Source organism: Pseudomonas sp. PS01298 (genome assembly GCF_029959745.1).
In the GTDB taxonomy this organism is placed as follows: domain Bacteria; phylum Pseudomonadota; class Gammaproteobacteria; order Pseudomonadales; family Pseudomonadaceae; genus Aquipseudomonas; species Aquipseudomonas aylmerensis.
In genome coordinates this window covers 1-57671 of the sequence record NZ_JASCPP010000015.1, presented here as the reverse complement: position 1 = coordinate 57671, position 57671 = coordinate 1, and the positions used below count along the sequence as shown (strand labels likewise).

The following is a 57671-nucleotide window of genomic DNA, read 5'->3' as shown; positions in this document are numbered from 1 at the left end:
CCGCTCTGACGTGGCAGAACAACTTAGCGATCTTGCTCCGCTTGAGTGGAAAGGGACACAACCATGGGTGGGCCGCTGAAGGGCGTTTTACAAAGGGGCCTAGGGGGATCCCGATTCCAAACGATGTTACGTGTGTTACGTGTGTTACGTGTGTTGCTAAGACTCTAACCTATTGATTTATATATATTTATCCTTGTTACATCAGACGGCGTATTTGTAAATTACCCGTGTTACAAAATGCATGAATGTTACATCCATGGCGGTACCGGGCTCGCTAATACGCTCGCTAAAATGAGCAGCCACCGCCAACCTAGGCTGATAGGGTCAGAACGCAGGTTGCCGTTTTGGATCGAAATTTGTGTCTATCTCTTTGATGATTTTCGGATTTTTTTTTAGTGGCCTCCTGCCACTCGCTTCTCTGTTGCATATGGACTACCGTTGCGGCAATGATTCCGTCCTTCGCTACTGGGTCCAATTCCCGTAGATGCAGGAACAGAAATCGCATGAGAGAGGGAACTACATGCGCCTAGCTAAGCTGACCATTAATAACTTCCGTAATTTTTCGAAAATTGATATCCCGCTTGCGGGCAACGTAGTGCTGCTGGGTGAAAACAGGGTTGGTAAGAGTAATTTGCTCTTCGCCATTCGATTAATCCTCGACCCAACCCTTCCCGACTCTGCGCGTCAGTTAAAGCTTTCAGATTTTTGGGATGGATGTGACTTTTCCCAGAACCCGCAAATTGAAGTACATCTCGATTTCTCTGATTTTGATGGTGACAATGCCCTCATAGCGTTACTGACGGATTTTCGAGTGGCAGAGAATCCATCGGTAGCACGGTTAAGTTATGTGTTTCGCAAAAAGTCAGAAGTAGTTGGTGCTGTCAAAACTGGCGAGGATTGTGAGTTCATTGTCTATGGTGGCGGAGATGAAGACCGGGCTGTATCCAGCCGTGTACGCCGCCGGATAGCGTTGGATATGCTTGATGCGTTGCGTGATGCGGAGGGCCAGCTTGCATCGTGGCGCAACTCTCCTCTCCGCCCATTGCTCGAAGATGCCGTTGCTTCAATCGGTAGAGCCGAGCTGGATGGCGTGGCGGCTGACCTTGAGGTCGCAAATAAGAAGATGGAAAATTTCCCATCGGTAAAGGCACTTGAGGCGCTTCTTCGCTCCGGCATCCTCAGCCTCGCGGGCAGCTCACACGAGCTTGGTGCAAGACTGCGTTTTGCACCTACGGACCCATTGAGACTGTTTCGTTCGATAGGATTGTTTATCGATGAAGGGAAGCGGAGCATTGCGGAGGCAAGTCTTGGCTCGGCAAACGTCGCGCTCATAACGTTGAAACTCGCTGAGTTTGCATGGAGGCGGGCGAAGAACGAGCGTAATTACTCGTTGCTCTGTATAGAGGAGCCCGAAGCTCACCTTCATCCTCAGCTTCAACGAGCTGTATTCAATAAGCTTTTTCAACATGGCGACCCTGCCCAAGCGTTAATCGTTACCAGTCATTCACCAACTCTTGCCGCAGTTGCTCCATTGCGTTCGATCGTGAACTTGAGAGGTGTAGACGGCTCGACTAAGGCCTTTTCGCTTGCCGAGCTTCCTGTTACACCTGAGGAAATAGACGATATTGAACGCTATCTAACCTCAACGCGTTCAGAGCTGCTTTTTTCGAGAGGAGTGATTTTTGTCGAGGGAGACGCAGAGGAAGCTCTGCTGCCTGGCTTTGCGGACTCCTTGGGACGAAACCTGGACCAATTGGGAATTACGCTTTGCAACGTTGCGGGTACCAATTTCACTCCGTACGTTAAGCTCGTCGCTAGTTTAGGGCTGCCCTACGCGGTGGTAACGGATTGGGATCCGTTGGATGGTACAAAGCCGCCGCTCGGCATAGAGCGAACATTTGGAATCTTCGATGCGCACCGTATGACGCAGGGTGGAGCATCTCTAACACCCGCAGAGCGTGCACAGTGGGAGAACTTAGATGTCCAGGCTTTCAGTCCAGTTTGGGAGACGTGCGGCATTTTTCTGAATGATCAGACCTTTGAGGTCGCCATTGCTCAGACGGCCCCTCTACTTGATGCGCTACTTGATATTCTTGATGAGCAAGGCTTTGGCTCTGTTCGTACGGCTCGAATCAAGGCTTGGCGCACAGGTACTCCCGTTGACGCCGGTCAGCTCCTGGCAATGATCGCGGACATTGGCAAAGGCCGTCTTAGCGCGAAACTGAAGAAGAGGTTGCCTGGGTTCAAGCCTCCAGCCTACATCGCTTCTGCTATTGAATATGTGGCGTCCCGTGTCTAATCATCTCGCGCTGACGAGAGCGCTGACAGAGCTAGCACGCAACCAGGAGCAATGGGATGCGGCTCGTGAGCTAGGACATTGTGTTGTTTTGGCCGGTCCAGGCAGCGGTAAGACCAAAACGCTGACGACAGCTATGGCACGAGCGTTGATGGATGATGTCATAGACCCTCGTGGCGTCGCTTGTATTACCTATAACAACGAGTGCGCGGCAGAGCTAGAAACGCGTCTTGCAAAATTCGGGATTAGGAGCGCTGACCGTAACTTTATTGGCACGGTCCATAGCTTTGCTCTGACACAGGTTATCTCTCCTTACGCACGTTGTATCGATGGGCTTCTGCCCCAAAATTTTGGTGTCGCAACTTATCAGCAAACTCGAGCAGCAGTCGAGGTTGCCCATAAAATGGTATTTAACGACGAAGACGACCCTCACGTTCGCTGGCGCTTCGCTGAGGAAAAGCGAAGACGGGATGTTGATCGGAGCCTTCCGTGTTGGCGGGGGGTAAACCCAGAACTCGCCAACTTTATTGAAGCATATGAAGCCGTACTGCGCGGGGGAGGCTTGATAGACTTTGATGATATGCCTCTCATTGCTTTCAGGGTTATAAAAGATCATCAATGGATTCGGGACGCTCTACGGGCACGATTTCCTGTGCTTTTTGTTGATGAGTATCAGGATCTAGGCCATGCGCTTCATGAATTAGTTCTTCTACTTTGTTTCGAAGGCGGCATCAGATTGTTCGCTGTAGGGGATGGTGATCAATCAATTTACGGGTTCACTGGTGCAAATCCTGAACTGCTTCAAAGCTTGACCCAAAGAGCCGACGTCAGAACGATTCGTTTGCGATTTAATTACCGGTCAGGTTCAAAAATTATTCGTGCATCCCTCGGCGCGCTCGGGGAGGAGCGTGACTATCGCGGTATAGATGGCGCACCCGACGGAAATCTCAACTTTTATGCTGTAAAAGGGGATCACTCTGCGCAGGCCCAGTATATTGCAGCTGTCATTGTACCGGCCTTATATAATAGTGGGATTACTTTTGATCAGATTGCCATACTATATCGTGCTGCCTGGTTAGGTGACAAAGTCGCGGAAGCACTGGGGGATTGCGATTTAGCATTTGTACGTACTGATAGTAATGCCCTTATTAAGCGTAATTCCCCTCTGGCTCGTTTCCTAGAGGATTGTGCTAGTTGGGTAACTGGGGGCTGGGCTAAAGCGGATCCTGCATACTCGCGACTGCTTCGGCAGGCGCTTCGTATTGTATATGGCGGACGCTATAGCGCAGCGGAAGAACAGGCCCTTTCCTTACAGTTGATAGCTTTTCTACGCAGCAGTATTGATGGTGGGGAAACTGCTAACACTTGGCTGGCTAGGCTGAACAACGACCTGATTAAGCCGTGGAAAGCAGTTGCTCGAAACTCTCATCAGGAATGGGACGTTTGTTTTGAACTGTTAATGCGGACTAATCCAGCAGAAAGCAAAGATATTGATCTGAATGTATTCTGTGGTCGACTAGAAGGAACGGGTCGGATTACGCTGAGCACACTGCATAGCGCTAAAGGACGAGAGTTTGATGCGGTGATACTATTTGGCATTAACGATACGGATATTCCTAGTGCGCGCGATAAGCAAAGTGCGCGAAGCCTACGAGAAGCGCGGCGGCTATTTTATGTCGGAGTAACTCGGCCTCGAAAGGAACTATGTCTTGTATACAGGGAGAATCATCACTCGCCATGGGTCGCTGAGCTATATAGTCGTAGTCAGCGCGATTGAACGTGCTTTTGTAAAATAGAGATATAATGTTGGTAAAAATATTTTAGATTGCTATTGGGTTGTTTTGGGGGGGCAAGAATGATTAATAATAAGCATACTGATCCAAAAGCATTTGAGCGCTATTTTAAAGATATTATTAAGCTTCATTATTTGCCCGCTAACTATCGTGATGTCCCCGACGGGCAGGGCGGGGACTATGGTATTGAGTGCTATACTCTTCTTGGACACGCCTTTCAGTGCTATCTCCCAGAGCAAACATCAGACGTTGCTAAGCTAGTGGCAGCCCAAAAGGCAAAAATAAATCGTGATATAAAAAAGCTCTCAACTAATAAAACGAAGCTAGAGGCACTGTTCGGCTCTACGAAAGTATGCCGCTGGATACTAGCAACATCTGCGCATAAGTCTGCAGACGTAACTAGCTTTTGTGCTCAAAAATCCTTGGAGGTTCGAGATCAAGGGCTAAACTTTGTTGCTAGTGACTTTGAAATACTTATACATACTGAAGATGATTACAAGATTGAGGCTGCACATCTACACAAGCAGATTTATCAGTTAAATATAGATTTCGAAAGAAATACTACTCAAAGTGTTGAAGGGTGGATTGATAACAATCTTACTTTTCTTGATAACCTAGACAGAAAACTTCCAAAGATAATTGGAGACGAAGAAAGGCGGCAGCAAACAAAGAGCTCTCTAGTTCATAAGTACCTGGATTATCAGAATCTACTATCAAGACTGCTACAAGACTGGGCTGATATATATGAGGTTGTCGTGCGATCTGTTCAGAATCGCCAAAGCTATCTAGAGTCCAGATATCTTACGTCCCCCGATCTTCTTCCTAATGATGTTATAAAAGAAGAACTCCAAAAGCTTGAGGATGATCTTGCGAGAGAGGTCAGTACCTTGAAGCGTACAGATATTGAGTTGATAAAGTGGGGAGTTGTTTCTGATTGGCTTATTCGCTGTCCACTGGATTTCTGATGAACTTAGAAGAGCTTCTAAATAGCCCGTTTTCTTTTAATCAAAGAAAAACATTTACTCCTTGTGAAACAAGGCCGTTGTGGAAATGTTCGCTTGTCATTCTGATTATGGGAATAACAGGTCGAGAAAATCGTTGTTCTTTGAAAAAGATTCATACGGCCAATTGGTTGACTAAATCTTCAGAGCATCTTGAAGAGCTGTTAGATTGGTCTAAGTCGCAAACCCTTTTTGCTCCGCATATTCGATTGGATCCTACAGTGGATAGAGCAATCGATTTGACTGCTGCCTCTGGCTATATATGTAAGTCTGCAGGGAAAATATCTCTCACAGCAACTGGTGAGGAGTTGTTTTCACAAATTTTTTCCGACCCTGAGATAATGGGTAAAGAGAAAGAGATCCTAAAAGCTGCTAAGAAGTATCTATCAGAAGCAGCTGTTGAGCGTATATTCAAGGCGAATTAAGCATATGCTAGAGATTAGAAGACTTAAAATCATAGCGAAGACTGCTGTTGGTGATTATGGGGTTGATATACCCTTTGAGAGAGGGCTGTTCATTCTAAGAGTTGAAAATACTCACGGTAAGTCGACGTGTATGAACGCCATCGCATATGCATTAGGTATGGAGAAGGCTTTAGGTCTTGCAGATGTAAAACTTCCGTTTCCTCCCTCTTTGACGAAAGAAATAGAGGATGAAAATGGTATAGAAATGCCTGTTATATCGTCTTTAGTTCTTTTGGAAATAGGTAATGGTCAAGATAAAGTGGCCACGATAAAGCGACAAATTTTGGGTGCTTCGGATGAAAGTTTTATCCAGGTTTATTCAACAGGTATAGATAATTTTTCGACAGAAACTCCTCAAAAATTATTTTTACACAGAGAAGGCGATACTACTAGGACACTTGGATTTTACTATTGGCTAAGTCGGTTCATTGGTTGGGAGCTGCCAACTGTACCAACAATTGAAGGCCGAGAAGCACCACTATACCCGGCAGTTTTTTTCCCTACGTGGTTTGTAGAGCAAAAAAAGGGTTGGAGTTCAATTCAGGCAACAACACCCCTGTTTTTTAAAATAAAAGAAGCAAAGCGCCGCTCCATAGAGTTTTTATTGGCTCTCGAAACTAATTCAATTGTGAAAAAGAAACATTTCATAAAGACATCAATTGATGATGTTTCTTACTCTTGGAAAATATGTAAGAAAAACTTATCTCTTGCCGCAGCGAGAATTTCTGGGGAAGTAACAGGAATTCCAGATACGCCGGAGGTTAGTTTTGATCCTTACAAGATAGACATCGCAGTAAAAAGTAAGGATCAGTGGAGATCAATACAATTCCTGAAAAGCGAAACAGAAGCAGCGCTTGATATATTTTTGAAAGAAATGCAGGAGAAGAACAATGAGCAGGTCAACGATCTTAAGGTTGTAGAGGAGATTGAGTCGCGCAAAACTAAAGCTAGGGCGCTCACATATAGTGCTAACTCTATTGAGGAAGATATTAGTTATTCTGCTCAGCAGATACAGTCTGCAACAGTTCGCGTTACTAGGCTCAAGGAGGACCAGCGGAAATACGAAGACCTCAAAAAAATTGGTAAACTTGATATTGTAAAAGACTCCTCGTTAGGAGGTGCAACTTGCCCAACCTGCTCGCAGGGAATATCAGATAATCTAGTCAATCTTGAAGACTCCTCTTCTATAATGTCTCTTGATGAGAGTTTGAATTATATAAAAGAACAGAGTAAGTTGGTCGAGAGCATTCGAGCCGGACTTCAAACAGAAAAGCGACTTAAAGAAACTGAGTTGGGTAAATTAAATGTCGAAATATCCTCTTTATTTGAAGAGATGATCAGGCTTCAAAAGACGGTGATTTCGCCAGATGGCGTGCTCATGGAAGAAAATTTGCGTAAAAAGATTAATTTAGAAAATTTAATTCGGTCCTACTCTGATGGAATACTGGCTATTCTTCAAGCTAGGCTAGAATTGGATAAGCATGTGAAGGAATATAAAAGACTTATAGAGTCACGAAGAAAGTTGCCGCAAAATATTCTATCTGTGCTCGACTCTGAAAAGCTATTTGAACTGCGCGGTCATGTAGTAAAATTATTGAAAAATTTTGGATTTTCAAGCTTTAAACCAGATTTAATACAGATATCAGAAGAGACTTATCTGCCCACTCGCGAGGGATTTGACTTAGGGTTTGATACCTCTGCCAGCGATGGTATTCGGATAATTTGGAGTTATCTAATTGGTCTTTTCAAGTTGTCTGAAGATTATGAGACTAACCATCCTCAGGTTTTGATATTTGACGAGCCCAGGCAGCAAGAGGCTAAAAAAGTAAGCTTCACTGAGCTACTTAAAGAGTCTGCCGCAGCGTGTGCTATGCGTGGACAAATCATACTTGCAACTTCAGAGGATGAAGATGTGCTTATTGGCGCGTTAGGTGATACTCCATATACGATGCGCTCTTTTCCTGCGGGTGACGGAAAAATATTGCGTAAACTATAGTTTCGCATTGTAAATTGATTGAGGTTATATTTTTGGATTGTCGCCTCGTCTCCCATATTGGGAAATTTTTGGTGTTCGGCACCGTCTAGTTTCGCGACGGTGCCGAGATAGGTTTTTTATTGGGCGCCCAGCAAGTCTGCTAGGCTGTGTTGAGACGACCGGCTTATAAGTTCTCTACACGTCCAGCTCCCGAAGTTTTCACCCAGCTCTGGAATATCCAGTTTCATCAATGCTGTCGGATCTCTGTCAATTAGGCTTCGAGCCGCCCACAATTTTCCGCCTACATCCAGTAACGCTTTCGCGGCTTCGTTCCACTTTTCTTCCAGCACCGTGTTTGCCAAATGTGCTGCATTTTGCTCAATCTTGGCGTATTCGTTTTGTGCCTCCGTGATGTGCATATCAATCGTCAACAGTTCTTGCTCCAGTGCGGTGATAAGCAGTTGTTGGCGGCGGTGATGCTCAACCGCAGCCGTGAGGTTTTTTGCTGCCTTTTGAGCTTCTGCGTTAGCCGCTTTTTCGCCCTCTACATCGCCCCAGGCGACAGCCTGTGCATAAGCGGTGGCCGCGTCCGTTTCAGCTTGTCGAGCTTTTGCCATGTCTTCCTGATCGCTCTGGCGGACCTGCTGCAACCGGGTCTCGATGCTGCTGCGCTTTTCGTTGAGTTCCATTTCGTCGGCTTTCCAGTTCGCCATATCGCTGAGATATCCCGCAGCCAAGTTCTCACGGTTTGCCAATCTCTCAAGGCGAAGAATCTTTTGATTCAGGTTGCTGATCTCCAGATTTCGCGAGTCGATGCGTCTTTTGTGATCGTTGATTTCATCCTGCACGGCTCGTTGACGGCTCTGCTGGATAACCTCCGGGCTTTCCAGCGCCTCTTCGAAGGGAGCCAGGTCACCCTGAATGCTCTCCACTTCGAGGGTCAGTTGGTCGCGGTGGTCTTTCAATTCTTGGATAGTGTTCATCTGTATTGTCTCTGGGTACTGCAGTTAATAGGGATGGTTGTCGAACGGCTGGCGAGGCCGGGAATGAGCCGGCGCTACCTCGATCAGCAGGCATGCCGTCAGGCGGCCCTGGCCTCGCCTTCATCCGTTCCTGGAACGGTCTTCACCACGTAGCAGCGTTGAGGTCCTAACCCGGGCAAGCGAATTAAGCTGTACGCCTTGCCGTCGCTTCCCGGCTCAAGCACGCCGCGTTGCAGCAACTCCTTGTTCACCGCACTGATATTCATGCCCTTGAAGATCTCGGCCCTCCAGGCTTCAGGCAGCACGTAGTAGGTGTTGGTGGTGTGCAGGGCGTCGCCCATGCCGTGTTCCATCGTCTTGCGAAAGCCCAGCCGATCAATCGTGCGTGGGCCGTGCTCATCGATCTTGGCGGCGGCGGACTCCCAGCGGGTAAAGCGGCTTTCTCCAAACCGCTCGATGACCTGGCGCAGTCGAGCCAAGATCGCATCACCCTCGAAGTTACCGCCGCCGCCGCGCTCTGCCAGCCATGCATGCAGGCACACCCTTGCGGCGGTCGTGGCCGTGCCGTCGGGCCAATCGGTCACTCCGAAGGCAGTCGCCAATTCTCCGGCCGCTGCCGCGAGGCCGAAGCGAAGGGCGGCGCGCTGGGCTTGTCCAGTGGCCGAAGCGGGCAGGTTTTGGCTGATGAACTGTTCTACCGTGCGGCGAACGATCACCGACCACCTGAGCATTTCGCCAGGCGCGCACAGTGCATGCAGAAAGGCGGTGAGGGGGGGGCGTGGTATTTGGCTACACGGGCCTTGAGCGCATCGGAGAGGGCAGCAGCATCCTCAAAAACCCTTCAACACATCGAACATACCGAGGCCTTTGCTCGCATCCGCCAGCACGACGAGCATGCGCACTTCCATGCACGCTTTCAGCTACCTATTGGCATCCGCCATGCGCTGCGCCCACGTCTTTTCGCCAGCCGAGCGCGGTGGGCCCACCAGATATGGCCTGTCATAGAAAGAGTTTGTGCTGCAGCTGTGTGGTCTTGCCCTCGGAGCCGTCCCCGTAAATGGAGAAAACCTCCCGGCTAATACCCGAGCAGGTTCGGCACCGGGCCTGCAAAGACCGCTGAGACGATAATGCGCGTGTTCCTTGCCGCCGTTGGCGCCTTTGCGCTTCGCAGTGGATCACACCGGTCGATCTTCTTAAGAGCGACGATTAAAAGCCAGAAACAACAAAGCCCGCACAGGGCGGGCTTCGTTGGGGTTTCATAGACTGTCTGATACAGCCAGAAACTAGTATGTGGTGCACCCGGCGGGATTCGAACCCACGACCCCTGCCTTCGGAGTCCTAAAAGTCGACGTTTAGAATCAATACGTTAGCGGGGATTAGCCGGGGAATCAATGGGTTGTGGTAGCGGAGGTTAGCTGGTTTTCGCCGTGGTTAGCGGGGTGAGTGTGGCAAATTTGTGGCATTAGCAGGCCTTTTTGAAAAAGGCCAGGCCGAATTGGGTTTTGGCAAACTACCCGACATTTTCTTCAATGTCAGCGGCAGACCCAGCCGATGCATGGACCCGACCTCAAGCAAAACTACCTGTTCAGCTACACGACGCTGGAACAGTGCATCCCCAAGGATCACCCGCTGCGGGCCTGATTGCTGCAGGTAATTTACACCGTGCGCTCCGAGCGCCAACTGGTTACAACTCGATTCTAATCTGCTCTTTCGCTGGTTCTTCGGCCTGTCGATGGACGAGCGAGTGTGGGATGACTCGACCTTCTGCCAGAACCGTGACCGCCTTTTTAACCAGAATATTGCGCGTTTGTTCTTCAGCACATCAAGTCGCTGGCTCAGGGGTCGCAGCACGCCAGTGATGAGCATTTCAATCTGGATGGCACGCTGATCGATGCCTGGGCTTCGCATAAACCCTTAGTCAAAAGGACGATGGCGGGAGGCCGGATGATGAGGCGCCAGAGGGGGCACCAGCAATAACTACCTCGATTTCAAGGGTAAGAAATGCGGCACCAAGGCTCATCAATAGACCACAGATTTCCCAGGCCCGACTTGCCCGCAAAAGCCTGTCTGATGGCAGTCGCTTGGCTCATATGGCCCACACGCTGATGGAAAACTCGTAATGGGCTGATCGTGGATGTGGAATGCGCCGAGTTTAATGGGCGTGTTGTAGTGGGGCTGCTTTGCAGATGTTTGAACGCACGGCCAAACCTGGTAGCACCGCGGGTGCGGACAAGAGCTACGACCAGAAATTTTTGTCCAGATGACGCGTGATTTGAGGGTAACGGCGGATATCTCGAGAAAGACCATCAAGAGAGTAATCGTTGGCCGCACGACACGTCATCCGGGCTATGGTGTCAGCATGAAATACGTAAGCGTATCGAGAAAGGCTTTGGCTGGTTAAAGACCGTAGGCGGTCCGCGCAAGACCGAAGCTGATCGGCCGCGGAAAGCTCAGCGCGAAGCTGCTGCTGGGCTTTTCGGTGTACAGCTTGATCCGGTTGGGGCAGTTAGGGCTTAGTTTTTAAACGGCCTATTAATATCATACCAAAAACACTATTTGCGGATCCCTTAACTTATGACCCATACGAGTAGGATTTTTCATCGCTCCCAATCGATTTTTTTGGCGCGCTTTGCTGAGTGCAAGCTTAAACTATCTCTAGATAGGTCAAGTAATGGAAACGACTCGGTCTGCTCAGCCATTCCTTTGATGGCAATGGTTAAGTCTTAGGCCTGCATTCATAAGCTGTGACGGTAGGATTGCAAAATCAGTGAGTGGCTGATCAAACACTAAGTGACTAAACAAAGAATACCTCGAATAGAAGAGATTGTGGCCGTAGGAAGAGCTAACACTCTATATTGGCGATCCTTGACCTTGGCTGTTTCAACGCATTAGAAGATCGCGGTATATGCGCACAGTGCTTGCACACATTTGGTCGGCTGTGAATAGCTTTTCGAATCGAATCTTGGCCTGGGTGCCGAAGGCCTGAGCCTGATCAGTATTGTTCCATAATCTTGTTAGTGCTTCACGCAATGCCAGCGGCGAGGAGGGCGGCACGGCCAGTCCTGTTTGTTCGTGGATATTAACGTATGTGGTGCCGGTACCTATTTCACAAGAAATCAACGGCTTACCATACATTGCTGCTTCGAGCAGCGAAATACCAAAAGCTTCAGATCGCAAGTGGGAAGGAAACGTCAGTGCGTAGCATAATTGCAGCAGGCAGGCCTTGTCATCATCGTCCAATCTGCCCAGAAAGTGAATATTGCGCAGGCCTAAACGCTCTGATTGCGCCTTGAGAGCTTGCTCTTCTGGCCCGGTGCCGATAATCACCAAGGGGTAGTCCACGCCTTCGAGGGCAGTTAGCAAACTGTCCAACCCCTTGTAGTAACGTAACACTCCTACGAACAAGAAAAACTTCTCGGGCAACTGCTTTCGCCAGTGCATTGTGCGTTGCTCTGACACCTGCGGATAAGCTGCCCGATCTAGCCCGTAAGGTACCACCAGTGTCTTGTCGGCATATGGCCGGAGCGCCTCGCTCGTGCGTTGATAGTTGGGTGATGCAACCAGGATTCGGTCCATACTGCCCAACATTTTCTTCATGAGTGGCGCATAAAGCTTCAGCAGCGAGCGCTGCTTAATAACGTCTGAGTGATAGCTGAGTACTGTAGGTTTGCGATGGCGGGTAGCAAAATGTACGACATCCATCCAAGGCCAGGGGAAATGAAAATGTATAAGATCCGTCTCGGCAGCCATAGCCTTGAATGTTGAAAATACTTGCGCTGAAAAGCCCGTCGACGCTAGGTTGAAGCTTTCGTTGGCGCGAGTAACTGTATGGTCGGAGATCTGGATGCGTGGTGGTAAGGGCGTTGCGCTTAGCGTGAGAACTTGGCTCTCCACGCCAAAAGCACGACTGCCTTGGCAAAGCTGGTACACCACCTGTTCGATCCCGCCCGTGGTGTCCGGATAGTAAGTCTTGAAAAAATGTAGAACGCGCATTTGGGCTCATTGGTAGTGCTGGGGGATGAGTCAGACTGATTTGGTCATAACGCCTTTATAGGCGCGCGCGCCGCACCCAGCTAGGAATAGGAAGGACACCCGGCAACTGTAACCTCGGCTAGGTGCATCGCCAACTGTTATGAAAAGAATTTTGTGAATGAGCCTCATGAAATACAGCACACCGACCCGATTTAGGTAAAGGATCTGAAAACGGGTATGTTTATGACTGGCTGCAACGATAAAGGGGGCGGGTTGATCGGTCAGAAACGCTGGCGTCGCTGGCTATCGCCAGAGACTGGCGATTGTTCGTCAGAGGCTTGAACCGGTGGGGGCGTGTAGGTGGTGGCTCAGCGCATAGGGACAACGCCAACTAGCCGTTCCTGTAGGTATTGTAAGTCAGATGGGGGTCTGTCGGCGGTTGATACTGGTGAGGCGGTAGCATTCTCTTCAGAACTGAGCGATGCGCTCAAGCAGATCAGCGAGTTGCGCCATTATGGCTGCCCCTGTTGGGGCCTGTATAGTCGCGGCCCTGACAGCCCAGCAGCTGCGAACGAGCAACACGAAGCGTGTTTATCGCGTCATGCGCAGTCATGACTTCTAGTTTTGACATGAACAGGAGCTTGGCGAACCGCGGAATATAGAGGCCGCATCGCCACCAGACAAAGCGCTTGACGCTAGTGTTCAGATGGTTTGGCGTCCCTTGTAACAACGATCCTAAGTTAAGCCCGACCTTTACCCTGGGCTGCTGTAGGCGAGGAGCGACGGATGGGTCGGCAGTCCAGCAGGCTACAGCGACGGAGGCATCAGAGAGCGGTGCTTGAGAGCCTAGGGAAATCCTGAAAAAGACTTCCTGATTTGGCAAAATCCACGGACACCAATCGCCGAGCTTTTCAATGAAGCAAATGACCTTCGCCGATGCCGAGTACGCCGGTAAGCGCAAGCAGACCCGCAAGGAATTGTTCCTGATCGAGATGGATCGGGTCGTACCCTGGAAGGGTTTGATTGCCCTGATCGAACCTCATTACCCGAAGGGCGAAGGGGGCCGTCCGGCCTATCCTTTGATGGCGATGCTGCGGGTTCATCTCATGCAGAGCTGGTTCGGTTACAGCGATCCTGCGATGGAAGAATCGCTGTACGAGACGACGATCTTGCGCCAGTTTTCCGGTCTGAGCCTGGAGCGGATCCCAGATGAAACTACCATCCTCAACTTCCGTCGCCTGCTGGAAAAGCACGAGTTGGCCGCCGGTATTCTCGGCGTGATCAATGGCTATCTGGGCGACCGTGGCTTGTCGCTGCGACAAGGCACCATCGTCGATGCCACGCTGATTCATGCGCCCAGTTCGACCAAGAACAAGGACGGCAAACGCGACCCTGAGATGCATCAAACCAAGAAAGGTAACCAGTATTACTTCGGTGCCAAAGCTCACATTGGTGTCGACGATGAGTCAGGGCTGGTGCACAGCGTATTGGTCACTGCGGCCAACGTCGCGGACATAACCCAAGTCGACAAACTGCTACACGGTGCTGAGAACGTGGTCTGCGCCGATGCAGGCTATACCGGTGTCGAGAAGCGCGAAGAGCATGCGGGACGCCACGTCATCTGGCAGATTGCAGCCCGGCGCAGTACCTACAAAAAACACGGTAAACGCAGCGCGCTGTACAAAGCGATGCGCAAGATCGAGAAAGCCAAGGCCCAGGTTCGCGCCAAGGTTGAGCATCCATTTCGAGTGATCAAGCGTCAGTTTGGTTATACGAAAGTGCGTTTCCGAGGCTTGGTGAAAAACACTGCTCAGATGGTGACGCTGTTCGCCCTGTCGAACCTTTGGATGGCGCGTCGATATTTGCTCTCCAGCGCAGGAGAGGTGCGTCCGTAATGAGGGAAATAGCTGCTGCGAGGAGCGTTCAGCGGAAAAAATGGATGGAATAGGCGGCAGACGTGATCGGTTTTGAACGGCTGCCGTTTTTTGAAAGCACCTATGGCTCAGCAGTCGAAAAATAGCGGCCTACTTCAGACCATCCCTAGAGAGGCGTTTTTGCGCTTATCCGTCGAGCACGCCAGTGCCATGACTGAGCGATAAAAGCTTTACCTAAATTGCCGAGTAGCGTGGAATGTCTGCTCGCTAGATCGGCTTGCAGCCTATGGCCGTACGCAGCCCACAAAGCGATGGCCTGGCAAAGACCGTCGTGATCGATCAAGCGTATCCCGCAGCGCATATGAGTGGGAGACGGCGCTGCCCAACCTGGCGATTGTCTTCGAGCACCACGAGCAGTGCCATCAAAAAACCATTTGGGATTCGGTCGCCGAAAGAATTCATGCTGCTCGGTAGTAGCATCGATTTAACGGGAAGGTTGTGTCGGATCTGGGGGCGAGAGGTTCAATATCACAGTGGAGTCCACAAAGCGGCTTTTCTTAGCAGGTTTTTCATTTAACAAGGGAAAGCCAGTGGTACACTCTCGCGCTTTTCATACCTGTGGCAGTTAGGTAACTATGCAAAAAAATCATGAAAACAGCTTGCAGGCCGCGCTAAAAGCTTGTAAAGGCAGTTTCATATCGGTTGGCATTTTTAGTTTGTTTGTCAACGCCCTCATGCTCGTACCTACGTTCTACATGCTGCAGGTTTATGGGCGAGTCATAACCAGCGGTAGCTTGACTACGCTGCTGATGCTCACTCTGATCATGACGGCTTTGATGGTGACTATGGGCGCGCTTGAACTGGTACGTTCGCGCATTATGGTGCGCGTCAGTACCAAGCTGGACATTCTGCTGAGTCGAAATCTATATCGGGCGAGCTTTAAGCGTGCCTTGGAAAGTGGCGGGATGGATGCTTCTGCTCAGGCAATGAATGACTTGACCGGCCTGCGCCAGTTCATGACAGGCACCGGGCTTTTTGCCTTTTTTGACGCGCCCTGGCTGCCAATCTACATCGCTGTGATGTTCATGTTTCATCCTTGGTTTGGTTGGATGGCCATTGGCTGCGCGATCATCTTGACGATTCTGGCGCTCGTTAACGAGCGCCTCACCGGCAAGCCACTGGCTGCCGCCAACAAAGAAAATATTGCTGCCAGCCTCTACACCAGCAAGAACCTGCGTAACGCCGAAGTCATCGAGTCCATGGGTATGCTCGACACGCTAATAAACCGTTGGGCTCAGCGTCAGAAAAAAGTGCTAATCCTGCAGTCCGTCGCCAGTGATAAAGGCGGCGCTATGACCAACGTATCTAAAACCTTCCGCATGCTGGTGCAGTCGCTGATCTTGGGACTGGGTGCATTTCTTGCGATTGAGCACGAGCTCAATCCCGGCTTGGTGATCGCCGGTTCCGTCCTGCTGGGTCGCGCACTCGCACCTTTGGATCAAATTATTGGCAGCTGGAAGGGTTTCATCGGTGCGCGTGCCCAATACTCCCGGCTCAGTGAGGTGCTAGCCAAGCAGGAAAGCGAGCCTGAACGCATGGCATTGCCCGCGCCGCTGGGCAATATTTTGGTTGATAACCTGTTTATCACTGCGCCGGGTGGAAAAACGCCGATTATCAAGGGCATGAGTTTCTCTGTCCCAGCAGGTCAAGTAGTCGGAATTGTGGGTCCGAGTGCTTCGGGTAAATCCACCCTAGCTCGAGCTCTCATGGGGATCTGGCAGCCGCAGCATGGCGTAGTTCGGCTCGACGGTGCTGACATTGCCAACTGGGACAAAAGCCAGTTGGGCCCATATGTGGGGTATTTGCCTCAGGACATCGAGTTGTTTGAGGGCAGCATCAGCGAAAACATCGCGCGTTTCTCCAAAATCGAGCCGGAGGAAGTCATCAAGGCAGCCCGCATTGCTGGCGTGCATGAAATGATACTGCTCCAGCCTGATGGTTACGATACGGTCATTGGCAGCGACGGTGTAAATCTCTCGGGCGGCCAGCGTCAACGCGTTGGCTTGGCTCGCGCTTTGTATGGCTCGCCGCGGCTGATCATATTGGACGAGCCGAACTCTAACCTTGACGAAACAGGTGAGCAGGCGCTCGCGGAGGCAATCGCTCAAATGAAAGCTATTGGCTCAACCGTTTTCGTCATTACCCACCGTACCAGCATTCTTTCTCAGGTTGACCGTCTAATGGTGATGAGCGGTGGTGGGATCAGTCTTTACGGTCCGCGTGATCAAGTCATGGCTGAAATCAACAAGCAACATCTCGCCACTCAAAAACCTGCCGCTCCGGTGGCATCAGGCGCCGCGCCTACCAGCGCCTGACAGGACCTATGTCTATGACTTCGAATGCATCTGTTACAACCGCCCACGAATTTGACGGGGTCCCGGTATCGGACAAAAACGTGCGCCGCGTAGGTTTCTGGATTGTTTTCCTGACCTTCGGTGTCTTCGGTTCTTGGGCTGCTTTCGCGCCGCTTGACAGCGCAGCCTACGCGCCAGGTGTGGTCACGGTGCAAAGCTACCGTAAGACCGTTGAACATTTGGAAGGTGGTATCGTCAAGGATGTTTTGGCCCATGATGGCGACATCGTCAAGCGCGGCGACCCAATAGTGATCTTGGACGATTCGCAGCTTAAAGCTGAGTACGAAACTACTTATAGCCAGTTAATTGCCTCGAAAGCCATGGAGGCTCGCCTGCGCGCCGAGCGCGACGATTTATCGACAATAGATTTCTCCTCCCTGCTGCCTGCCAGCACGCCGCGTGGTCAAGAAGCGCGCGACAGTGAAACCCAAGTGTTCAACGCCCGTCGGGGTGCGCGCTTAGGTGAGGTGGCAGTTCTCAAAGAGCGTATTGGCCAATTGAACCAGCAGATCAAAGGCACCGAGGCCATGATCGGCACCAAGCAAAACCTGGGAAAATCTTACACCGGCGAAATCGGTGAGCTAGACGAGTTGCTCGCCCAGGGCTTCGTCGACAAGCAGCGCTTGCTTGAACAACAACGCAAGCTCGACATGCTCAAGTCGGAAATGGCAGACCACCGATCGTCCATTACCAAAACCCGATTGCAAATCAATGAGACCGAACTGCAGATGCTGCAGATCAACAAAGATTTCAACTCCGATGTGGTCAAGCAACTGGCTGAGGTGCAAACCAAGGCCTATGACCTGCAGGAGCGCACCACAGCTCTCCGAGACCGCCTGAGCCGGGTTGTCATTCGCGCGCCTGAAGACGGCATGGTCATCGATATGAAAGTCCACACTATCGGCGGTGTTATCCGACCCGGCGCGCCCATTATGGATATCGTACCGTCGGTATCCAGGTTGATCGTCGAGGCTCACGTTCCGCCCGTGGATATCGACCGTATCGGCGTCGGCAAGCTGGCAGACATGCGTTTTAGCGCATTCAGTGCTGCGACGACGCCAGTTATCGAGGGCGAAGTCATTCAGGTGTCTGCCGACCGTATGACCGAAGAGCGTACTGGCCAGCCGTATTATCTGACTCGCGTGCAAGTAACGGAGGCAGGTCAGCACAAGCTGGGCGACCGCAAGCTGCTGCCCGGCATGCCCGCCGATGTGCTGATCAAGACCGGCACGCGGACCATGCTGCAATACATTCTGCAGCCTGCACGCAACGCTATCTCCCAGTCGATGATCGAGGAGTGACCGTGCGCCTTTTGTCATGTTTGTTATTGGGCATGCTTGCGGTGCAAGTGCAGGCGGCAGAGCCCAAAACGGCTGAGCCGAACAGTCCCAAACCTGAGGCGAAGAGTGTCAGTGCCAAACTCTACTCCGCTGACTTGTTGCAATTGTACGGGGAATCGCGCCTGGAAGACCCGCGCGTACTCGCCGCTTATGCCCGGAGGCAGCTTGGCGCGGAGCAGGAGCGGGAAGCGTTTGGTTCATTGTTGCCACAAGTTACGGCCAGTGCGGGCGCCAATCGCATCAAGCAGGTCAATGAACAGGTAAACCAGATCTACAATAGCGAAAACTACAGCATCGGCCTCAGCCAAGTGCTGTACAACAAAGCCAGCTGGGAGAACTACAGGAAGTATCAGAGCATGGCAAAGCAATCGGCGTCAGAGGCCGATGAAGCTCAGGCCGAAGCCACCGTAGATTTGGCACAACGATATTTCGCAGCCCTTGCAGCGGATGACGAGCTGGAACTGGTCCAGGCCGAGCGTCGCGCCACTCAGAAAAACCTCGACCAGATCGAAGCGATGTATAAGCGGCAATTGGCGATGATTACCGATCTGCTCGACCTGCGCGCAAGGGTCGACTCGCTAGCGGCCCAGGAGGTTGACGCAAGCAATCAGGTGCGTCTGAGCCGCGCCGCGCTCTCAGAAATTGTAGGCCGTCCTGTTACCGAGCGTCTAAGCCGCGTTCGCAACGATGTGCAATTGAAGGTGTCCGAGCAGAGCCTGGAAAGCTGGGTTGAACTGGCCCAGTCCCAGAACCCCAATATCCAAGCCAACCTCAGCGCAGTGGAAGCTGCCGAAGCCGGTGTGCGCGGTGGCAAGGGCGGGCACTACCCGACGTTGAGCCTGAACCTTAACGCTCAGAACACCAATGAAGGCTATAATAATTCCTTGGCCCCGAAAACGGACAGTTATGTAGCAGGGGTGCAGCTGTCTGTTCCTATCTACAGTGGCGGGTCTACCTCTGCGCGCGCCCGGGGGTTGTATCAACAGCAAGTCGCCGCTGAGCAGCAACTGGAGGCGGCGCGGCGCCAGGTAGTTAAGGAAACCATTAACGCGTACCTGACCGCAGATTCAAGCGTCGAAAAAATTCGTGCCAATCGCAACGCATTGGCGTCGGCCGAGCAATCCAGGGTAGCGTCGGAAAAAGCCTTCAAGTACGGCGTAGTCAACGCCGTTGACGTGCTGACAAGCGTCCAAAACGAGTTCAAGGCGCGCCGCGACCTCCTCAAAACGCAATATGACTTCATTACCAATTTGTTCATTCTCAATCGCTGGGCCGGGAAGCTGTCGTCCGAGAGCGTAGAGAGCGTGAATGTATGGCTGAGCAATAACAGTAAAACTGAGCCGGTTCTGGAACGGGAAACTACACAATGACGAGCAACCAAAAGAACGCCATCATCACTGGTATCACCGGGCAGGATGGCGCCTACCTGACCCAACTGCTGCTGGAAAAAGGCTACAAGGTCTACGGCACGTACCGTCGCACCAGCTCGGTTAATTTCTGGCGCTTGGAAGAAGTTGGCGTGCTCGCACACCCCGGTCTGGAGCTGGTTGAGCACGACCTTACCGACCTGTCTTCAAGCATCCGTCTGATACAGCGCGCGGCCCCTGTCGAGGTTTATAATCTGGCGGCGCAGAGCTTCGTAGGTGTTTCCTTCGACCAGCCGCTGACCACCGGTGAGATCACCGGTCTGGGTGCCGTCAACTTGCTCGAAGCCATTCGCATCGTTGACCCCAAGATCCGCTTTTACCAGGCGTCCACCTCGGAAATGTTCGGCAAAGTCCAGCAGGTTCCCCAAACCGAAGCGACCGACTTCTATCCACGCAGCCCTTATGGAGTGGCCAAACTCTATGCGCACTGGATGACCATCAATTATCGCGAATCCTACGGCATCTTTGGATCGAGCGGCATCCTGTTTAACCACGAATCGCCGCTACGCGGCAAAGAGTTCGTGACACGCAAAATCACAGACGCGGTTGCACGGATCTCGCTGGGCATGCAGAAGGTGCTGGAGTTGGGCAACATGGATGCGAAGCGCGATTGGGGCTTCGCAAAGGAATATGTCGAAGGCATGTGGCGCATGTTGCAGGCCGACGATCCGGACACCTTCGTATTGGCTACCAATCGCACTGAGACTGTGCGTGATTTTGTCACGATGGCGTTCAAAGCCGTGGATATCAGCATCGATTGGAAAGGCAGCGCCGACAACGAGCATGGTATAGACACCAAAACCGGTAAAACCGTCATCCAGGTCAACCCCAAGTTCTATCGCCCGGCTGAAGTTGAGTTGCTGATAGGCGACCCGGAAAAAGCAAAGCGAGTCTTGGGCTGGGAAGCTCAGACCAATTTGGAGCAACTTTGCCTATTGATGGTCGAAGCTGATCTTAAACGAGCCAGAAACGGCAACTCTTTCTGAGACGGCAATAGCGCAGGTAGACATGACTAAGTCGATTCTTCTTACAGGTTCTAACGGATTTACTGGCAAGGCGTTGAGTGGTGCTTTGTCAGCAAGAGGCTTCGTTGTCATTGAGCTTAGCGGACCTAAGAGCGAGGCTCCTGGGAAGATCTCGTGTGACTTGAATGACCGGGACGCACTTTTCCGGGTCCTGAATGAGGTGCAGGTAGATTGCGTCATTCATCTGGCCGCGATTTCGTTCGTTGCCAGCACCGACGCTCAAGCCTTCTACCGTACCAATGTTGTTGGCACCTGCAATCTGCTGGACGTCATGGCCGACAAGCGACCTAAACAGGTAATCATTGCGAGCAGCGCCAATGTGTATGGCGTGCCGATCAGCAGCGCGCCGCTTTCAGAAGAGAGCCCGCTACTACCGGTCAACCACTACGCCTGCAGCAAATTAGCCATGGAGCATATGGCGCGGACTTTCCAGGATTTGCTGCCCCTCGCCATCGTGCGTCCTTTCAATTACACCGGAGTAGGGCAGGAAGATCACTTCCTTATCCCCAAGATCGTCATGCATTTTGCCAAGAAAGCGCCGTTTATCGAACTGGGCAATCTTGATATCAGCCGAGACTTCACGGGTATAAATGATGTAGTGAGTGCTTACTTGGCGCTGATTGATAGCAACATCCATGGAGAAACCCTCAACCTCAGCAGCGGCGTGTCTATTAGCCTGCGTGAGATCATTGATGAGTTGCGGCAGTTAAGCGGTCATGATCTTGAAGTTCGCAGTAACCCTGGTTTTGTGCGCAGCACTGAAATTAAATCGCTATGTGGTGATTCAGGGAAGCTTCAGAGCCTGACCGGTTGGAAGATCACCCAACCGATTCGCACAATCTTGAAAAGCATGCTTGATGCTGCCTCCGGACGCTGATCGGTAATGGGGTTACTGAGATTCCTATTGGCCAGTTTAGTACTCATGAGCCATTTGAGCATCGGCTTTCATGGCTACAACCTTGGCGTAATGGCGGTGATCGTCTTCTATCTGCTGGCTGGGCAAGTTGTGGTGCGGCTTTGGGCGCGTATGCGCACGCTGCCCAACTGCATCGGCGTGTTCGCCCGCGATCGCCTACTCCGCATACTGCCGCAGTACTTTGTAGGCCTAGGGCTTTCCACACTCGTCTGGCTCTATTTTGCGCCGACTTCGGAGTTTTTGCCGCTTCACCCTTCCGTATGGGACTGGTTAGCAAATCTTACTGTGATTCCGCTTAACTTCTTCATGTACACCGGACTAACGAGCTTTATGCTGATCCCGCCCGCTTGGTCACTGGGCGCGGAATTACAGTTTTACCTGCTCACGCCGTTGTTATTTAGCTGGGGGGGGTGTCGGTTGGGGCTGATTTTCCTGGGCAGTTGTGCCGTATTTTTCCTGGCTCAGACCGGTCTGATACATACTGACTACTATGGCTACAGGCTTTTGCCTGGCATTTTGTTTATTTTCCTCCTTGGGTCGGCGCTTGCTGAGCAGTCGCCGTTGCACCCCCAAAACCCACGTCATTGGGCGGGGTTATGTGTGGCATGGGTGACGATGGGGTTTTATGCTCTCGCGCTGCTGGTGACGCGCGATCATCAGCCATTCCGGCTCGAAGTGGCGCTGGGGCTGGTAGTGGGTTTGCCGCTGATCCTGCTGCTACAAAAGAAAACCAGTTCCTATGCATGGTCCAAGTTGCTTAATAGGAGGGCCGGGGAACTATCATTCGGCATCTTTCTCTATCACTTCCCAGTGATCTGGAGCCTTGAGTCGCTCGGGCAGCCACATACCGGGTTGGCCGCTTTTCCCTCCGTCATGGTAATCAGCACCCTGCTCGCAGCGGCAGGTCATTGGTGCGTTGAGCGACCTTTGTGGCGATACTTGCGTCCACGGGTAATTGTCTGAACTTTATTAGGAAGCAAACGTTGACAAACTCACTACAAGAACTGTGGCGAACACGGCACTTTATAAAAAGCGCGGTTCGAAACGAGTTTGCCACCCGTTTTGCCCGCAGCCGTCTGGGCGGGTTATGGATGATCATTTATCCTCTGGCCCAGATCGTAATCTATGCGTTCATTTTGTCGGCCGTCATGGCGGCACGCCTGCCCGGTATCGCCGGTACTTACTCCTATGCGATCTATCTGACCGCAGGAATCCTAGGGTGGTCATTGTTTACCGAGGTCGTGAGCCGAAGCCTCGGTGTCTTCATCGATAACGGCAACCTGCTCAAAAAAATGGCGTTTCCTCGGCTAGCCCTGCCGGTCATCCTTGCTGGCAGCTGCCTGATTAACAACCTGCTGTTGCTACTCGTCAGCCTTGCGGTATTCGCCTGCCTGGGTCATTGGCCGGGGATGAGCATTTTCTGGCTGCCCCTGCTCACACTGCTTACCCTGTTTCTGGCCTTAGGTCTGGGATTGAGTTTGGGCATTATCAATGTGTTTTTGCGCGATGTGGGCCAGGTCATTCCCATATTCATTCAATTCGGATTCTGGCTGACGCCTATCGTCTACGTCATGGCGATGATTCCACAAAAATTCCAGTTCATTCTCTACCTCAATCCCATGACTGGCATTATCCAGGCGTATCAAAGCGTAATGGTATTCGGGCGTATGCCGAACTTGATGCTATTGATATATCCTGTTGTATTCACCTTGGTCATGGGTGCTGTTGCCGCCCAGTTGTACCGCCGCGCGGGCGATGAGATGGTGGATGCGTTATGAGTGCTGTATTAAAAGTAGAAGGTGTGGGCAAGGCGTACCGTACCTACCATCGGGAGCTTCACCGGGTGCTGTCATGGTTCGGCTGGCGCGTCGAGCCGAAGGCCGAGGTATGGGTGCTGCAAGACATCAACTTCGAAGTCCAGCCCGGTGAGGCCGTTGGCATAATCGGTCAAAACGGTGCAGGCAAAAGCACGTTGCTCAAAATCATCACCGGCACGTTGAAAGCCAGCGCTGGTCAGGTTGAAGTCCAGGGTAAGATTGCTGCCATCCTCGAGCTGGGCATGGGGTTTCACCCGGATCTGACCGGTCGCCAGAATGCTTATCATGCAGCCAGCCTGCTTGGGTACACCACTGAGCAGATCGCCGCTATCATCGAGAAGATCAAAGAGTTTGCCGAAATTGGCGATTACTTCGATCAGCCCGTGCGCACTTACAGCAGCGGCATGCAGATGCGCGTAGCGTTCGCCGTTGCGACCGCTTATCGGCCGGAAATCTTGATTGTCGACGAAGCACTTTCGGTCGGAGATGCCTACTTTCAACACAAGTGCTTCAGCCTGATTCGCGATTTTCAGGCGCAAGGTACCTCGCTTCTGTTTGTCTCACATGACAGCGCAAGTATTCAGTCGCTATGCAATCGAGCCGTTTTGTTGCATAAGGGCAAGTTGCTGAAGGTGGGTGCGCCGCAGCAGATTATTGACCTGTACAATGCCAGTCTGGCCGATCCAGACTTGAAGCATACACGTCAGAGTGCCGAAGCCAGCGGTGGCGGCATCCGCTCTGGTACAGGCGAGGCGTTAATTGATAAGGTTCGACTGCTGGATGCTCAAGAGCACCCATTGGATACCGTCGCCACGGGTGAGCCGGTCAAACTAAGCATCGTCATTGATGTACACAAAGCCATCGACGAGTTGGTATGCGGTTTTGTCATTCGTGACCGCGCGGGCAACTGGATTTTCGGGATCAACTCCAAGGATTACGGCAAAGACTTGGCAGGCTTGCAGTCCGGACAAAAGCTGGTCCTATCCTTCGGCTTCGACCTTAACCTGGGCGAAGGCACCTACAGCGTCAGCGTTGCGCTTACTCGCTCGCACCGCTCCCATGTTGAGAAAAACTACGACTGGCTGGACTTGGCCCACGTCTTTAAAGTAGTCAACGTGAACAAAAAACACTTTGCCGGCCTTGCTTGGCTGGATGCCCATGTCGAACTGACTTCGTTGTCAGATGGCCCCAATAAAACTTTGGATCATGTCAATCCATGAAAAAGCTGTTGAGAACGATCTATCTGAAAATTCGCGACCTGCCCGTCATTGGCGCATTAGCGCAGCAATTGCTTGCTTTCGTCCGTAATCGCAATCAGGGTGCCACACGAGCAGTGAACTGGGAGCAGGCTCAACAGGTTGGCAGCCTTGCCGAGCGTCTTGAAGTCGTCGAACAATTGGTCAAAGCTCAGGCGAATGCCATCGCGGGGCTCAATAACGCAAGCAAAAACCTTAAGCGCGAGCAGCTGGAATTCAAGTCTGAGTTGGGCAAGTCTAAACGGCATCAAAGTGCGCGGACAGAGTTCGTGCGCGACGAAATCATGTTCGAGTTGCGCAAGGTACTCAAGCTCAAACCCTCCGCAGCCCCAGGTGAAGCTGCGAAGCAGGCAACAATCCCGGCGCGCATCCTGCCCCATGTAAAACTTGGCGATCAGCCCGTTCGGATTAATGTGGGTTGCGGGCACATTCCTCATCCGGACAAGCTCAATGTCGATGTGCGTGAATTGCCTGGCGTGGACATTGTTTCGGGCGCTGAAAATCTGCCATTCGAACCAGACACGGTGGAACTGATTTACGCCGCACACCTGCTGGAGCATTTCCCGCGCCGCTACCTGCTTGATGTGCTGCTGCCGCACTGGCATAGCCTTCTTAAAAGCGACGGCACGCTGCAGCTGGTGGTGCCGGATTCTCAGGCGATGCTTGCCAGCTACCAACGTGGCGAGATGAGCTTTGATACCTTTGCCGAAGTCACCTTTGGCAAGCAGGACTACGACGGCGATTTTCATTACGCCATGTACAGTACGGACACTCTAAGCCAACTGTTGCGTGAGGCGGGCTTTGAACACTTGGAAGTGCTGGCGACTGATCGAGTTAATGGTGATTGCCGAGAAATGGAAGTCACTGCGAGGAAGTTGGGCGCATGAAAATCAGCCTGGTCATCAACACTTACAACCGCATGCACACGCTGCCCAATACGTTGGATGCCCTGCAATACCTGCGCTATCCCGATCTTGAAGTCATCGTCGTGGATGGGCCTAGCACCGACGGCACGCTGAGCTATCTTAACGACAACTGGAAAGGCAAAGTCAAAATTGCCACGTGCCCCGAGGCCAACCTGTCTATGTCACGTAACATCGGCATTGACCAAGCCTCGGGGGACATCGTCGCGTTTATTGATGACGATGGCATTCCTGAACCTGACTGGCTGAATGAGCTGTCCCATGCCTACATCGATCGCACGGTCGGGGCGGCGGGCGGCTTCGTGCGCAACCACACTGGCGTTGATTTCCAAACCCGCTACATCGTCAGTGGTCGTAACGGCGAATCCGAAGTGCTGCTCAACCATCCAGCCGATGTGCCTCACGCTAAGGCCGGCGCGTTTAAAGTACCGGGCATGATCGGCGTGAACTCCAGCTTTCGGCGCAGCGTACTGCATGAGGTGGGCGGTTTCGATGAGCAATACGCCTACTTCCTCGACGAGACCGATGTAATCTTCCGTATGGTGGACGCCGGGTACGACATCAAGATGATGCCAAGCGCCGAAGTCCATCACAAATACGCACCCAGCCACATCCGTAACGAAAAAGGAATCGCCCGCACCTGGCTTACCATCGCCCGCAGCACTGCTTACTTCTGCTTGCAGAATGCCACACCCGACATGGCGCTGGGCGAAACGTTCTACACCGTCGAGAAACACCGTCGCAAACTTCGTACCCACACACGCTGGGCAGAAGAAACCGGGCTGCTGCCGCCAGTAGAAGCCAAGCGCATGTTCCAAGAAATAGAAGACGGTTTCGACGCCGGCATCCAAGATGCCTTCAGTCATCCGTGGCGCAAAGTCGTGACGTTCAATCCCGACCAAGCCTGGCAAGCGTTTCTGCCGCTGCTGGCTCCAAAGCAACGGTTGCACCTCGCTTTCACCACCACCCTATACCCGCCTAGCGACTGCGGCGGTGTGGGCGTAATAATTTACCAGATGGCCACCGAACTGGCGCGTCAGGGACATGAAGTTACTGTCATGACCTCCGCACAGGTGGGCATGCCGCATACTGTGGATTTCGAAGAAGGCGTGTGGGTCCATCGTCTTCCGAACGGCCCTAGCTCTATTACACCTCCAGATGGCATGCCGTACATGCCACCAGGTATTAGCCACAATGCCGTGAGAATCCTCGCCGAGCTGGAACGGGTTAGTGCCCGCCGCCGCTTTGACTGGGTCGTGGGCACCATTTGGGACCTCGACACTGCGGCGATCATCGCCAGTAAGCGGTTCAAAGTAGCGCTGTACCTGGTGACCAGCTACCGCTTGATGCAAGAAAGCAAACCGGAATGGACCCCTGACAGCAGCTACTTTAAAAACCACGTGCAACCGATGATCGAAGCCGAGAAATGGGCGCTGAACAATGCTGACCTGATTCTCACCAGCACCGAGGCCATCCGCCGCGATGTGGAGCAAGCCTATGCCTTGCAATTGGCCGACGAGCGAGTACAACTGCATCCGTTTGGCATGCGCTCAGGTACCACTACTCCGACAGTCGGGGATGGCAACATCGTTAAACTGTTGTACCTGGGCCGGTTCGAAACGCGCAAAGGGATCGACATTCTGATGCAAGCACTGCCGGCACTGCTGGAGGCGCATCCAGAGGTACACGTTACGCTCGCCGGTGACAATCGTTTGCTGGCACCCGACGGTCGCACGTATCTACAGGCGTTCCAGCAGGAAAACGCTGGCGCTGCGTGGATGTCTCGTGTCGTAGTACCTGGTCTAATCGACGAACAACGGCTTCAACAGGTGTATGCCGACTGCGACATCTTCGTTGCGCCCAGCCGATACGAAAGCTTCGGCCTGATATACCTGGAAGCGATGCGTTATGGTAAAGCATGCGTCGGTTGCAGCAGCGGCGGCGTTGTCGAGATTGTTCAGCACGGTGAAACGGGTCTCTTGGTGCCCCCGGGAGATGTTCACGCTCTGCATGATGCGTTGAAGCAACTGGTGCAGTCGGCCAACCTGCGTCGCCAATACGGTGAAGCCGGTCTGCGTAGATTCGAAGAAAGCTTCACCCTCAGCGCTTTCGCTACCCGTTTGGGTAAGGCCCTAAAGGAGAGCCTCAGGATCGGATAACCCTTCTCTGGAATCTCAGGCGCAAAGGTGCCTCTCCTTCCCTTTGACCTCCACAGAACCCAGTTAGTGGCAATCGGTGAAGCGCGAAGATTTCTATCATAAAGAACGCGACGTCAAAAATTGGAGAGTTCTCATGGCGATTTGGCAGTATTTGTAGAAAAAAATTTTGCATCGTTAAAAACCACCCATAGTGGCCGAAAACCATCAGCCGACGAACGGGAAAATCGCTACAATCTCCCCTGAAACCCTTGTTTTTGGGGGGGATTACGCTTTCGTCGCAGACCTATGGTTATTTGAAAGCCTATTGGAAGCTTTTTTTAAATGAATTTTCATACAGCCAAGTTGCTCATAAGCTACGGATTGACTGGTTGCAGGCTACATAACCTGTGGGCATAATCTGACAGGCTTCGGCTACGGTCGGGCTACTGAGCTCAGTATTGCAGTGAACCTTAAGGAGTTACACTTTCATGGCTACCGCTACTAACGCACAAAAAATTGCTGGTCTGTACGCTGCTTTCTTCGAACGCGCTCCGGATGCAGCTGGTCTGTCCTACTGGGAAGGCCAGTTCACAGGTAACGCTACCGTTAACACCATCGCTGTTCAATTCGCAGCCAACCCAGTGTTCGCAGCCACCTACGGCTCTCTGACCGACGTTCAATTCGTAAACGCTGTTTACCAGAACGTATTGGGCGCTGCCGGCGACGCTGCTGGTGTTGACTATTGGGTAAGCCAGCTGAAAACTGGTGGTGCTGACGCTCGCGCTAACTTCGTTGCGCAGTTTGTTAACGACGCGCTGACCGTTGACGTTGCTTCCTTCACTAACCTGACTGCCGAAGAGCGTGCTGTTGCCCAGGGTCGTCAAGACACCCTGACCAACAAGGCCAATGTTGGCCTGCACTTCGCTGAGAAGTTCGGCGCTGCGTCGAACATCACTGCCACCGGTGATATCACTAAAGATCCTGCGTATCTTGCCGCTCAAGCAGCGATCAAGAACGTAACTGCTGATAAAGCTACCGCTGAGGCTGCTGAAGGTCGTATCGACATCGCTGTCGGCACTTCTGATCCAGTAGGTTCCCTGGTAGGTCAGAACTCGGCGCTGACTGCTGCTCTTGTTGATCTTCAGACTAAAACTGTTGCTGAAGATGCTGCTCTGGAAGCTCTGGCTGTTGCAGCCAACGCTACTGCAGAAACACCGTTCACTGGCGACGATCTGACCAAGTTCATCAAAGACTTCAAAGCTGATGACACCAAAGTCGTTGGCGCTGTGGTAGACGCTACTTCTGCCTTGGCTAATGCCAAAGTTGCCGCAGCTAACGCAGAAAAAACTCTGGTTGATGAGCGTACTGCCGAAAGTGATGCTGCTCTGAACGCTAAAGTCACTGCTGCGCTGAATGCAGTTAACGGCAATACCGTTGCCAAGGACTTGCTTGCTACTGCGAATAGCACCAAAGCAGCCGTTGCAGCTTCAAGTGATGCAGCGGTATTGGGTTCGGTTAAAGACGCACTGACTGCCTTCATTGCAGCTGGCGGCAAAACTTCCGTCTCTCTGAGCGCAACTGCTGACGTTGGTAAAGTGCTGGACGATGTCAACGCTCTGCTGAATCTCAAAGTGGGCGATGACAACGGCGGTAGCCCGCACACTGCAAAATCTATTCTGGATGCTCAGAAAGATGGCGTTGAAGCTTTTGCAACTGCGGATTACAGCTTGACTCCGGTTAAAGCTGATGCTCCGACTGCATCTGAAACTGGTGTAATCAACGCTATCACAGCTGTTGAAACTCGTGATGCTGCCTACACCAAAGAGTCTGACGCTGAGACTGCTCTGACTAAGGACCCTCTGGGCTTGACTCTGCGTGATGCGCAAGCAGAAGTTACGGGTCGTGAAGCTCAGATCAAAGCTGTCGCTGATGCCAACGCTAATGTGACTAAAGAGCAAGCTGATCTAACCAAGGTTCAGGCAGCTTTCGACGCTCATGCTACTGCTGCTGACAAGTTGGCTGCTGCAGATAAAACCATCACTGATCTGGGCTACCACGCCGGTTCGCTAACTGGCGATAAAGACGTGCTCGTAGCTGATATCACAAAAATTGGTGATGCTGCCAAAGTCTCTTACGTTGGCTTCGCTACTGGCGACGAGCTGTTCATCGGCACTCAGTACAAGTTTGGTGGTGTTGCTGAAACCTCCAAGCTGGGCGACCTATACCAAGCTGGTAACGCTTCCGCTCTGGAAGTGTTCTTTGAGCAGAGCGGTACCAACACTATCGTTCACATCGAATCCAAAGCTTTCTCCAACGCTGGCGCATTACCTGCCAACGATGTTGCTAGCATCGAGCTGACCGGCGTTGCTGCCAACACCCTGACCTTCGAAAACGGTTTCGTTCACGTAGCGTAAGGATTTCTTGCTGACCCTCGGGTTTGCTTGAAAAAAACCCCGGCTTCGGCCGGGGTTTTTTATGGGCGTTTATCAAGGTCGGTGTCAGGGATAACCCGTCGGGTTTTGGCGAGTCCAGCGCCATGTATCCGTCATCATCTCTGCCAGGCCACGCGTGGCGTGCCATCCCAGCTCTCGCTCGGCCTTGCCGCTATCGGCCCAACACTCGGCAGTGTCGCCGGGGCGCCGTGCCACTAGCCGGTAGGGGATCTTGCATCCGCTGGCCTTCTCAAACGCTTCGATTATTTGCAACACGCTATAGCCGACGCCCGTGCCCAGATTCCATACTGCAACGCCGGTAGTGGCTTCAATGGCATGCAACGCTTTTAGGTGCCCATCCGCCAGGTCCACCACATGGATGTAATCGCGAACGCCGGTGCCATCAACGGTCTGGTAGTCATTGCCATACACCGCCAGCTCCGCCAGCTTGCCCGCAGCCACTTGGCTGATATACGGCAAGAGGTTGTTGGGCAGTCCGTTGGGATTCTCCCCAATCAAACCGCTGCTGTGCGCGCCTATCGGGTTGAAATAGCGCAACAGCGCGATGCTCCAGCGTGGGTCAGCGGCGCCCAAGTCGCTGAGGCAGCGCTCCACCATGACCTTCGATTGCCCGTATGGGTTGGTCGCCGAGCCGGTGGGCAGTTGCTCGTGCAGCGGCATCTCGTCAGGCTCGCCATATACCGTGGCCGATGAGCTGAACACAAGTTTGAAAACGTTGGCGACGGCCATGGCTTCGCACAGGATGAGCGTGCCGGCGACGTTGTTGCGGTAATACAGCAACGGTTCGGCAACGCTTTCGCCCACTGCTTTGAGCCCTGCGAAATGCATGACGGCCCCGATGCGGTGGTCGGCGAAAACGCGGTCAAGCAAAGCGCGGTCATTGATATCGCCCTCTACAAACGTCAGCGTGCGCGCGGCCAAGTGCTCGACGCGTGAAAGCGCGACTATCGAGCTGTTGCACAGGTTGTCCAGCACTACCACTTCAAGTCCAGCTTCCAAGAGGGCCAAGGCGGTGTGCGAGCCGATATAGCCCGCACCTCCGGTTACCAATATTTTCATATCAGTCAAATACTCCGTTTTCTTTAGCAGGCTGAAACCCTTGCTGGTGAGCGTTTGAAAGGCAGGACAAGCAGCTTTCAACCCAATACTTTGGTATATACATCTAGAGTTTGTCGAGCACATTCATGCCAGGTGTACTGACGTGCGCGCTGCAGACCGCTGTGCACTTTCCTCTTGCGCAGTGCTGCATCGGTGAGCACTGCGCGCATCGCTGCGTGGATGCTGTCCACGCTATGTGGGTCTATCTCCCAGGCGGCGTCGGCCGCTACCTCCCGCAAAGAGCTGCTATTGGACGCGATCACCGGGCACTGCGCCGCGAACGCCTCCACTAGCGGTAGTCCGAAGCCTTCATATAAAGAAGGAAACACCAGTGCTCTGGCGCTTTGCAGCAGCGCGAATACGTCGGTTTGCGGAAGATAACGCAACCATCGCCCTTCGCCCGCTTGTTCCAGGGCTTCCAGTTGAGGCAGTAGGTCGCCATTATTCCAGCCGTCTCGCCCCACAATGACCAGCGGGTGGTCCCTGCGAACATTGGCCGGAAGCTCTTTGAACGCCTGAAGTGTGCGCAGCAGGTTTTTACGCGGTTGCAACGTGCCTATAAACAAAAAGAAACCCTGCGGTAGTTGATGTTTTTTCAACACCATTTCGCGCTGTTTCGAATCGACACGCTGGAAATAGGCGGGGTCAACACCAAGCGGAGTGACACTGATCCGCTCGGGAGCAATGTTCAAGTGTTGAATCAGGTCCTGACGACTATGCTGCGAAATGGTGATGATGTGGTCTGCTTTGAGGATCGACTGTTTGAACAGCCAGCTCTTGAGTGGGCGCAGGTTGCTCTTGATCCATTCAGGGTGCAGCAATGGAATCAAGTCCATAATCGTCGCGACCGTGGGCACGCCGGCTATATTGGGTATCAGGTGATCGGTGGCGTGAAACAGGTTTACGCTGCTAGCAATCGCCTTTGAGCGTGGCAAAGTGACCCCGAGGCTTCCACTCAAAAGGGCATGCATTGGGAAATTTTTTGCCAGTCGCCGTGGTACACCACAGGGAATTGACGGCCAGTCTCTACCAAATGCATAAGGCTGCAGGTCTATAGCGCTCTGTGAGAGTTCGCTCAATCCCTTCCAGAGGGCGCCCGTATATATACCGATACCATCTTGGTGGCCCGCACGTGCGCCATTTGCCCAGACGGTACAACCATAGCCGACTTTCATATCCTAGCTTTCTCGTCTTGTCGAGGGGTGAGTCTAAGACGCCCAGGCCCAAGTAGCGTCGATCTGTTACTACAGTACCGACAGGATCTTGAGATTATCATAATTGTGGGTGCGTCATGCATAACGAGTGCTTTAGTCACTAGCGCAGGAACTATAAATCACCTCAACTAAAGTCATGTATAAAATTCACCGGTACTAAACTCCTATAGACGAGCTAGACTGAATAATCAGCGGTATGGGTGTGGTGATCAATAATTAGTAACGAGGTTGCAATCCTAAGGAGCCAATCGGATAATGGCGGAATCGTTCGCGCCGCGGCGAGAAGCATGGAGTCTCCGATGTTTACCCCTGTAATCCTGGCTGGCGGTAATGGTTCGCGTCTGTGGCCGCTTTCACGCCAGAGTTTTCCAAAGCAATTTCTGGCATTGGATGGTCAGGATCGGGGTACCATGTTCCAGCGCACGCTGGCTCGTTTGCAGGGGTTGGATCATTCGCCCGCTGTAGTGGTCACTAATGAAGAACATCGCTTTATTGTGGCCGAGCAATTGCGAGTGGGCAGTTTTCCTAGTCGCCGTATCATTTTAGAGCCGCTGGCGCGCAATACAGCTCCAGCCATTGCGTTGGCGGCGCTGGAGGCTACATCAGATGGCAGTGATCCGGTTTTGCTCGTGCTGTCGGCGGACCATCATATTCATGATGAAGGCGCTTTCCGCGAGGCTGTGCGCGTAGCCGAAGTGCACGCTCAAGCAGGCCGTCTAGTGACGTTTGGCATTACTCCAACGAGTGCAGAAACCGGCTTTGGTTACATCCAGTGCGGTCAAGCATTGGAAAGAGGCGGCTTCGCCATTACCGCGTTCAGGGAAAAGCCCTCTCTCGAGATGGCTACTCAATATCTGAATTCAGGAGAGCATTTGTGGAACAGCGGCATGTTTATGTTTCGCGCTTCGGTTTTCTTAGAGGAGCTGGAGCGGCACCGCTCGGATATCCTGAGGGCTTGTAGGGTCGCCATGGAGCATTCGTTCGTCGATAGGCACTTCACGCATGTGCAGTCCGAACAGTTTTCATTATGTGACGAGGAATCGGTGGATTACGCGGTAATGGAGCGCACCACAGCCGGTCTCGTAGTGCCGCTAAATGCGGGTTGGAACGACTTGGGTAGCTGGTCAGCGATTTGGGATGTAGGGCCGCGTGATGCCGACTCCAATCGCCTCGAGGGTGATGTGTTAGCCCTAGAAACCCGAGACTGCCTGGTGCAATCTCATCATCGACTGGTCGCGACGGTTGGCGTTGACAATCTTATAATCATCGAAACCAAGGATGCTGTGTTGATCGCCAGCAAACAGAATAGTCAGCAAGTAAGGGATGTGGTCAGGCGGCTGCAGGCCGAAGAGCGTCTGGAGTTTTTTAGTCATCCGTTGGTCAACCGGCCTTGGGGCCATTACGACACAGTGGATAAGGGCGAGCGTTACCAAGTAAAGCGCATTAGCGTGTTACCTGGAGAATCTTTGTCTTTACAGTTGCACTATCACCGCGCTGAACATTGGATAGTGGTTTCAGGTACTGCACGTGTCATATGCGGTGAGCAAGAGCTCATCTTGTCGGAAAACCAATCTACATACATCCCGCTTGGCGTCAAGCATTCTCTGTCTAATCCAGGCAAGGTGCCGCTAGAACTGATCGAAGTTCAGTCGGGTGTTTACCTAGGAGAGGACGATATTGTTCGCTTTGAAGACCGCTATGGGCGTCTGGAGAATATTAGCGCCCGCTCTTAGGGTCTTAAGTTTTATTGTCTGAGGTAGTTGTGTCTCATGTAGAAACATCGAGTTTCTAATTGCCTCATTCTCGCTGCAATTTCATGGGTGCATGGGTGCATGGGTGCATCGCGGGCGCGAAGAGAGTAAATAGAAGTTAATGCTGGCGACAGTTTTGTACCTGCAGGTTGATGGAAGCGCCGTCTAGTTATAGTTAGATATGAAGAGCTACGTGGATAATTCGCTGTGGTGCGTCTCACAGATGCACCAAGGTCATCGTGGATATCGACACTAAACCTATGCTTTTATAGTGATCGAAGTGAATTAGTTGGTTGCACTCTTGCTTCTCTATAGTCCGAGGGGAGAAAAGAAGTTAAGCTTTATAGCCGAAGGTCTTACCTTGGAAATATTGGCATTGCTAGAAAATTTTGGCTAATATTTTAAGTCTTAGCGTCTGCGGAGCGGCATTCAGTTAATACATTTTTACTTGGCTTGGGTGGCCCACACCGAAAGCACAATAGCCGATTGCTTGATTTTTCATCATTAGTCGAAATGGCTAGTTAAAACCAGATGGTTGAAAGCTGTCATCGCCAGTGATGTATTCATGAAATTAAATCATACTGACTCCACCGAAATTACCTCAACATATCTAAATTTTTTCCTAGCCTTTCTAGTAGCATCTTGCTCGGCAGCCAGAGAGCTAAGCGTATCAGCTTCATGTATCAGTTCGTGCGTTTCGCCTTCAAACTCGTTCCCCACCCGTAGTTTAACTCTTATCCTTGGGGTGAACGCCTTTAAAATCGCCCTCTTTTTTGCAGTCGTTGGTTGTTTCGAGGTGGTGGCGTTGGCGTTACGAGTTGTATCGAATGCGTTAGCTGCGGGTGTAGAAGGCTCAGCCGTCCCAAACAGTGCTCGCCGCATGTCGTCTTCTGTCAGCTCCGTAGCCATATTGCTCCTCCAAATATACAATTTATAACCGACTTATCGCACTTGGTCCTGTTACGGAACCATTCGTTATGACGTCAAATGATTGCTCTGTTGAGCGTAGATTATAATATTAGGTGAAAACAATCACGCAGCGCTGCTAGCGGCCGTTGATTATAGCAGACCTAAAGCCGAAGTGAAATTTGAAGTAACGACGGTTACTGCCAAGCGTCGAGCTACGGATCGGTGCCATCGCTAGCTAAAGCGAGTAAGCTCTTGAGTCGCTGAGGCGTTTCGCCATTCTCCGATTCGGCAGAAGCTAAGCAACCATTTTTGGGCTGTATTCAATTAAATTCATTTAACGAGATTCCCTCGAGCTGAAGTCTAACGTTACGAGACCCCGCGGCTGTGTCTAATTTCCAAAGTGGCAGCGAAAGGCGTTGATGCTTTATAGCAAAACGTCGCTTGGCGAGTTAGTCCGGTGGTCCTTGTATGCCGTCTCCCTTAAAAGTGCGGCCAGTAAAAGTGCGGCCAGAGGTTCCATTCAAGTCTACATAGTTCGTTCATGGATCGTGGCCATTTCTGAGGTAAAATTTGGCAGGGCGGAAGTGTGCGTTAGTCCCGCCTTCGTTCCACATCAGGCCGCCGGTCTCCGGTTATGGTTAGCAATGGTTGTTTGGATGACTGCTAAAGGAGAGGGCTAGGCAGGAGATGGGATTATGTGGCAAAGTGACTGTGTGAACCGGTTGGCCTAAGCCTAAAGCTGTTCCATCTTTTGGAGGCCTGAGTTCGGGGGAGCGGGCCTGTCTGGTTAACCGCCGTCGTAAGTGGCCTCTTGTTCCCATCATTGGTATATAGAACGTTGCTTGGCATAGCTCAAAGCTTTTGCCGACGAACATAGTAAGTTACTGAGCGAGTTGGCACGCTGAAGAGATAATAGTGCTCCGCCAACCCGGCTCACGAACGGCCTGCAAAAAGCTAATAACGGTGTAAGTTGCCGTGTTGTGCTAGTGTTGTTCAAAATTAGGAGTGCCGGTCCCGCCGTTAATTGTCGGTGGGAGGTCAAAGGAGTGCCCCGTCAAAGTTTGACGATTTAGGCTAATCGCTCTAGAAGTATGCCGAGTACGCGTCAGTGCGCGATCAAGCTAAGCCTGTAGTGACGGGCGAGTTCGAAGCAAGGAGAGATATTTGAATTATTATCAGATAGGAATGGCGCTGCTGCTGACTGTCACTTGGGTGATCGCTGTTACGATAGTTATTTACTCGATAGTGGAGTGATGAGGGCCTTAGTGCATCAATTTCCGCCATGACACATTATTGTCTAAAGAGTGTGCCCGGAAGATTTCCGGTAGTCTTAATCGAGTTAACATATTCATTAGCTTGTCAGCGATGGGAGTGTTATAGCCTCGCCTAAAAAACGCCAACAACTTCAGAGGAGCAGGTTGCTTTGCTGCTGGGGGGGTTGACGCTTTGGTTTTGCGGAAATACTTGACGCGCGGTATTTCTCTGCGCCCTTGGCGAACGTGCCGAGGGCCCTACGTAGTCCGGAGGCTCCAGCAAGCAAGTCGAGGCCGGCATAGGTACTCGAGGTTAGATAGAGTTGCCGAAATTGCAGGTAGCTGTTCGGAGAGCATTGCGCGCATTTGCTGTCCTCTGCAAGAGAGTGATTGTTTTCTGTCGTTGTGCATGGACAGCCTATTAATGCGTGATCGCCGCCGATTTTTCCAAGGTATCTTTCAGCCAAACCTGAGAAGAACTCACGTTTGTAATGCGCGATCGAGTGACATGGTACCGCTCCGGGCGTTCAGTGCAGTCGCAAATCTACTTTCCACTTTCGCCGCCATTGAGCATTCAGTCATGCGACGTGGCTGGGCGGACCGCGACTTCAGTCTGGTGCGAGCTAGAGGTTCGAGACCTCTGTAGCCGCGCAGCGGGGCGAAGACAGAGAATTATCCGCGCGCTGCCTTGCTGAGCTCGTCGGCAATCCATTGATTTATACTTTTGCCTGACCACTGTGCTTTAAGGGCCACTGCAGCGTGAAGCGCCGGAGCAATGCGCAGGCTTATCTTGCCGGAGTAGGGCCTCTGTGGTATTCGATCCAGCAACTCACAGGAATATAAATAGTGATCTACGGCTTTAGCAAATGCACAGCGAATTTCCTTAACGGATTCGCCGTGAAAGCTTACTACGTCGCTGATGCCAGCGATGTCGCCCAAAAATAAACTGTCTTCATCACTATATTCGATATTTGCTGAGTAACCCTTATATTTCATCGTTCCCACTGATCGCACTCTCTTTGATGGTAGCGCCCATAATACCATGCGAGTGCAGAATTATCCACGCATCGCTTGTGCTAGACTATATAGCCTCACCTAGATGACGTGAGCTTGCATTTCACGATAGTGGAGTAGTCAATGGAATACGTAACCGTATGGTTTGCAGCGTCGGTAGTTTGCGCATACTTCGCAGGTAGAAAAGGAAGAAGCGTTTTCGGCTGGTCCATGCTCGGATTATTGTTTCCAGGGGCAGCTCATATGATCCTCTGGTTATTGCCTTCGCTTGAATTCAATAATGCAAAAAGCCGGAGCATCGCCCTCAAGTATGGTTTGTCCTTTAGGTTTAGAAAGTGTCCAGCTTGTGAGCAGCTAGTCCAGCGCGACGCGGCAACGTGCAAACACTGCAGAAAACCCTGCCATCGCTTATCTTTTAGGGATACTCTGAAATAGGTGAATGTTCTCCGGCTATAGAACCTCAATACATTTCGAAGAACGATGTATGTCGAAATCCGTTCAATCCTCTTCGTATGTTAGCTCTTTCTGCTCTTGCAAAGCCCTTTGCGGTAACCATTTTTTGCATTGCACTCGCACCGGTCCTGCGCTCGCCAGCAAATATTGGCTGGCCATCCTGTTGGCCATCCTTCGGTTTGACAGCGCGATCAACGTCACCATCTGAGCGATGTTCTAGGACAAGCCCCGAAAGCGCACTTTTTCATAGCCAAACTAACGTTTGATTACCCGAAACGGATACTCGGCCCAGGGGAGAATCTGGACCTTGGCCTTCTCAATTTCTTGGGTCGCCTAGTACAAAACACTGTAACCGTCCGGGCAACACACCTTCCTGACACCGTCGCCGCTTGAGGCGATGGTGTCCACCTAAATTTGATCTGACCCCGAAATGTTGGACATCAACATCCAGGGGTTAGGATTTTGACACGGCGCAGCAGGCTGATTTTGCGGGAGGGCCAACGCGGCACTAGCATTTTCGGAAGTCAACTATGGCGTTATTCCTTTGCGTTCTAATAAATGAGAGCTTGCTCGAAAGAATTGGTAAAGCTTATGAGGTCACTATTCAAGACTTGGCATAGATCACGCAGCTGAATTAAATCCAAGCGCCTTACGCCTCTTTCTACGTCACTTATGAATGATTGCGGCCTCCCCAGCGCAGCGGAGCACTGGGCCTGGGTCATCCCTGACGCCACTCGCATGCGTTTTAGCATTTGCAAAAAGATCACGTGCTCGCGTCGATAAATAGCCTTCGTCATAGCCGCGTCCTGGCAAAGTTCGGCTGATCACGCTATATCTGCTTTGGGGATATCTGATCTTCAGATATATTGTCTTCGCTTGATGGATTTAGGAGGCTGCATGAGACTGGTCTTGGAGTTATTTCGGGTGACATGGGTTGTCGGGTGCCTGCCGGTCGGAGCGCTCTTGCTCGTGTTGGTGGTTTTTTCTGGCTTCAACCTGCCATTCTTTTTGGGTTTAGCCAGTAGCGAAGACCCGGCAATTCGTTGGCTGTTCTGGGCCTTGGTTCTCTACTTCGTCGGGGGCGGATGGCTGTTCTCCTGTGTCAACCAGAGCTATGCCGAAAAGCTGAGAAGAATGGTCGCCGGCTATCAGGCTCAAGGGTTCCGTCCTCAGGTCGAGGTGTTCGCGAAGATCAATGACGCCTACGTTGGCGTCGACCTGCAATCGAAAAGGTTGCTGGCCTACCCCGTAGGTCAGGACGGTCATCTATTCCGTTTGGATGAGATCAGGTCCTGGCGCATTCTTCCAGTCGGCAAAAGCAATCATCGATTGGAGCTGTTGACCAGCGATATGGCTATTCCGACGTTCAGCCTAGCGCTTAAAACGGCGGACGTGACCAATACGGAGGCGCGGCTGCATGCAATCTTCAGCACTTAACAGGTTGATGGAGCCTTCACTCACCCATTCGGAGTAGCCCGATGATCGACGTAACCGCAGGCAGTGTTTGGCAGGTAGATATCGCTCGACTGAAGCTAGCTAACGCCGCCATGCGTTTGGCCAATCACGCGCTGGCTTCTGACAATGTTGCCGTCCTATCCGCTCTTGGGTTTTCGCTCGCTCACATTCGAGAGCTGAGGTGCAAAGGTGGCTTCAGACGATCTTCCGTTGCGCAGAACACACGAATGATCCATTGCCTACAAAGAAGGGAATCTGCACATGCTCATTGAACACATGCCGTTGAGAATCGCGTCTGGCGTCTTGGCGGCTACGACCATCGAGTCTGTACGCCGATCCACTTCGTATCATGCAAGCGGCTGGCAGATTCTTGATCGCTGGGCGTTTAATTCTCCCGAACAGCTTCGCGCACTTGAAGCACAGGGAGAGCTGCTGCTTTTAGGCCGGTTGCTTGAACAGCAAATCGTCGAGGATGAGGCGCTCATTTCGTCCCTCGGATTGGCTCAGCGGGGGGAAGGTTTGGCGGAGCATGAGGTTCTTGCGCTGTGGGGCATCTCTACCGAGTTATGAACCTCCGGCGGGAGCGGATTCCACCAAAACTTTCCGGCCAATCGGCGTAGTGGGGTCTCGGGGCTCGCCCTGAGCAGGGACGGTAGGCAAAGCAAAGAAGTGAAACGACGGCCGCGTTGCCGGTTGTACGTACGCCATTCATGGCGGGAGTACAAACCCTACCCTGTCCCAGTTCTTATCCACCAAATGGTTGCAGCCGTTGTGGACGATTTTGGTCAGAATAGTTGTCTGTACGTAGGTGCTGGATTTCTTGGCCCTTGATGAGTAAAAACATCGTTGGGGAGGGGGTAGGGGAACCGTCCAATGACTCGATAAACACAAGAATCAGACGCCATCTGCTCAACAAAATTGATCATCGAAATATTGTCCGAAGTGAGTACGGTAATTTTCAAAAAATACCGCAACACGACGCTGTACGAAGCAGGGCGTTTGCTGTGATGGTGTCAGTATTTTGAAGTGCTCGCGTTTGCTGTTGGTGACTCTGTGTGCATCGTTCGGATAAGAAGAGAAAAACATCTGGCAGCATAGGGAAAAGTAGATCTGGTGATGCTGAGAGAGGCATGCAGTAAGCATGCAGTAGGCAAATCTGGGTACATCATCCACAACTGGAGTAAAGGCTATGAGTGAACGCTGGCTGAAGAAAATGTGTTCGCTTGCACTGCGACGGAAATCTGTAGACGCGAACGGTGGTAAGCCGTTTACCAGGTGCGGAACCCTCATGGTCTATGCGGGAGAGCTCAAGCTGATACCTGAGCTCATTCCCGAGTCAAAACCTGCCAGACGCTCCACGCCGCCCGATTCAGATTGAGTGCAGCATCTCTGGGCGGCTGAACGCATGTCAGTAAAAGAGGAACGCCTCGAACTGATACGCACCTTGGGTAGCCGGTGCGCAGGGCTAGCTGCTCAAACTACCTTCCTGATCAAACAGAGCGTTGGCAGAGGGGCCATAGGTCGCGATGACATTCTCGATGGTATCCCGGTCGTTGCAGTTCAAACAGCGGGTCAGGTCAAAGAGGGTGTTCCGCTCTGCGTTCCACTGGCTGATTATTTCAACATTCGGTTGGGCTTTTTTCCGCTCGTAGAAAATCGACTCGGAACGGAGCGCTATCAAGCAACCCAAGACGTCCTGGGCGATTTCCAGTCTTTGGGCATCTGATGGATGGATCATCGTTAAGACCTCCTGCTGATCAGTATCAGTACGTCGCGTGGTAGTTTCTGGATTTTTTGGATGCTTCGTAATCGATGCTCATCGTGACTGTCTCTCGGCGGTTGTGGACTGCGTCGACTGTAAGCTGGGAGGCATCCCGCGATTCAGAATACGTTTTTGACAGGCGCTGCTGTTAGCTGAAGAATGGCTGCATGCAAAAAACAGAATCTGAAACCTTGGGTGTTGAGGAGTATGAAGCATTCGAGCTGATGGCTCGGGAGCTCCACGCCCATTTTTTAAGCGCGCGGAAAAATTTTGCGGTGCGAGTGCCCTTAAATTTAGTGAGCTATTTGTTCACTGGGATTTTGCGGAAATCACGGTTGCCGAAAATTCAGCTTGAATGTGCTATAGCGGAATTAGAATTTGCTGTCGAGGCCAGGACATTTCGCCGTTACATCAGCGGTCATACCCGGATGCCATGGAGGACGTTTCAGCGATTGGTTTTCTGGGCGCTGGGGCAGCAGTGGATCAGCGCGTGGATGTGCCGCGACTTGATGTCAAAAGCCCATCTATGCGAGGTAGCTCAAATCAGTGCACGCGAGCTATTGAACGAACGTAAGCGCCTCGTATCAGCGAACGAAATACACAGAGAGGAAATGGTTAGGCGCTTTTATGAAAACCTAGCACTCAAGGACTTGGAACGAGAGGAAGAAGCAATCCTCACTATTCGAAGAAACGATGAAGCGAGGGAGCTCGCACGCTCCCTGGGATTGGATATAGCTGATTAGCCTCAGGCCAGCTTGGCGACCAGCGCTTAGGCCCTAATGTTGTAGCAACCCTCCTGCGTGTTTATCTCGCAATGCCCGGTGACACTGGCAAGCTCGATCAAACTCGGTAGCTTGGTAGCAAGCCATCAAGTCGCTTCGTCGCGCCATGACTTACATTTGGGATAGCTGCCGCGATCAAGCTAATGCCCTTACCAATCAGGCTCCAGCTCTGTGCTGAGGTGAATGCCCTCGATCCTGGCCCTACGGTACCTCAACGGCTCTGCATTGATCTCCAGGGCAACGAGATGATTTGCAGCGACCACTAGACTGTTGAATCGCTCGTTGTGAATAGCTACATACGCAATCAGTCTCTTGCCAGACGCCTGCATTGAGCCGATGCAGCTAGGTGCTGCTTTCCCGTCTAGGAGTAGCGGATCAACGTATAGGCAGCATTCCAATGTCGGATATTTTAACGCTTCGGGATATCGGACGGAGCCGTGCAGCTTCATCGAAGTATGCTCTGAATAATGGTCACCGATTAGCCTGGTGTCGGCATGCGTGGCCATGCCAAAGGACCACGACATATCCGATTGCCAAATCCGGGCTTGTACGGTTATTCGATCAATGACTGCATGGCTTCGACCTGCCATAGCATTCTTCCTCTCGAATTGGGCTGACTTCTGCCATGACCCTATACCTGCTGCTTACGGTGAACTGGGTCTATTCAGATGTTCAGCCAGATACATGGTTAGGGCCATGGTGTCTTGCGGTTTTCCCGATGCGGAACGAAACCTTTCCGCCATCGCACTGACGACAAGCTGAGCCCCATTTCGAAGCTTTCCCGTGGTCTTCGCCTTTACAAGCGCTCTATGAACATCCGTCTGATATTCTGTGGGGATTCCGGACATGTCCAGTTCATAGGACGAGCTAGTGGTCGTTTTGGTTTCAGTTGATGGTTTAGGTTGAGGTTTGGTGTTATGCCGACCTTGGTCCGATACGGTATCGATACCGCATGCTTGTGGTATCGATACATCTCCTACCGCTGAGTTTGACCGCGGGAAGAGAGCATCGTTGATCAAGCGTTGCTGACCATCATCCAGTCTGTCGTTAAAATCGCGTAAGAAATCATCAAGCCATTCGCTCGGGATGCGGCGAATTTCCTCAATCGCTCTTGCTCTTAGCTTCGGCCCTGTCACCTGCGTGGCGGTGTGGTGATCCCACCATATACGTACCCAAACAACATATTTCGCCTGATCGTATCTAGCGAGGCCTTCATCCTGCAGGCGATGCATGACTTGCAACCATTGTTCTGCAGTCCAGCCAATCTCAGCTCCTGCAATGCGAGGCACGAGGGGATACACGCCCGTGATATTGCTGTCGGGACCTGTTAGTAGATGCAGCAATGCGACCTTGTCCTCAGTGCTGCAATTTAACAGGCGCGGCGAGCGCCAAAAATTTTGATCCCTGATGGTTCGTTGTCTGCCCATCCTCACCGCTCCTGCTGATAAGTTAGGGCGATGACGTACGGGACGATCATTGCCGCGCCTCCACCTGCGTTTTCTTGGTGGGCCTCCCTGTACGTTTTGAATTTGATGAGGCATTTGGCATGGATGGGCGATGAGGGCTTTCAGTGTTGCCGGTGCGCATCCATGCTCTTAGGTCGCCTAGCCTCCATCGTAGCCTTGACAGGCCCGGTACAGGCTCCAGTCCTGGCAACTTACGCTGACGGACCGTAAGCACGCTGAATCCCGTCAACGCGGCAACCTCAGATACGCCGATCAGGACATCGTCGCCAAGCTTCTGTATTTTTTGGATAGTTTCATAATCTACTGGCATCGGGTTATCGCTCGATTGATCTGGTCGACACAGACTTCGCCAATTGAGCTGCTTGCAGCTAGGACATCTTTTTAACAGAGGCCTGTAAGTACCTCACTTTGTGGAGTTTATAGGCGCCTCTTTGAATTGGTTACGAAATTCGTACTAGAGAGCGGAGACTTGTAGTAATCCTCATCAAGAAAGCGAAGAACTTTTTTGAGCTCTGCTTTTTGGAGTGGCAAGATTAGTTGCTCAACCCCGCCTGCGGCAGTAATGGTGTTGAAGGGTACATTGAATTCTTGCGCAGCTGGCTTCATCGTTCCTATGGGTATTGATTGCAGTATGCCACTTTGCTGAATTAGCGAAATTTTTCTGCGCACCCAAGAGTCAGCTATCATTAGCAACTCGGGCGCGCTAGTTACTGACAAAGTAGGAATTAGAGCGAAGCCGTTTACGTCCTCATCTGTGGCGGTCTTGTAATATTCGCTAAGGTCAAATATCTGGCGAGCAGCATGAAAGCTGAAGAATTTAAGCCTGCCTCCATCTAGAATCGCTGTAAGTTTATAGTCGAGAGTAAGCCCGATTCCTTCTATTTTTTTATAGATGTTAGCTGCGTGGAATATTGATAGGCCTCGTGTCGATATTATTCTTCGTTTATCAAAGTTTTGAAGTAGTATGCGTACTCCGCCTCCGTCAGCGGCATAACCTGAAAATAGAGCTTTTATTAACGTGAAAAACTCCTCCGTTGGTTCAACTTCTGCAATGGCTAGCGGGTTTCCAATAGCAGCCGCTAAATCGTCGATATCGTCAAAATCGTCAATGAATAAGACCTCGTCATCGTCTGGCTTATAACTTCCATCAAATTCAATTTCTTGGTTAGCTCCGTCAAACTCTGCCTCTTGTGTATGTAGAAGATCGGTAAGTTCGGTTTGCACAGGCTGAGATAGCGCAAATCGGACGATGCGTTGGGCAGGGTCTTTAGTTAAGGCAAACAGATGCAGCATTTCATTACTCCATTAACATACTGTCGGATATTTTCTTGACGGAGGTCACCGGCCTAGGAGACTTCAGACGTGACTTTGTTAGGAGGGTGTAAACCATGCCATCATCGGACTCGACTTTATAGAAGTGGTCGCCCGCGAAGAATAGAAAAGGGTGTACAGGGATATTGGAGACAAACCATCCAGTGATCATAAGTGCCACAAAGATTGAACACGTCCACGTGGCGTCGAACGCGGTTATTTTCGTGACTAAAGGCATTAGGTAACTGACAAGAAAAACTAAAATAAAATAATCATTCGACTCTACCTTCTTAGCCTTAAATGGGAAGATCTCGCCCTGAGAGTGAATGAGTCGTAGGATTAAAAGTGGGAGAAAGGTGCCGATTGCCCCTACAATGATCAACTGCCACGTAAAAAGGGTCATCGCATGTGTATTAAAAATTTCGATAGCTGCTGCGACCAACAACGTCGGTGCCGCTGAAGAAATCAATAGGACTGTCTTGAGGATATTGCGCATCTTGGTTCCGTCCATGGATTTCATAAGTTCACATTCGCTGATTCTGAGGCCCTGAGTCAACAGTAGGCTCAGCACTTGACTATCGGAGGTGGGTAAAACTGGCTATTGCAGGAGAATTGATTCGCGAGCGGCCAGCGAACACATTTCGCGTCGATCAAACAGGCATCCACTAATGCGGCAGCTGCTCGATCTAACGGGCTCGTTGATTCGGTAGCCGCGTGAGCACATCCTTGAAATGGGCACGTCGTATATCCATTGATGCGCGCCGATTTGATCGACGCCCGCTTGCCGCTGCGCAGCGACCTGGAATACATCCAAGTCGACCGTCTAAGCGCTCACGGCCGGATGAATCGCCCCCTAGCTTCGTAGACGGTCCGATCGTTTGCGTTGGGCCAACTTTTACTGGTCGAAATCCTAAGCTGTGCTGGTCGAGCCCCAACGCAAATCAAAGTCTGATGTAATTGAGGCCGGTCTATACAGCACCCAGAGACGGGCGTGGCCCTATCAGGCCAGCTTTGCTGCCAGCTCCTCCGCAGTAATGTTGTAATACCGCTTCAGCATATTTACCTCCCGATGCCCCGTCACGCTGGCCAGCTCGATCAAATTCGGTAGCTTGGTCGCAAGCCGACAAGTTGCTTCATGCCGCAGATCGTGAAAGCGCAGATTGATCAGGAAGTCTTCCTGAGGTGTTACCTGCGCAGCCCCGCAATCGGCCAAGTATTTCAGCCTCGCACGCTCCAGACCTCGCACAAAGGCTTTTTTGAGTGCATCGGCGGTGGTGGGGAACACTCGACCGCACAGCGAGCGCGGTAATTCCTTCAACAGCAGGATAGCTTTCGGCGAAAGCGGGACGGTTCTAGGCAGGCCATTTTTGGTTGCGGGCAGGTGCGCGGTTCTACGATCTAGGTTCACATGCTTCCAGCGCAGCTCGAAAATCTCGCCACGGCGCATCGCTGTCTCAATCGCCAATTGGACGATGGGCCGTATCCATGGATTGTGTGATGCATCGGCGTAGGTGCCATCCGCTCGGCGCTCATGAAGCTCTAGTGCGCTGAGCATGTATTGCTCTTCAATTGGGTCGAGCCGTCGCGAGCGTTCGTCGTTATAGCTGGGACGGCTGACCATCCGCACCGGATTCTCAGCAAGATGGATTCCCCACTCGCGGCGAGCAACCTCGATCACACACTGAAACAATGCGAGTTCGCGCTTAACTGTGTTGCCCTTGCGGATCTTCAGGCGTTCGTCACGGTAGCGCGCAAAATCGGAGGAGGTGAGGGTGGCGACGATGCGTGTCGCCAGCGGGTGGCGCTTGAGCGATTCCAGGCGTTTGATTTCCGAATAGGCGCCTTTATGCTTCGGAGCGATCTCGGAAATGTATCGATCAATGAGTTGATGAAAGGCGGTGCGTTCAGCCTCGACGCGAGAGACAAAAATCCCCCGGTCGATTTCGCTTTCGATCATGCGTGCCCAGGCCTGGGCATCGGATTTGGTTTCGAAGGTTTTGCGCTGGGCTGGGTAGCCCTTACGGCGGATTTGCGCTTCCCACTGATACTCGCCGCGATTCCTGATTGTTGCCATTTTGACCATTCCCGCCACTTTTGAGTGTGGCAAATTTGTGGCAAAAACGACTTTCAGGACTAGGACAGGTTTCTGTCAGGAGCGCTATCCCCTTGTAATACAAGGGAAAGAAGATGGTGCACCCGGCGGGATTCGAACCCACGACCCCTGCCTTCGGAGGGCAGTACTCTATCCAGCTGAGCTACGGATGCTTGTGCGGGCGACATCATACCCATGTCGTCCTTGGGCGTCCATGCCGGTCTTTGGACGTTTAAGGGTGGGATTTTTCCGTACAGTGGCCCTGCGCCGGGCGCCAGCGGTCGGTGTGGCGGAACCGGTCCTGGTTACGCTGATCAGAAAGATTCGGCAAATGCGCGGTTTTCGTTCTTTTTTTCGAACAGACTATTGCCCTGTACCCCCATTGATCCTAGGATTCGTTTGAGATTTCAAACGCTCTGTCTCCCGTGCGCTCTTTCACTGATCCCGCGCGCTGGGGCTGATTTCCCTGACGGCAGCCCACAAGGCGCCTTTCAACAACTCTAATTCGCTCCGCGTGCGCGCGGTGCTGTTAAGGAAAGCCGACATGCAGCTCAAAGATACCCAGTTGTTCCGCCAGCAAGCCTTTATCGATGGCGCTTGGGTCGATGCGGACAACGGTCAGACCATCAAGGTCAACAACCCTGCCACGGGCGAAATCCTCGGTACCGTGCCGAAGATGGGCGCCGCTGAAACCCGCCGCGCCATCGAAGCCGCCGACAAGGCGCTGCCGGCCTGGCGCGCGCTGACTGCCAAGGAGCGCGCGAACAAGCTGCGCCGTTGGTTCGAACTGCTGATCGAAAACCAGGAAGACCTCGGTCGCCTGATGACCCTCGAGCAAGGCAAGCCGCTGGCTGAAGCCAAGGGCGAAATCGTCTACGCCGCCTCCTTTATCGAGTGGTTCGCCGAAGAAGCCAAGCGCATCTACGGTGATGTGATCCCCGGCCACCAGCCCGACAAGCGCCTGATCGTGATCAAGCAGCCGATCGGCGTGACCGCTGCGATCACCCCGTGGAACTTCCCAGCCGCGATGATCACCCGTAAAGCCGGCCCGGCACTGGCCGCCGGTTGCACCATGGTGATCAAGCCAGCTTCGCAAACCCCGTTCTCGGCCCTGGCCCTGGTTGAGCTGGCGCACCGTGCCGGTATCCCTAAAGGCGTGTTGAGCGTGGTCACCGGCAGCGCCGGCGACATCGGCGGCGAGCTGACCAGCAACCCGATCGTGCGTAAATTGTCCTTCACCGGCTCGACTGAAATCGGTCGCCAGTTGATGGCCGAATGCGCCAAGGACATCAAGAAGGTCTCCCTGGAGCTGGGCGGCAACGCGCCATTTATCGTGTTCGACGACGCGGACCTGGACAAGGCCGTCGAAGGCGCGATCATCTCCAAATACCGCAACAACGGCCAGACGTGCGTCTGCGCCAACCGCCTGTACATCCAGGATTCGGTCTACGACGCGTTCGCGGAAAAACTGAAGGTCGCAGTGGCCAAGCTGAAGATCGGCAACGGTCTGGAGGACGGCACCACCACCGGCCCGCTGATCGACGAAAAAGCCGTGGCCAAGGTTCAGGAGCATATTGCTGATGCCCTGAGCAAAGGCGCCAAGCTGTTGGCCGGTGGCAAGGTGATGGAAGGCAACTTCTTCGAGCCGACCATTCTGGTCGACGTGCCGAAAAACGCCGCTGTGGCGAAGGAAGAAACCTTCGGCCCATTGGCGCCGTTGTTCCGCTTCAAGGACGAAGCCGAAGTCATCGCGATGTCCAACGACACCGAGTTCGGCCTGGCTTCCTACTTCTATGCCCGCGACCTGGGCCGTGTGTTCCGTGTGGCTGAAGCCCTGGAATACGGCATGGTCGGCGTCAACACCGGGTTGATCTCCAACGAAGTGGCGCCGTTCGGCGGCATCAAGGCGTCGGGCCTGGGCCGTGAAGGCTCCAAGTACGGGATCGAGGATTACCTGGAAATCAAATACCTCTGCCTGGGCATCTAAGCCGGGAAGGGATCGCAGCAAACGCAAAGGGCACGAGAGCGCTGACCCTTTGCGTGTTTCAAAACGTTATTCGTAGTGGCCGGGAAAGCTGTGGCAGTCGATCATCGCATGCTGCCGTAGTTGCCTCCCCGCCACATATTCCTTGAGCTACGCCACCCGATGAGTGGCGAATGAGGACTTTATGAGCAAGACCAACGCTTCTTTGATGAAACGCCGCGAAGCCGCTGTACCGCGCGGTGTTGGCCAGATTCACCCGATCTTCGCCGAATCCGCGAAGAACGCCACCGTGACCGACGTTGAAGGTCGCGAGTTCATCGACTTCGCCGGCGGTATCGCCGTGCTGAACACCGGCCACGTGCACCCGAAAATCATCGCCGCCGTGACCGAGCAGCTGAACAAGCTGACCCACACCTGCTTCCAGGTACTGGCCTACGAGCCTTACGTGGAACTGTGCGAAAAAGTGAACGCCAAGGTCCCTGGTGATTTCGCCAAGAAAACCCTGCTGGTCACCACCGGTTCCGAAGCCGTAGAAAACGCCGTGAAAATCGCCCGTGCTGCCACTGGCCGTGCCGGCGTGATCGCGTTCACCGGCGCCTACCACGGTCGCACCATGATGACCCTGGGCCTGACCGGTAAAGTCGTGCCTTACTCCGCTGGCATGGGCCTGATGCCTGGTGGCGTGTTCCGCGCGCTGTACCCGAACGAGCTGCACGGCGTGAGCGTCGACGACTCCATCGCCAGCATCGAGCGCATCTTCAAGAACGATGCCGAGCCGCGTGATATCGCCGCGATCATCATTGAGCCGGTACAGGGCGAAGGCGGTTTCTACGTCGCGCCTAAAGCCTTCATGAAGCGCCTGCGCGAACTGTGCGACAAGCACGGCATCCTGCTGATCGCCGACGAAGTGCAAACCGGTGCCGGCCGTACCGGGACCTTCTTCGCCATGGAACAGATGGGCGTTGCTGCCGACCTGACCACCTTCGCTAAATCCATCGCTGGCGGCTTCCCGCTCGCCGGTGTGTGCGGCAAGGCCGAGTACATGGACGCCATCGCCCCAGGCGGCCTGGGCGGCACCTATGCCGGTAGCCCGATCGCTTGCGCCGCGGCCCTGGCCGTAATGGAAGTGTTTGAAGAAGAGCACCTGCTGGACCGCTGCAAGGCTGTCGGCGAGCGCTTGGTGACTGGCCTCAAAGCCATTCAAGCCAAGTACCCGGTGATCGGCGAAGTGCGTGCCCTGGGCGCGATGATCGCAGTCGAGCTGTTCGAAGACGGCGACAGCCACAAGCCAAACGCTGCCGCTGTTGCCTCGGTGGTTGCGAAGGCGCGTGACAAGGGCCTGATCCTGCTGTCCTGCGGCACCTACGGCAACGTATTGCGCGTACTGGTCCCGCTGACCTCGCCGGACGAGCAGTTGGACAAAGGCTTGGCGATTATCGAAGAGTGCTTCTCCGAGTTGTAATCACAAGCTGCTCTGATCGACAGAAAAAACCCGCCTTGGCGGGTTTTTTTGTGCCCATTGCGGCACATTCAGGTGTTGTTCATTGTACGTAGGTGCCTGCATTGTCTAAGGTGCAAGCATTGCCGATGGAGCGTGCAGATGACTGCTGTTGATTTACCCGCTGTACCCCGAGTGTTGATCGCCGAGGCAGACCCCTGGTCACGGGATCTGCTCAAGCAAGTGTTACTGACTGTGCGCTGTGACGCACGGTTGGACGTGTGTGCCGATGGGCAGCAAGCGGCCACGCTGCTGCGCGAAAAGGCCTACGACCTGATCCTGGCGGATTGGGAGCTGCCCGGCATTGATGGCCTGAGCCTGCTGCGTAGCGTGCGCCAGAAGCGCCGTACGCCGGCCTTGCCGTTTATTCTGCTGAGCAGTCGCAATGACAGCGCCAGCGTGCGCGAAGCCTTGCCCCTGGCGCCCACCGCCTATCTGACCAAACCGTTGAACATGGAAGGCCTGACCCAGCGCCTGCAAGACCTGCTGCTCAACGAAGGCGAGAGCGTGTATTGCGAGATTCCGCCGTTGGCGCCCGGCATGACCTTGCCTGTCTTCCTTGAGCGCCGCCGTGATGCCTGCGATGGCGCGCCATTACGCGTAGACGTCAAGGCGGCCGTGCAGCACAGCCTCGGCGCCGACGGCCTGGACCTCAAGCGCCTGGAAGACCAGGTGCGCATGGACCCGCAAATCACTGCCGTGCTGATCGCCGCTGCCAACAGCGCCGGCCATCACGGCACGCCGGTACAGACCCTGCCTGCAGCGTTGCACAAGCTGGTGGCCGGACAGAGCATGAACCTGATCCTGGGGTTGGCCCTCAAGCACAACGTGGTGCTGGGCGACCCGGCGCTGGTGGCCTATGCCGAGCGCCACTGGCAACTCTCGCAGGACACTGCCGACTACGCCCGGCGCCTGGCGCGCATGCTGGAGCTGGATCACGAGCGCTGCTACACCGCCGGCATCCTGCATCGGCTGGGCGATCTGGCCTTGTTGCGCTGCCTGGAAGACTGGCGACAGGGCGGTGGTGCGCTGGATGACGAAGCGATTGGTGAGTCGCTGTATGCCTTTGGCGCCGCCTATGGCTCGGCGCTGCGTGCGCGCTGGCGTTTGCCGCTGGAGCTGCGTCAATTGATTGCGGCGATCTATTCCCTGGAAGGCGGGGTGTATGCGCGGGACGCGCTGGTGGTGAACCTGGCCGCGCAAATGGCGCGGTTGACTGAGCATGAAGGGCTGGAAGCTCTGGCCGCGAGCAAGACTGCGCGGTTGCTCAAAGTGGGCCTGTCCGAACTGACCCGAGTGCGCAAATCCTGAAGCCCGCGCCCCCTCTGTAGGAGCCGGCTTGCCGACGATAGCCGTGGTAACTGACACACCGAAATCGCCAGCCAAGCCGGCGCCTACAGTTGATCGGGGTTAGCCCGCGATCACGCGGTTCTTGCCCAGCCGCTTGGCCTCGTACATGGCGGCATCGGCGCGGGCGAACAGGCTGTCCAGGGTCGAGTCTTCTTCTTTGAGGCTGGCCAGGCCCTGGCTGATCGTCACGCTGAAGGCCTGGCCTTCATAGCTGAAGCTCAGCTCCTGAATCTCCCTGCCCAGGCGCTCGGCCACTTGCAGCGCCATTTCAGGCGCGCAGCCCGGCAGTACGGCGGCGAATTCCTCGCCGCCAATGCGCCCGAACAAGTCGCCACGGCGCAATACACCGCGACCGCTTTCGGCGATACGCCTGAGCACCTGATCGCCTTCCAGGTGGCCGTAGGTATCGTTGACGTCCTTGAAATCATCGATGTCCAGCAGCAGGAAAGCCAGCGGCGCCCCCTGGGCGCAGGCGCTGTCGAAGGCCTGGTTGGCGCACTCGAAGAAGTGCCGGCGGTTGCTGCTCTGCGTCAGCACGTCGGTGGTGGCGAGGCGATGCAGCTCCAGTTCCATCTGCTTCTTTTCAGTGATGTCCTCGGCCATGCCCACCACGATCACCGGTTCGCCGGGCTCGACCTGCTGGTTGATGTAGCACTTGTCGCTCAGCCAGCGGATCTGGCCATCCGCGGTGATGATGCGGTACTCGCGGTCCTCCACGGCACCTTGCTCAAGCACGCGGGCCATGCTGTGTTCGGCGTAGTCGAGGTCTTCGGGATGGATACTGTTGCGCCATTCCCGATGGTCGGCCAGCAGCAGGCCGGCGGAGCGACCGAAAATACGCTCGTAGGCCGGGCTCACGTACAGCACGCGGCGCGTTTCCCAATCGATGGCCCACAGCACGGCGTTGACGCTGACCAGCAGCGAACTCAGCAACTGCTCGCGCTCACTCAGCCGCTCGACTTCACCCTGGGCATGCATCAGCGCCAGCAGGGTCGCCGCCGCTGCTGGGCGAGGATGCTCAGCAGTGGGGGCGTCGTGTAAGTAGGACTTTTCGTGAACCATCGGCACAACTCTCTCTGGGCGCGCCGCAGGATGGAGCAGCGGTCACTACAAGGGGCCACCATGATGGCGAAGTGTTCATTGAGAGAGGGGAATTGCAGTGAAGTTCCGTCAACTGGACCGATTGACGGTGACCGAGAAATGACGCCAAAAAGCTGATTGGCGGGAGGGAAGGCCCTCCCGCCGCACTCTCAGACGGCTGCAGGACGCAGCGAGTAGGTCTTCAATTGGTGGGCAAAATCGCGCAGGGATTGGATGCCGCTGGCCTCGGCTTCATGCACCCATTCCTTGATGGCTGCGAGCATATCGTGGCCATTGGAGCTGGTCTTGAGCCAGATCTGTTGCAGCGCCAGGCGCTTTTCGTAGATCACCTGGAGGGCATGGCTGTGCTCCAGCATGCTCTGGATGCGCACGTGGTGGCGGTCATCCAGCAAGCTGGTCTCGCGGGACAGCAGGCGCTTGGCGCGATGGAACTGGTGGCGCACCGAGTGATCGACCTTTTCCAGCTCCTGCTTGACCAGCGGGCCAATCACCAACTTGCGGTACTGGGCCATGATCTGGAAGCGGTTGTTGAGGATCGCCATGGCGGTGTCCATGTCCAGGTGACCCTTGCCCTCGACGCGGTGCGCGATCGGCGCGACACGCTGCACCTTGGCCAGGCGCAGGAAGCTGAACACTTTGATCCACGCCCAGCCGAGGTCGAACTCCCACTTCTTCACCGACAACTTCGCCGAATTGGGGTAGGTGTGGTGGTTGTTGTGCAGTTCTTCGCCGCCGACGATGATGCCCCACGGCACCAGGTTGGTGGCGGCGTCACGGCATTCGAAGTTGCGATAGCCCACGGCATGCCCCAGGCCGTTGATCACGCCGGCGGCCCAGAACGGGATCCACATCATCTGGATTGCCCAGATGGTGATGCCGATGGTGCCGAACAGCAGCAGGTCGATCACGCCCATGATCGCCACGCCCAGCAGCGGGTAGGGCGTGTAGATCTTGCGTTCGATCCAGTCGTCCGGGCAGTTCTTGCCGTAGATGCGCAGGGTTTCAGGGTTTTCTGCCTCGGCGCGGTACAGCTCGGCGCCTTTGCGCAATACGGTGGACAGGCCCTTGATCACCGGGCTGTGCGGGTCATCGACGGTTTCGCACTTGGCGTGGTGCTTGCGGTGGATAGCGGTCCACTCGCGGGTGTTCTGCGCCGTGGTCAGCCACAGCCAGAAGCGGAAGAAGTGTTTCAGGCCAGCATTGAGTTCCAGGGAACGATGGGCTGAATAGCGGTGCAGATAGACGGTGACCGCGACGATGGTCACGTGGGTCATCAACAGAGTGACTGCCACCAGTTGCCAGGCTGACAAGTCAAGAAAACCGTTGTACCACATAGGCTGTATGGCCCTCAGAAAAAGAAAAGAACAGCTCACGCATTATCACTAAGCCTACAGAGAAAACCAGCAGCCCTTTCAGATAGGAGTGACTGGATGTTTCTTATTCTATAATCCGCAGCCTTTGTAGGGCGATTGTGTTTTTTGGGTAAGGATTACTGACCATATGCTGTTTTCATACCGAGGTGCCCTGCGTGCAGGGCTGGTATACCTGCTGGTTTCCATTGCGTGGCTCCAGCTCAGCAACCATTTATTGATCAACTTTCTCGATGAACCGCGGGAGTTGGGGCGCTGGCTGCAGGTGCGCGGGTACGTGTGGGTGGCCTTGAGCGCACTGGCCATCTACCTGATGTGCGCGCGATTTGCCCGCGCGCATCAGTTGCAGCAGCCACTCAAGGAAAACCGCGAACGCCTGCGCCAGGCCGCCGCAGTGTTTGATTGCACGCGTGAAGGTGTGCTGGTGACCGATGCCCAGGGGCTCATCGTGCACGTCAACCGGGCCTTCATGGAGATCACCGGCTATCGGCGCGAAGACGTCATGGGCCAGCAGCCCAGCCTGTTCAAGTCCGGACGCCATTCGTCGCATTTTTACCAGCAGATGTTCCAGAGCCTGGAACGTACCGGCGAATGGAGCGGTGAAATCTGGAACCGGCGCAAAAGCGGTGAAATTTATCCACAGTGGCAAACCATCCGTGTGATCCACGATGACCAGGGCAGCGTCAGCCATTACGTCGCGGTGTTTTCCGACATCAGTGCCATCAAGGATTCCGAGCACGAACTGGCCCACCTGGCCCATCACGACCCGCTGACCGACCTGCCCAACCGCCTGTTGTTCACCGACCGTGCCGAGCAGGCGCTGGCTTCGGCGCAACTGCACAAGCGCGGCTGCGCCCTGCTGCTGATGGACCTCGACCACTTCAAGATCATCAATGACAGCCTGGGCCACAACGTCGGCGACCAATTGCTCAAGCTGGTCTGCGAGCGGCTGCAGGGCCTTTTCGGGCCCGGCGTGACCCTGGCGCGGCTGGGCGGGGATGAGTTCGCCGTGCTCGCGGAAAGCTGCCCGCAGGTGGTCCAGGCGGCCGCATTGGCGCAGCGCATGCTGGAGGCGATGAAACAGCCGTTCATTTTCGACGGTCACCAGCTGTTTATCAGCGCGAGTATTGGCATCAGCCTGTTCCCCAATGACGCCCTGAGCGCCGAACAGCTGCTGCGCAACGCCGACTCCGCGCTGTTCAAGGCCAAGAGCGCCGGGCGTGAAGGCTACGCGTTGTACACCGAAGAGCTCACCGCCCATGCGCAGAACCGCGTGGAAATCGCCAGTGAGCTGCGGCGTGCCCTCGACCAGCAGGAACTGCGCGTGTACTACCAGCCGGTCCACGATCTGCACACCAGCCGGCTGATCGGCGTCGAGGCGCTGGTGCGCTGGCAACACCCGGAACGCGGGTTGGTGCCGCCGGGCGAATTCATCCCCATCGCCGAGCGCACCGGGCTGATTGCCGACATCGATGGCTGGGTGATGCACCAGGCCTGTCGGCAGATGTGCCAGTGGCTGGCCGAGGGTACGCCGTTGAGCTTTATCGCGATCAATGTGTCCAGCCGCTTGTTTGCCCGGCGCGAACTGTACGAGCAGGTCGCCCAGGTGCTGCATCAAACCGGCCTCGACCCGGCCTTCCTGGAGCTGGAAGTCACCGAAAGCGCGGTGATGGACGACCCTGAAGTGGCCCTGGAGCAACTGCATCGCTTGCGTGAGCTGGGCTTGCGCCTGGCCATCGACGACTTCGGGACCGGCTATTCCTCGCTGCTGCGGCTCAAGCGCCTGCCGGTGCAGAAGCTCAAGATCGACCAGGGCTTTGTCGCCGGGCTGCCGTGGGACGAGGATGACGCGGCGATTGTGCGTGTAGTGATCGCCCTGGCGAAGAGCATGGGCATGCAAGTGCACGCCGAGGGGATCGAGCAGGTGGAGCAGGCACGGTTTCTGTTGGAGCAGGCGTGCGACCTGGGGCAGGGCTACTGGTTCGGGCGGCCGATGCCGGCGCAGGAGATTGATTGGTCAAGGGCGCCTGCCATTCGTTAGGCACCCTCGGTCAATGTCCGGGCCGAGCTTGCCCGCGACGAGGAACTGTCAGGCGAAATATTCGCCGCCTGACACGCCGCCCTCGCGGGCGAGCCCAGCTCCCACAGGGTTCAGCGGCGCCTGTGCGTGAGTATTTTCATGGCCAAAGTCCTCGCAACCCCGCGCCCCACCAGAAAATTCTTTCTGGTTATATAAACATTCTTAAATAGTATTTTTAAGAATATCCCTGCTTATCTACTATCGCCCTCACGCCGCAAGCAGTGCCGCCACTGCGAGGCACTATTCATTTCAGGAGCGAGACCATGAGCGCATCTCTACGTAGCGTCGACGGCCAGGACGAAGCAGCCATTTTGCGTGAGATCCAGAGCGCCCTGCGCGATCTGCGGTTTGGCGCGGTGGAAATTACTGTGCACAACGCCCAAGTGGTACAGATCGAACGCAAAGAAAAATTCCGTTTGCAGAACCCGGGGAACAAACCGAGTTAAGCAAAAACGGCGATTCGCATGCTAGACCCGCAACTATAAGAAAAAGCCAACACCCAAGAATTTCAGGAGCCTTCTATGTCGTCGATTCGCCGTTATGCCCTGGCCGCCCTGGCCAGTGCCGTGTTTGCCGGTTCCGCTGTTGCCAAGGACTACGAGTTGCTCAACGTCTCGTACGACCCGACCCGTGAGCTGTACCAGGACTACAACGCTGAGTTCACCAACTTCTGGAAACAGTCCCACCCAGGTGACAACGTCAAGATCCAGCAATCCCATGGTGGCTCGGGCAAGCAAGGCCGGGCAGTGATCGACGGCCTGCGCGCCGACGTAGTGACCCTGGCCCTGGCCGGCGATATCGACGAAATCGCCAAGTTGGGCAAGACCCTGCCGGAAAACTGGCAGACTCGCCTGCCGGACGCCAGCACCCCGTACACCTCGACCATCGTGTTCCTGGTGCGCAAGGGCAACCCTAAAGGCATCAAGGATTGGGGCGACCTGATCAAGAAAGACGTTTCGGTGATCACCCCGAACCCGAAAACCTCCGGCGGTGCGCGCTGGAACTTCCTCGCCGCCTGGGCCTACGGCCTGAAATCCGGTGGCAGCGAAGCCAAGGCGCAGGAATACGTGAAAGAGCTGTTCAAGCACGTGCCGATCCTCGACACCGGCGCCCGTGGTTCGACCATCACCTTCGTCAACAACGGTCAGGGTGACGTGTTGCTGGCCTGGGAAAACGAAGCGTTCCTGGCCCTGAAAGAAGACGGCGGCGCCGACAAGTTCGACATCGTCGTGCCTTCCCTGTCGATCCTCGCGGAGCCGCCAGTGGCCGTGGTTGACAAGAACGCCGAGAAAAAGGGCAATACCGAGATCGCGACCGAATACCTCAAGCACCTGTACAGCCCGGCTGGCCAGGAGATTGCGGCGAAGAACTTCTACCGCCCACGCGATGCAAAAGTTGCCGCCAAATACGCCCAGCAGTTCCCGAAACTGGACCTGGTGACTATCGACAAAGACTTCGGCGGCTGGAAAACTGCCCAACCGAAATTCTTCAATGACGGTGGCGTGTTCGACCAGATCTACACGGCGCAGTAAGCCAAACTACCGGTAGGAGCCCGCCTTTCGGCGGGAGCTGGGCTTATGTGGGAGCTGGCTTGCCTGCGAAGCATCACCTCGGTGCGACTGATACACCGAGGTGCTTGCATCGCGGGCAAGCCCGGCTCC

41 protein-coding genes, 1 tRNA gene and 2 pseudogenes are annotated in these 57671 nt (G+C 53.7%); 28 read left to right on the top strand and 16 right to left on the bottom strand.

Going from position 1 to position 57671, the window contains the following annotated elements; translation table 11 throughout:
• The first annotated feature begins 520 nt into the window (after positions 1 to 520).
• From QMX97_RS08725 to QMX97_RS08705, 5 genes are all read left to right on the top strand, one after another.
• The gene (locus tag QMX97_RS08725; protein WP_282396732.1) at positions 521 to 2299 is read left to right on the top strand and encodes an AAA family ATPase; all 1779 of its coding nucleotides are present in this window, start codon (positions 521 to 523) and stop codon (positions 2297 to 2299) included.
• Complete coding sequence (locus QMX97_RS08720) at positions 2292 to 4073, top strand: ATP-dependent helicase (protein ID WP_282396731.1); 1782 nt, start codon at positions 2292 to 2294, stop codon at positions 4071 to 4073. Before QMX97_RS08725 ends, QMX97_RS08720 begins: the two co-directional genes overlap by 8 nt.
• A 78-nt stretch (positions 4074 to 4151) precedes the next feature.
• Positions 4152 to 5054, top strand: coding sequence for a hypothetical protein (locus tag QMX97_RS08715; RefSeq protein WP_282396730.1), 903 nt, complete (start codon positions 4152 to 4154; stop codon positions 5052 to 5054).
• Complete coding sequence (locus tag QMX97_RS08710; RefSeq protein ID WP_164558471.1) at positions 5054 to 5515, top strand: hypothetical protein; 462 nt, start codon at positions 5054 to 5056, stop codon at positions 5513 to 5515. The genes QMX97_RS08715 and QMX97_RS08710 overlap by 1 nt, the downstream gene beginning before the upstream one ends.
• Positions 5516 to 5519: 4 nt before the next feature.
• A complete protein-coding gene (locus QMX97_RS08705; protein ID WP_282396729.1) occupies positions 5520 to 7550 on the top strand; it encodes a hypothetical protein in 2031 nt (676 codons plus the stop codon).
• Between the two features lie 116 nt (positions 7551 to 7666).
• Here the strand turns inward: QMX97_RS08705 and QMX97_RS08700 are convergent, their stop codons facing one another.
• Positions 7667 to 8512 (bottom strand): chromosome segregation protein SMC, encoded by an 846-nt coding sequence (locus QMX97_RS08700; protein WP_282396728.1) that lies wholly within the window; start codon positions 8510 to 8512, stop codon positions 7667 to 7669.
• A 98-nt stretch (positions 8513 to 8610) separates the two neighbouring features.
• Positions 8611 to 9483 (bottom strand): annotated as a pseudogene (locus tag QMX97_RS08695) (DNA/RNA helicase, superfamily II protein); the annotation flags it as partial.
• Positions 9484 to 10063: 580 nt separating this feature from the next.
• Here QMX97_RS08695 and QMX97_RS08690 point away from each other — a divergent pair.
• Positions 10064 to 11036, top strand: a pseudogene (locus QMX97_RS08690) (IS5 family transposase).
• Between the two features lie 356 nt (positions 11037 to 11392).
• Here the strand turns inward: QMX97_RS08690 and QMX97_RS08685 are convergent.
• Positions 11393 to 12505: a glycosyltransferase family 4 protein gene (locus QMX97_RS08685; protein WP_282396727.1), complete on the bottom strand. Its 1113-nt coding sequence runs from the start codon at positions 12503 to 12505 to the stop codon at positions 11393 to 11395.
• A gap of 893 nt (positions 12506 to 13398) precedes the next feature.
• On the opposite strand from QMX97_RS08685, the gene QMX97_RS08680 reads away from it, so the two are divergent.
• The 12 genes from QMX97_RS08680 to QMX97_RS08625 all read left to right on the top strand — a co-directional run bounded on the left by QMX97_RS08680 (position 13399) and on the right by QMX97_RS08625 (position 30028).
• Positions 13399 to 14379 (top strand): IS5 family transposase, encoded by a 981-nt coding sequence (locus QMX97_RS08680; protein WP_282396726.1) that lies wholly within the window; start codon positions 13399 to 13401, stop codon positions 14377 to 14379.
• Between the two features lie 614 nt (positions 14380 to 14993).
• Positions 14994 to 16733 carry a type I secretion system permease/ATPase gene (locus QMX97_RS08675; protein ID WP_282396725.1) on the top strand — a complete coding sequence of 580 codons (1740 nt, stop codon included), beginning with the start codon at positions 14994 to 14996 and terminating at the stop codon, positions 16731 to 16733.
• 14 nt (positions 16734 to 16747) lie between these two features.
• Positions 16748 to 18073 (top strand): HlyD family type I secretion periplasmic adaptor subunit, encoded by a 1326-nt coding sequence (locus tag QMX97_RS08670; RefSeq protein WP_282396724.1) that lies wholly within the window; start codon positions 16748 to 16750, stop codon positions 18071 to 18073.
• Positions 18070 to 19482 carry a TolC family outer membrane protein gene (locus QMX97_RS08665; protein ID WP_282396723.1) on the top strand — a complete coding sequence of 471 codons (1413 nt, stop codon included), beginning with the start codon at positions 18070 to 18072 and terminating at the stop codon, positions 19480 to 19482. The genes QMX97_RS08670 and QMX97_RS08665 overlap by 4 nt, the downstream gene beginning before the upstream one ends.
• Positions 19479 to 20525 carry a GDP-mannose 4,6-dehydratase gene (gene gmd, locus QMX97_RS08660; protein ID WP_282396722.1) on the top strand — a complete coding sequence of 349 codons (1047 nt, stop codon included), beginning with the start codon at positions 19479 to 19481 and terminating at the stop codon, positions 20523 to 20525. The genes QMX97_RS08665 and gmd overlap by 4 nt, the downstream gene beginning before the upstream one ends.
• 22 nt (positions 20526 to 20547) lie before the next feature.
• Positions 20548 to 21441 (top strand): GDP-mannose 4,6-dehydratase, encoded by an 894-nt coding sequence (locus tag QMX97_RS08655; protein ID WP_282396721.1) that lies wholly within the window; start codon positions 20548 to 20550, stop codon positions 21439 to 21441.
• Between the two features lie 6 nt (positions 21442 to 21447).
• A complete protein-coding gene (locus tag QMX97_RS08650; protein ID WP_282396720.1) occupies positions 21448 to 22443 on the top strand; it encodes an acyltransferase in 996 nt (331 codons plus the stop codon).
• A gap of 20 nt (positions 22444 to 22463) precedes the next feature.
• Entirely contained in the window at positions 22464 to 23258 is a 795-nt protein-coding gene (locus QMX97_RS08645) for an ABC transporter permease (protein WP_282396719.1), read from the top strand.
• Positions 23255 to 24517 carry an ABC transporter ATP-binding protein gene (locus tag QMX97_RS08640; RefSeq protein ID WP_282396718.1) on the top strand — a complete coding sequence of 421 codons (1263 nt, stop codon included), beginning with the start codon at positions 23255 to 23257 and terminating at the stop codon, positions 24515 to 24517. The genes QMX97_RS08645 and QMX97_RS08640 overlap by 4 nt, the downstream gene beginning before the upstream one ends.
• Complete coding sequence (locus QMX97_RS08635) at positions 24514 to 25440, top strand: methyltransferase domain-containing protein (protein WP_282396717.1); 927 nt, start codon at positions 24514 to 24516, stop codon at positions 25438 to 25440. Before QMX97_RS08640 ends, QMX97_RS08635 begins: the two co-directional genes overlap by 4 nt.
• Positions 25437 to 27635: a glycosyltransferase gene (locus tag QMX97_RS08630; protein ID WP_282396716.1), complete on the top strand. Its 2199-nt coding sequence runs from the start codon at positions 25437 to 25439 to the stop codon at positions 27633 to 27635. The genes QMX97_RS08635 and QMX97_RS08630 overlap by 4 nt, the downstream gene beginning before the upstream one ends.
• Before the next feature lie 467 nt (positions 27636 to 28102).
• Positions 28103 to 30028 (top strand): DUF4214 domain-containing protein, encoded by a 1926-nt coding sequence (locus QMX97_RS08625; protein ID WP_282396715.1) that lies wholly within the window; start codon positions 28103 to 28105, stop codon positions 30026 to 30028.
• 84 nt (positions 30029 to 30112) lie between these two features.
• Here QMX97_RS08625 and galE read toward each other — a convergent pair whose 3' ends face one another.
• Positions 30113 to 31126, bottom strand: a complete 1014-nt coding sequence (gene galE, locus QMX97_RS08620) for a UDP-glucose 4-epimerase GalE (protein ID WP_282396742.1) — start codon at positions 31124 to 31126, stop codon at positions 30113 to 30115.
• A 77-nt stretch (positions 31127 to 31203) separates the two neighbouring features.
• Positions 31204 to 32340 (bottom strand): glycosyltransferase family 1 protein, encoded by a 1137-nt coding sequence (locus QMX97_RS08615; protein WP_282396714.1) that lies wholly within the window; start codon positions 32338 to 32340, stop codon positions 31204 to 31206.
• A gap of 338 nt (positions 32341 to 32678) precedes the next feature.
• Here QMX97_RS08615 and QMX97_RS08610 point away from each other — a divergent pair, with 338 nt between their 5' ends.
• Complete coding sequence (locus QMX97_RS08610) at positions 32679 to 34112, top strand: mannose-1-phosphate guanylyltransferase/mannose-6-phosphate isomerase (RefSeq protein WP_282396713.1); 1434 nt, start codon at positions 32679 to 32681, stop codon at positions 34110 to 34112.
• A gap of 594 nt (positions 34113 to 34706) precedes the next feature.
• On the opposite strand, the gene QMX97_RS08605 is transcribed toward QMX97_RS08610, so the two are convergent.
• The 3 genes from QMX97_RS08605 to QMX97_RS08595 all read right to left on the bottom strand — a co-directional run bounded on the left by QMX97_RS08605 (position 34707) and on the right by QMX97_RS08595 (position 38556).
• Entirely contained in the window at positions 34707 to 35039 is a 333-nt protein-coding gene (locus tag QMX97_RS08605) for a hypothetical protein (protein ID WP_282396712.1), read from the bottom strand.
• A gap of 1925 nt (positions 35040 to 36964) precedes the next feature.
• Complete coding sequence (locus QMX97_RS08600; protein ID WP_282396711.1) at positions 36965 to 37297, bottom strand: type II toxin-antitoxin system HicB family antitoxin; 333 nt, start codon at positions 37295 to 37297, stop codon at positions 36965 to 36967.
• Between the two features lie 1013 nt (positions 37298 to 38310).
• Positions 38311 to 38556 (bottom strand): helix-turn-helix transcriptional regulator, encoded by a 246-nt coding sequence (locus tag QMX97_RS08595; protein WP_282396710.1) that lies wholly within the window; start codon positions 38554 to 38556, stop codon positions 38311 to 38313.
• Positions 38557 to 38656: 100 nt separating this feature from the next.
• On the opposite strand from QMX97_RS08595, the gene QMX97_RS08590 reads away from it, so the two are divergent.
• Positions 38657 to 39196 (top strand): hypothetical protein, encoded by a 540-nt coding sequence (locus QMX97_RS08590; protein WP_282396709.1) that lies wholly within the window; start codon positions 38657 to 38659, stop codon positions 39194 to 39196.
• A 279-nt stretch (positions 39197 to 39475) separates the two neighbouring features.
• Complete coding sequence (locus QMX97_RS08585; protein ID WP_282396708.1) at positions 39476 to 39784, top strand: hypothetical protein; 309 nt, start codon at positions 39476 to 39478, stop codon at positions 39782 to 39784.
• Between the two features lie 895 nt (positions 39785 to 40679).
• Here QMX97_RS08585 and QMX97_RS08580 read toward each other — a convergent pair.
• On the bottom strand, positions 40680 to 40952 hold the full coding sequence (locus QMX97_RS08580) for a hypothetical protein (RefSeq protein ID WP_282396707.1): 273 nt from the start codon (positions 40950 to 40952) through the stop codon (positions 40680 to 40682).
• A 191-nt stretch (positions 40953 to 41143) separates the two neighbouring features.
• Here QMX97_RS08580 and QMX97_RS08575 point away from each other — a divergent pair, with 191 nt between their 5' ends.
• A complete protein-coding gene (locus QMX97_RS08575) occupies positions 41144 to 41719 on the top strand; it encodes a hypothetical protein (RefSeq protein ID WP_282396706.1) in 576 nt (191 codons plus the stop codon).
• Positions 41720 to 42402: 683 nt separating this feature from the next.
• Here QMX97_RS08575 and QMX97_RS08570 read toward each other — a convergent pair.
• The 5 genes from QMX97_RS08570 to QMX97_RS08550 all read right to left on the bottom strand — a co-directional run bounded on the left by QMX97_RS08570 (position 42403) and on the right by QMX97_RS08550 (position 46800).
• Complete coding sequence (locus QMX97_RS08570) at positions 42403 to 43185, bottom strand: hypothetical protein (RefSeq protein ID WP_282396705.1); 783 nt, start codon at positions 43183 to 43185, stop codon at positions 42403 to 42405.
• Between the two features lie 456 nt (positions 43186 to 43641).
• On the bottom strand, positions 43642 to 44517 hold the full coding sequence (locus tag QMX97_RS08565; RefSeq protein ID WP_282396704.1) for a hypothetical protein: 876 nt from the start codon (positions 44515 to 44517) through the stop codon (positions 43642 to 43644).
• 4 nt (positions 44518 to 44521) lie between these two features.
• Positions 44522 to 45031 carry a hypothetical protein gene (locus tag QMX97_RS08560; RefSeq protein WP_282396703.1) on the bottom strand — a complete coding sequence of 170 codons (510 nt, stop codon included), beginning with the start codon at positions 45029 to 45031 and terminating at the stop codon, positions 44522 to 44524.
• A gap of 504 nt (positions 45032 to 45535) precedes the next feature.
• The gene (locus tag QMX97_RS08555) at positions 45536 to 46618 is read right to left on the bottom strand and encodes a site-specific integrase (protein WP_282396702.1); all 1083 of its coding nucleotides are present in this window, start codon (positions 46616 to 46618) and stop codon (positions 45536 to 45538) included.
• A gap of 105 nt (positions 46619 to 46723) precedes the next feature.
• A tRNA-Arg gene (locus QMX97_RS08550) sits at positions 46724 to 46800 on the bottom strand.
• A gap of 371 nt (positions 46801 to 47171) precedes the next feature.
• On the opposite strand from QMX97_RS08550, the gene gabD reads away from it, so the two are divergent.
• From gabD to QMX97_RS08535, 3 genes are all read left to right on the top strand, one after another.
• Positions 47172 to 48614, top strand: coding sequence for an NADP-dependent succinate-semialdehyde dehydrogenase (gene gabD / locus QMX97_RS08545; protein WP_058426343.1), 1443 nt, complete (start codon positions 47172 to 47174; stop codon positions 48612 to 48614).
• Positions 48615 to 48795: 181 nt separating this feature from the next.
• Positions 48796 to 50073 carry a 4-aminobutyrate--2-oxoglutarate transaminase gene (gene gabT / locus QMX97_RS08540; protein ID WP_025855478.1) on the top strand — a complete coding sequence of 426 codons (1278 nt, stop codon included), beginning with the start codon at positions 48796 to 48798 and terminating at the stop codon, positions 50071 to 50073.
• 138 nt (positions 50074 to 50211) lie between these two features.
• Complete coding sequence (locus QMX97_RS08535; RefSeq protein WP_065899544.1) at positions 50212 to 51420, top strand: HDOD domain-containing protein; 1209 nt, start codon at positions 50212 to 50214, stop codon at positions 51418 to 51420.
• Positions 51421 to 51519: 99 nt separating this feature from the next.
• Here the strand turns inward: QMX97_RS08535 and QMX97_RS08530 are convergent, their stop codons facing one another.
• A complete protein-coding gene (locus QMX97_RS08530) occupies positions 51520 to 52521 on the bottom strand; it encodes a sensor domain-containing diguanylate cyclase (RefSeq protein ID WP_065899545.1) in 1002 nt (333 codons plus the stop codon).
• 188 nt (positions 52522 to 52709) lie between these two features.
• The gene (gene desA / locus QMX97_RS08525; protein WP_065899546.1) at positions 52710 to 53894 is read right to left on the bottom strand and encodes a delta-9 fatty acid desaturase DesA; all 1185 of its coding nucleotides are present in this window, start codon (positions 53892 to 53894) and stop codon (positions 52710 to 52712) included.
• 166 nt (positions 53895 to 54060) lie between these two features.
• Between desA and dibA the strand changes: the two genes are divergently transcribed.
• The 3 genes from dibA (at position 54061) to QMX97_RS08510 (ending at position 57542) form a co-directional block, all read left to right on the top strand.
• Positions 54061 to 55971: a phosphodiesterase DibA gene (gene dibA / locus QMX97_RS08520; RefSeq protein ID WP_282396701.1), complete on the top strand. Its 1911-nt coding sequence runs from the start codon at positions 54061 to 54063 to the stop codon at positions 55969 to 55971.
• Positions 55972 to 56273: 302 nt separating this feature from the next.
• On the top strand, positions 56274 to 56456 hold the full coding sequence (oscA, locus tag QMX97_RS08515; protein WP_003170956.1) for a sulfur starvation response protein OscA: 183 nt from the start codon (positions 56274 to 56276) through the stop codon (positions 56454 to 56456).
• Positions 56457 to 56531: 75 nt separating this feature from the next.
• Positions 56532 to 57542 carry a sulfate ABC transporter substrate-binding protein gene (locus QMX97_RS08510; protein WP_053137687.1) on the top strand — a complete coding sequence of 337 codons (1011 nt, stop codon included), beginning with the start codon at positions 56532 to 56534 and terminating at the stop codon, positions 57540 to 57542.
• The last annotated feature ends 129 nt before the right edge of the window (positions 57543 to 57671 follow it).

What these genes read in the sequence shown, in the direction of transcription:
- QMX97_RS08705 (WP_282396729.1), top strand. Translation starts at nt 5,520, where the DNA reads ATGCTAGAGATTAGAAGACTTAAAATCATAGCGAAGACTGCTGTTGGT.
- QMX97_RS08700 (WP_282396728.1), bottom strand. Translation starts at nt 8,512, where the DNA reads ATGAACACTATCCAAGAATTGAAAGACCACCGCGACCAACTGACCCTC.
- desA (WP_065899546.1), bottom strand. Translation starts at nt 53,894, where the DNA reads ATGTGGTACAACGGTTTTCTTGACTTGTCAGCCTGGCAACTGGTGGCA.
- QMX97_RS08575 (WP_282396706.1), top strand. Translation starts at nt 41,144, where the DNA reads ATGCAAAAAACAGAATCTGAAACCTTGGGTGTTGAGGAGTATGAAGCA.
- QMX97_RS08565 (WP_282396704.1), bottom strand. Translation starts at nt 44,517, where the DNA reads ATGCTGCATCTGTTTGCCTTAACTAAAGACCCTGCCCAACGCATCGTC.
- QMX97_RS08610 (WP_282396713.1), top strand. Translation starts at nt 32,679, where the DNA reads ATGTTTACCCCTGTAATCCTGGCTGGCGGTAATGGTTCGCGTCTGTGG.
- dibA (WP_282396701.1), top strand. Translation starts at nt 54,061, where the DNA reads ATGCTGTTTTCATACCGAGGTGCCCTGCGTGCAGGGCTGGTATACCTG.
- QMX97_RS08725 (WP_282396732.1), top strand. Translation starts at nt 521, where the DNA reads ATGCGCCTAGCTAAGCTGACCATTAATAACTTCCGTAATTTTTCGAAA.
- QMX97_RS08650 (WP_282396720.1), top strand. Translation starts at nt 21,448, where the DNA reads ATGGGGTTACTGAGATTCCTATTGGCCAGTTTAGTACTCATGAGCCAT.
- gabT (WP_025855478.1), top strand. Translation starts at nt 48,796, where the DNA reads ATGAGCAAGACCAACGCTTCTTTGATGAAACGCCGCGAAGCCGCTGTA.
- gabD (WP_058426343.1), top strand. Translation starts at nt 47,172, where the DNA reads ATGCAGCTCAAAGATACCCAGTTGTTCCGCCAGCAAGCCTTTATCGAT.
- QMX97_RS08510 (WP_053137687.1), top strand. Translation starts at nt 56,532, where the DNA reads ATGTCGTCGATTCGCCGTTATGCCCTGGCCGCCCTGGCCAGTGCCGTG.
- QMX97_RS08560 (WP_282396703.1), bottom strand. Translation starts at nt 45,031, where the DNA reads ATGCGCAATATCCTCAAGACAGTCCTATTGATTTCTTCAGCGGCACCG.
- QMX97_RS08580 (WP_282396707.1), bottom strand. Translation starts at nt 40,952, where the DNA reads ATGATCCATCCATCAGATGCCCAAAGACTGGAAATCGCCCAGGACGTC.
- QMX97_RS08635 (WP_282396717.1), top strand. Translation starts at nt 24,514, where the DNA reads ATGAAAAAGCTGTTGAGAACGATCTATCTGAAAATTCGCGACCTGCCC.
- QMX97_RS08530 (WP_065899545.1), bottom strand. Translation starts at nt 52,521, where the DNA reads ATGGTTCACGAAAAGTCCTACTTACACGACGCCCCCACTGCTGAGCAT.
- QMX97_RS08535 (WP_065899544.1), top strand. Translation starts at nt 50,212, where the DNA reads ATGACTGCTGTTGATTTACCCGCTGTACCCCGAGTGTTGATCGCCGAG.
- QMX97_RS08590 (WP_282396709.1), top strand. Translation starts at nt 38,657, where the DNA reads ATGAGACTGGTCTTGGAGTTATTTCGGGTGACATGGGTTGTCGGGTGC.
- QMX97_RS08630 (WP_282396716.1), top strand. Translation starts at nt 25,437, where the DNA reads ATGAAAATCAGCCTGGTCATCAACACTTACAACCGCATGCACACGCTG.
- QMX97_RS08685 (WP_282396727.1), bottom strand. Translation starts at nt 12,505, where the DNA reads ATGCGCGTTCTACATTTTTTCAAGACTTACTATCCGGACACCACGGGC.
- oscA (WP_003170956.1), top strand. Translation starts at nt 56,274, where the DNA reads ATGAGCGCATCTCTACGTAGCGTCGACGGCCAGGACGAAGCAGCCATT.
- QMX97_RS08555 (WP_282396702.1), bottom strand. Translation starts at nt 46,618, where the DNA reads ATGGTCAAAATGGCAACAATCAGGAATCGCGGCGAGTATCAGTGGGAA.
- QMX97_RS08680 (WP_282396726.1), top strand. Translation starts at nt 13,399, where the DNA reads ATGAAGCAAATGACCTTCGCCGATGCCGAGTACGCCGGTAAGCGCAAG.
- QMX97_RS08615 (WP_282396714.1), bottom strand. Translation starts at nt 32,340, where the DNA reads ATGAAAGTCGGCTATGGTTGTACCGTCTGGGCAAATGGCGCACGTGCG.
- QMX97_RS08715 (WP_282396730.1), top strand. Translation starts at nt 4,152, where the DNA reads ATGATTAATAATAAGCATACTGATCCAAAAGCATTTGAGCGCTATTTT.
- QMX97_RS08710 (WP_164558471.1), top strand. Translation starts at nt 5,054, where the DNA reads ATGAACTTAGAAGAGCTTCTAAATAGCCCGTTTTCTTTTAATCAAAGA.
- QMX97_RS08640 (WP_282396718.1), top strand. Translation starts at nt 23,255, where the DNA reads ATGAGTGCTGTATTAAAAGTAGAAGGTGTGGGCAAGGCGTACCGTACC.
- QMX97_RS08670 (WP_282396724.1), top strand. Translation starts at nt 16,748, where the DNA reads ATGACTTCGAATGCATCTGTTACAACCGCCCACGAATTTGACGGGGTC.
- QMX97_RS08655 (WP_282396721.1), top strand. Translation starts at nt 20,548, where the DNA reads ATGACTAAGTCGATTCTTCTTACAGGTTCTAACGGATTTACTGGCAAG.
- QMX97_RS08570 (WP_282396705.1), bottom strand. Translation starts at nt 43,185, where the DNA reads ATGGGCAGACAACGAACCATCAGGGATCAAAATTTTTGGCGCTCGCCG.
- QMX97_RS08605 (WP_282396712.1), bottom strand. Translation starts at nt 35,039, where the DNA reads ATGGCTACGGAGCTGACAGAAGACGACATGCGGCGAGCACTGTTTGGG.
- galE (WP_282396742.1), bottom strand. Translation starts at nt 31,126, where the DNA reads ATGAAAATATTGGTAACCGGAGGTGCGGGCTATATCGGCTCGCACACC.
- QMX97_RS08595 (WP_282396710.1), bottom strand. Translation starts at nt 38,556, where the DNA reads ATGACGAAGGCTATTTATCGACGCGAGCACGTGATCTTTTTGCAAATG.
- gmd (WP_282396722.1), top strand. Translation starts at nt 19,479, where the DNA reads ATGACGAGCAACCAAAAGAACGCCATCATCACTGGTATCACCGGGCAG.
- QMX97_RS08675 (WP_282396725.1), top strand. Translation starts at nt 14,994, where the DNA reads ATGCAAAAAAATCATGAAAACAGCTTGCAGGCCGCGCTAAAAGCTTGT.
- QMX97_RS08625 (WP_282396715.1), top strand. Translation starts at nt 28,103, where the DNA reads ATGGCTACCGCTACTAACGCACAAAAAATTGCTGGTCTGTACGCTGCT.
- QMX97_RS08585 (WP_282396708.1), top strand. Translation starts at nt 39,476, where the DNA reads ATGCTCATTGAACACATGCCGTTGAGAATCGCGTCTGGCGTCTTGGCG.